Here is a 57671-nt window from a genome sequence, read left to right on the forward strand (position 1 = left end):
AGCAAGACTATGTTTAATAAAATAATAGATTGGTCTGTTAATAATAGACTCCTGATTTTGATTGCGCTGTTTGCCACAATTGTCGGCGCAATTATGGTTATACCAAAACTAAATTTAGATGCCTTTCCTGATGTTACTAATGTTCAAGTTGCTGTAAATACTGAAGCGCCAGGACTAGCTGCTGAAGAAGTTGAACAACTCATTACGTACCCCATTGAAGCGGTCATGTATGCCTTACCTGATGTAGAACAAGTGCGCTCAATTTCTAAAACAGGCTTGTCTGGCGTCACGGTTGTTTTCAAAGAAGGCACCGACATTTACTTTGCAAGACAACTTGTATTTGAGCGTCTTCAAGCCGCAAAAGAACTGATACCAGAAGGTGTCGGCACACCCGAAATGGGGCCAAACACCTCAGGGCTAGGCCAAGTATTTCAGTACCTTCTTATTTCAGATAAAGATGCAGGCTATGATGCTATGGCACTCAGGAGTCTCAATGATTGGGTAGTAAAATTACTCGTTATGCCTGTCGATGGTGTTACTGATGTACTCTCCTTTGGAGGTATTGTTAGGCAGTACCAAGTAAATGTAGATCCATCTAAGCTTCTTTCTTATAACCTAACGCAAGAAGACGTTGTTGGTGCCCTAGATAACAACAATGCCAATGTTGGCGGATGGTATATGAACCGTGGGCAAGAGCAGCTTGTTATTAGAGGTGCAGGTTGGTTTGAAAGTGGTGACGCTGGTATTAGTAATATCAAACAAGTTCCCGTCAAAACAGTTGATGGGACAGTTGTGACGGTTTCGGATATTGCTAAAGTTGAAATGGGCAGTGAAATTCGTCAAGGTGCTGTCACAATGACGCGCAAAACCGAAAACGGTAAAGTCGAAAATTTAGGTGAAGTTGTCTCTGGCATTGTCTTAAAACGCATGGGGTCTAATACTAAAGCCACCATTGATGGTATCAATGCAAGAATCCCATTGATTAATCAAGCATTGCCTAAAGGTGTTCGCTTTGAACCATTTTATGATCAGGCTGATTTGATTGAAAAAGCCGTTGATACAGTAGTTGATGCACTATTACTAGCATTTATTTTCATCTGTATTGTATTAGCACTATTTTTAATGAATATACGTGCAACCTTCCTTGTCCTAATATCTATTCCAATTTCAATTGGTATCGCGTTAATGATCATGGCTTGGTGGGGCATTTCTGCAAACCTTATGTCATTGGGTGGCATTGCCGTAGCCATTGGTATGCTAGTTGATGGTTCAGTCGTGATGGTTGAAAACATGTTTAAGCATTTAAATAGACCAGACTCTACCCATTTAAAAACTGTAAAAGAAAGAGTGCCTAGTGCTGATACTGATCCACATGATGTAGAACAAGATGAGCATGGTATTAAGTTACGTCTTCAAAATGCGGGTAAAGAAGTGGCTCGTCCCGTATTTTTTGCAGCTTCTATTATTTTAGTCGTATTTACGCCTTTATTTAGCTTTGAAGGTGTTGAGGCAAAGTTATTTCAACCTATGGCAATAAGCATCATTTTAGCTGTTATATCTGCTATTGTGGTTGCGTTGTTTGTTGTACCCGCTTTAGCTACTTATTTATTTAAGTCAGGTGTAAAAGAGAGGGAAAGCTTTGTTCTTAGGCCATTAGACAAACTCTACAGAAAAGGGCTTACATTCGCACTAAAACGCACCAAATTAGTCATTTCAGCCGCACTTATATTAGTTTTCTCTGCCTTTGCATTAGTTCCATTAATTGGTACTGAATTTGTACCTGAGTTAGAAGAAGGGACGATAAACTTAAGAGCAACGCTTGCACCTTCTTCCAGTTTAGATACCGCGCTCACTGTGGCACCAATTCTAGAAGAAAAACTAATGGCTTTCCCTGAAGTAACCTATGCATTAAGCCGAATTGGTCGAGCAGAAATAGGTGGAGACCCAGAGCCTGTGAATAACATCGAAATTTACATAGGGTTGAAGCCTGTTTCTGAGTGGACCAGTGCATCTAATCGATATGAACTTCAAGGAAAAATGGAGAGATCTTTAGAAGAATTCCCTGGGTTGCTACTCAACTTTTCTCAACCTATTGCGACTCGTGTCGATGAGCTACTATCTGGTGTTAAGGCTCAGTTGGCGATAAAGTTGTTTGGGCCTGAACTTGAGGTACTGGCGGCTAAAGGTCAAGAAATAGAAACAGCAATTAAAAACATTGAAGGTGCAAGGGATGTTGCATTGGAGCAAATTGCTGGTGAAGCGCAATTGGTGATAAGTCCTAACAGGCAAGAACTATCACGCTTTGGATTGTCTGTGAGTGACATAATGGAGGTTGTGCGTGATGGTATTGGTGGTGTTGAAGCCGGACAAATAATCAATGGTAATGAACGTTATGATATTTACGTTCGCATAGAGGAAGAGTACCGAAGTAACAAAGAAGCTATTGCTGATATTCGGCTTCAATCACCTACTGGTGCTTGGGTGCGACTGGGTGACGTAGCCTCAGTCTCATTTGAGTCAGGCCCACCACAAGTTAGACGCGATGATGTACAACGAAGAGTCGTTATCCAAGCAAATGTACAAAATCGAGATATGGGAAGCGTGGTTGCCGATATCAGAAAGGTAATTGCTGAAAAGGTTGACTTACCTTCAGGTTATTCTGTTTCGATTGGCGGCCAGTTCGAAAGTCAAAAACGTGCTCAAAATAGGTTAGCTATAGTTGTACCTTTATCGTTAGCTCTAATCGCACTACTACTTTACTTTGCCTTTGGTTCTGTTGGTCAAGCTATGCTGATATTGGTCAACGTGCCGCTTGCTGTAATTGGCGGAGTTTTCTCCTTATATTTATCTGGACAATACTTGTCTGTACCAAGCTCCGTTGGCTTTATTACCTTATTTGGTGTAGCGGTATTGAATGGGGTCGTTATGGTAGAAAGTATCAACCAACGTATTAAAGACGGTCTAGAAGCATCTAAAGCCGTTTTTGAAGGCGCTACTTCAAGATTAAGACCTGTACTTATGACTGCTATAACATCAGCTTTAGGTTTGATACCGATGTTAATGTCTAATGGTGTTGGTGCAGAAATACAGCGCCCCTTAGCGAGTGTTATTGTTGGCGGCTTGGTAACTGCAACACTGTTAACATTATTTGTTTTACCTGTTTTATATCGCTGGTTTTCAGAGAAAAAAATAAAAGAGCTATCCAGATAAAATGACTGTGAACTCTAACCCCACGCTAAAGTCACGTTTAGCGTGGGGTTATTGAGTAGATGAACGAAAAGAAAGATTAGATTTAACAATAAACTAATAGTCATGACTGCTTTGTCGGAATATTTGTCGTTAAACAGGCCAAAGCTAACTTCCGCTTTCGTATCTTTGCAGTCTTAATCTCTATGTGTCTCAAGGTCGGCTTATGGCACAGAGCAGACCGCCGGTAATTATTGAGTGATGCAATCCACGGCTATAACTGCCCATGAATACAAGTTCTTTATGTAATGAAAAATAAAGATGCGCTGTTGCTACTCCGCAAAGCATCGGCCTAAATAAACTCTACCTCGAAGTAAACCGATTAGCTTTCGTATAACAGATAGGCAAATTATCAATTCAAATCACTTACTGTAATAGATGTTTTCAAGCGATTTCTCGTTGTTTAAGAAATTTACCTAATAAAAAACATAATTATTTTTAGAGTGTAATTTAGTTAATAAATCTCAATTTAAGTGCCATATTTTATTATAAATCAATAAGTTCTCAACGCGCCGTGAATTCTCGATTTAAGTGGCACTGATCAGTTTTTTGAAAAATAACTAATTTTTATCTCACAAACAATTGATAACCATTATTGTTTAGATTAATATGCACCTACTAAATGAAATTGAGAGTAGTTTGTATTCATGTATATTTGTCTTTGTCACGGGGTGACTGATAAAAAAATTGAGCAAACAATTGACGATGGTGCAACTACCATGCGTGAATTAACTAAAGAGCTTAAAGTAGGCAGCCAATGCGGTAAGTGTTGTTGTTGTACTAAAAAGATCCTAAATCGCAAACTTATTGAGATTGCAGATATTACCGATCAAGTCGCTTAATTCGTTATTACAAAATTCAAATACAAAAAAAGCAGCTTATAAAGCTGCTTTTTTTATGACCTAAATTTACCTTACAGTTGAGACTGTAAGTAATTTTCAAGCCCTGTATTTTGAATAAGTAATTGCTGGGTTTCTAGCCAGTCAATTTGTTCTTCCTGCTCGTTCAAAATATTGTCGAGTGCTTCACGGCTAATATAATCTTTTTTGTTTTCAGCTAATTTAATTGCACTGCGCAAATCATCAATTGTATCAAGCTCAAAGCTCATATTTGCGGCAATCATTTCTTCGCTGTTTTCGCCAATGCGTAAACGGCCTAGGTCTTGTAAGTTAGGTAAGCCTTCTAAAAATAAAATACGTTCGATTAAACGATCGGCGTTTTTCATTTTTTGAATTGAAACTTTGTAATCTGCTTTATCAAGCTGGCTAAAACCAAAATCTTTAAACATGCGGGCATGCAAAAAGTATTGGTTAATACCCACAAGCTCATTAGCGAGTACTTTATTTAAAGCTGCTATAACGTCTTTATCGCCTTTCATACTTTATGCTCCTTACTCGCCCATTTGTGCTTGGTGGTAGTTTTGCGTACCAATTTTATCAATTAGACCAAGTTGTTGCTCTAACCAATAAACGTGATCTTCTTCGGTATCAAATAATAGCTTTTCTAACACTTCGCGAGACTGATAATCTTGCTGCTCTTCACAAATAGCAATTACCTCTTTAACACATGCAACTACTTCAAGCTCCAATGTTAAGTCGTTTTGCATCATGCTTTTTACATCGTTACCAATTAAAAGGTCACGGCGTTTAGTCATGTTAGGCACGCCTTCTAAGAACAAGATGCGTTTGATTAGCCAATCAGCATGATCTTTTTCTTCTTCCATTTCATGGTTAAGGCGTACATATAATTTATCTAAACCCCAGTCATCATACATGCGTGAATGAATAAAATACTGGTCAATTGCGGCTAACTCATTGGCTAGCAAAGTATTAAATGCATCGATTACTTTTTGATTACCTTTCATGATAAATCACCTTAACTATTTTAATTGTGCACAGTGTAGTTAAATTTGCGTATTTTGCAAGTTTTTCTATAAAAATCATTAATTTACAATTGGTTTTGATTCTTATTTAAGTTTGCGTTATTGCTTGGTTTATGTACAGTTTTGCATTTTCATTTAAAGGGTAATGCTATGCCCACTTGTGCCGTTTGCACCATAAATAAACACCACTGAGTATAAAAAATGCTAACGACAGTGATATTAAAAGCCATACAAATTTTACAATCGGCCCTGCAAATGCGCCAGTATGAAACACATATTTAAAGTTCCATATATGGGTGACTGCATTTGCTTTACTGGCATCATACGCGCTAAGCACTTTAGCGTTGTATGGATTTACCCACACCCAGCTATAAGCATGGCTTTCTCCTGGGTTTTGTAGGCGTAAAGCGATTGGGTCATTGTGTTTTTTAGGTAAGTAAATACGATACAAAATCCCCTCAGGAAATACATCAAGGGCTTTATTTATTGCTTGGTCGTATTTAATACTTGCTGTTGATTTTGCTATCACTTTTGGTGCTTTAGGCCTATTTTGTACTTGAGAAAATGCCACGGTTTCTACTAATGTTTTGGTCGCGCTTTTCCAATTAAAGGTGATACCTGTAAAGGCTATAAGCAATAGCGGTAATAAAACATAAACACCAAGCACGGTGTGTAGCTGATACATAAGTACTTTAAATTTAGCTTTAGGTTTAATCGCCAGTCGTTTTAGGCGGTTTTTAGGCTTTACCCATAAATAAAAACCCACTAACACATTTATTATTAATAATAGGGCGCATACAGAGACCACGTTTTTTAGTGGTTTTTCACCAGAGACTGTTTCAAATAATAGCCAGCGATGCAAAGCAAGGGTAAAACCATACAGCGTGTCATTTGTTTGGTATTGAAAAATTACTTTGCCTGTATACGGGTTCACACTGGCGTTACTGCCATCACCTAATCTAAATTGCCAGCTGGCATTGGGGTTACTAAGGGGCATAAAGCGGGTGATTTTTTTATCTGTTTGCTGCTGTACTGCGCGGATTAACTCTGCGTGGCTAAGCGTTTTGGTTTGTGGTTCTACCTGCCATTTATCGGGCTGAATATAATATTGTATGTCATTTGCATAAAGTAAAATGGCGCCGCTAATACTGAGTATTAACAAAAAAAGGCCACTTAGTAAGGCAAGGTATAAGTGAATTCGACGTAACCAGATTTTCAAAAGTAATCTCTATAATAAGCAGTTACAGCGATTGTAAGTGATAGAACAGGTGTTTATCAATTTATAAAATGTGACCCTTTGTGTAAGCAAACTACTGTATATAAAACCGCGAACAACACGCTAAGCTTTAGTCCCTTAAATAAAGTTTAAAAATTGAGTGGCTTTAAGTCAGTAAAAGTTCGTATGAGTAATGCGCTTTAATTTTTATAATAATGAAATAAATACCAGCTAAAAATTAAAATATGCACGGTTTGCGTTCTTGCTTATTTTTACGTGTAAATTTTAATTGCAACTTATTGATGTTTAAACTGTAATTATGTGATGTATTTTAAACGCTTTGCGGGCTAAAACTTGCGTCTTTTAGGTTTTAGTGCATTAATATAGGTAATAAATAATACAATTACAGTTATTGGATATATAGCATGGTTGAAGGAAAAAAGTATGGGCTGCTAAATGGCACAGCTCAGTCTGTGCGTAGTAAGCTGATCATTACTTTTTTAGTTATTGCTATTGTTCCACTTTGCTTGCTGACCTGGTTTAGCTTACAGCACGTTAATAATACCTTGCAAAAAAATGCAAATGCAGAGCTTCATGAATTAAGCTCTATCGCCTCAGAGTTTGCTAATTTATGGTTTGATGATCACCTTACTGATTTATATACCTTTAAAAATCAGCTTTCTAACTTCCCGCTTGAACAAAGCAAATTAATAAATCATTTTGTTAATCAATATGACTTTGTAAACAGTATAGAAATTATAGCTGCATCGGCACTTAAGCAGCCCATTATCTCGCCTTACGGGCAGATAAACAAAGGTGAGCTTAGTACGCTTATAAATTCGGTTAATACCTCAACGCCAGCCGCTTTTGGCTCTGTTATGTTAAATGGCAAACAGTTTAATATTGTGGCTATGCCTTTGCTTAATTCGGCGCAACAACTAGAGGGTGTAATTCTCACAGAAGTAAATATTAATGGCCTTTTAAAAAGCTTAAACACCATTCACAACATGCACAACGAAGTGAGTTTTTTTGTACTACATAATAATAAAATAGAGCGCTCTTCAGTAACAAATGCAGATGAGGCGCCTGTTTTTTCGCAAACGGCACTCACCAGTAAGCAAGTGTTTGATTACGCCAGTGCCAACGGCACGACATACCATGCATATATTAGTGATTTAAATTTTTTAGGTGTGCAAGGGTGGCAACTTTTAGCAGCAAAACCTTTGCATATTATGCTCAAAGACTCTACTTATTATAAGCAGCTGGCTATTTTTACAAATGCAGTTTCTTTACTTCTCATTTTATGCGCAGCGTGGTGGTTTAGTCGGCGCTTATCTAAGCCTTTAATTCAGCTTACCTCAGTAATGGCCCGAATTACCGATGGCGAGAAAGTAAAGGTGCCTACATTAACTGATAGCCACGAGTTAAATAGGTTATCAGTAGATCTTCAAAAAATGGTGGCATTTAAAGAAGAGCAGCAGAGCATACTGCAAAAGCAGCGCTCTGCTTTGCAAACTGCGTTTAAACAATTGGATGAGCAAAAAAGTGCCCTCGATGAGCATGCCATTGTTGCGGTAACAGATTTAGCGGGCACTATCACTTTTGTAAATAAGAAGTTTTGTGAAATTAGCGGCTATGAAGAACATGAGCTTATAGGTCAGAATCACCGTTTACTTAATTCAGGAAGGCACGACAAAGGCTTTTTTAAAAGCATGTATAAAACCCTTAAACGGGGTGAAGTATGGAACGGCCAAATTTGTAATAAAGCAAAACATGGCGGTTTTTATTGGGTAGACACCACCATAGCGCCATTTTTTGATGAGCACGGTAAACCGCAAAGCTATATAGCCATTCGTACTGATGTTACGCCATTAAAATTACAAGAGCTTGAACTTGAGCAGCACAAAACCCAGCTTCAGTTAGTCATAGATACCACTGCCGTAGGAATATGGGATTGGTTTATAGATACCAGCAAAGTGACTTTTAATAATCGCTGGGCAGAAATAATAGGCTATAAACTCAGCGAGTTAGAACCTACCACTATTAATACTTGGTATAAGTTTGCACACCCCGATGATTTGGTTGTTTCAGAGCAAAAGCTAAAAGCGCATTTCAATGGTGACACTGATTACTATGTCAGCGAAGCGCGAATGAAACACAAAGATGGCCACTGGGTTTGGGTACTCGATACTGCAAAAGTAGTCGACTGGAACCTAGATGGGTCGCCTCGTCGTATGATTGGAACACATTTAGATATTACCGAGCGTAAGCAAATAGAGTCTGAGCTACAGTATAGCCGCGATCGCTTTGCTTCTTTAGTGGAAAATATTCCAGGGGTTATTTATCGATGTAAGTTCGATAAAGCTTGGACCATGTTGTACATGAGTGACCAAGTAAAAGACATAACAGGCTATACGCCTGATGACTTTATTAATAATAAAACACTGAGCTTCGCCGCTATTATCCACGATGGCGATCAAGATGTTGAGCTGCAGGTAAGTACCTGTATTGCACAAAAGCTGCCTTGGTCTATTGAATACAGAGTAAAAAGAAATGATGGCAGTATTCGTTGGGTGCATGAAAAAGGCCAAGCAATTTATGGCGATGACAACGAGGTTCTTTATTTAGATGGCTTTATTTTAGACATTACTGAGCGCCATAATACTCAAGTAGAAATTACCCGCCAACAAAACCTGCTTGAGGCAATGAGTAAACAAGGCCAAATTGGCGCATGGGAAATTAACCTTGAAAACCAAACCATGTATTGGTCAGACGAAGTAAAAGTCATACACGAAGTTCCCGACGGGTTTGAACCTAGCATTGATACTGCCATTAATTTTTATAAGCCAGGAGAGCACCGCGATAAAATTAGTACGTTGTTTGAATGTGCGGTGACTTTAGGCGAAAGCTGGAGTGTTGAGCTGATAATTTTAACTTATACCGGTAAAGAGCGCTGGGTTAAGTCGATGGGGCAGGCGGAATTTAAAGACGGCAAATGTGTGCGTGTTTTTGGCTCGTTCCAAAGTATTGATGCACATAAACGGCTAGAGTTAGAAAGCGAAAAAGCAAACGCCTATAACAAAAATTTAGCGTCATTAACGGTTTCGCCTGAAGTACAAAATAGCGACGTTGCGCAAGTTAAAAAGCTGGCGATAAAGTCGATGGTAGAGGTATTAAATGTTGAGCGTGCCTCTATTTGGATATTTAACAAACAGTGCGACGAAATGGCGTGCCATGGTTTATATACTAGACAAGATGGATTTGTAGATTTTGACGGCGTTCTTAAAAAGGCTGATTTTCCAAGTTACTATGAGGCTATTTTTGAGCAAAACCTAGTGGCAATTGAAGATGTATATACGCATAAAGCAACCATTGAATTTACGCAAAGTTATACTCAACCATTAAATATTCAATCGATGCTGGATGCGGTTATTTCATCAGGCGATGGAAATTTAGGTATTTTATGTGCAGAAACTGTAGGGGCTAAGCACATTTGGACGCAAAGCGAAGAAACCTATTTGCGCTCTTTGGCTACGTTAGTCGGCAGTACCTTGGTCTCGCAAAAGCGAAAAGAAACCGCTGAAAAGCTAAAGGTTGCTTTAGTGCAAGCACAAGATGCTGCTATAGCAAAAAGCCAGTTTTTAGCAACTATGAGCCACGAAATTCGTACACCGATGAATGGCGTATTAGGCATGTTAGAGCTGGTAGAATTAGAGCCATTAAGTAAACCAATAGAAAAAAAGGTCGCTATTGCTAAAAGCAGTGCTCATTCTTTACTTGGCGTTATTAACGATATTTTAGATTTTTCTAAGGCGGAAGCAGGCAAAGTTGAGCTTGAGCATATACATTTTAATGCGCGCGACTTAATTGGCGAAATAGCCGAGGCACAGGCCTTTACCGCACAAGAAAAAGGCATTGAGATTATTTTAGATTTAGTCTCCTTGGAGCCTTCACATTTAATGGGCGACCCCGGGCGCATACGCCAAGTGGTAACCAACTTAATTAGTAATGCGGTTAAATTTACCAGTCAGGGTGAAGTGGTGGTGAGTGCATCTATAGAAAAAACTGACCAAGACCTACTGCTAAATATAAAAGTAAAAGACTCAGGAATAGGCATAACCGAAGCAAAACAACAGCAATTATTTACCCCTTTTTCGCAAGTGGATGCATCAACCACGCGAGAATACGGAGGCACGGGGCTGGGGCTTGCTATATGTAAACAGTTATGTGAGCTAATGAATGGTAAAATTTCACTGGCGAGCGAACCTGACAAAGGCAGCGAATTTACTGCAACCATGCAAGTGGCTGAAGGCATCGAAAAAGAACGTACTATCCCTAATATAAATATGAGTTCGTTAAATGTACTAGTGGTTGATGATAACGAGACAAACCGCTTAGTTATCTCTCAGCAGTTAGGACATTGGGGGGCCAATGTTACGCTTGCTAGTAGTGCAAAACAGGCGCTTGAACTATGTGCACAGCGCATAGAAAATAATCAGCCTATGTTTGATATTGCCGTGCTAGACATGCAAATGCCAGAAATGGATGGAATGGAGCTGTGTAAAGTGCTTAAAGCACATGATGACTATAAAGCCATGCCATTAGTAATGATGACCAGTATTGCAGGTATGGAAGGCGCTCAGCGCTACTCAAAAATTGGTTTTCAGGCTTATTTTCCTAAACCGGTTACAACCGCCGATTTAATTTCTGCGTTATCGGTTATTACAAGTTCAGACAGCACCGAGCCCCTTCCTTTGGTGACCCCAGGGTATATTTCGTCACTCAGAAAAGAAAAATCAGACACACCTGCAAAAATTTTATTAGTTGAGGATAACCCCGTTAATCAGCATGTTTCTACACTGATGCTTAAAAAGCTAAATTGCGAAGTAATACTGGCGCAAAATGGTCAAGAAGCCATAAACACCTTAAGCGAGCATAACGAGGGGTATTTTGATTTAGTGTTAATGGATTGCCAAATGCCGGTAATGGATGGCTTTGACGCCACCGCTAATATACGAGACGGTATGGCAGGGGATGAGCACAAAGCAATAAAAATAATTGCCCTAACCGCCAATGCAATGGACTCAGATAAAGAACGTTGTATTAATGCCGGTATGGACGACTACTTAACTAAACCCATTCAGCTTGATATTTTAAAAGAAAAAATAGAGCAGTACTTTTAGGATTAATAACATGAGTAAGCAAATAGAAATACGCGACGCTAAAAAAAGCGATGCGCCAACCATTTTACAGTTTATTACCGAACTGGCCATTTACGAAAAAGAACCCGATGCAGTAAAAACAGATGAGCAGGCAATTATAAAAACGCTGTTTAGTGAGGGGGCAACAGCACACAGTGTTATTTGCCTTGAAGATGATGAGCCTATTGGCTTTGCGGTGTATTTTTATAATTACTCTACCTGGCTGGGTAAAAATGGCTTATATCTGGAAGATTTATACGTAAGCCCCGATAGCCGTGGCAATGGTGCTGGCAAACTAATAATGAAACACCTTGCTAATAAAGCCATAAAAAACGACTGTGGACGTTTTGAGTGGGTAGTATTGGATTGGAATAAACCCGCTATAGATTTTTATAATAGCATTGGGGCAAAAGCCCAAAACGAATGGATAATCTACCGCCTAGCAGGCCAAGACTTACTCGATTTTGCAGAGCAATAGTGATACTAAAACGCTTAATTAAGTGGATTGGTATAATACTTTTTTAAAAGCAGATGAGTGCCGAAAACGGCCAGTATTTGCTTTAAAAATTGTTATGCTAAGGTACGTTTTATTGATTAAGACCCTACATGAATAATCAGTATTGGCAAAAAGCACGGCAAAGCCGCGATGCAAGATTTGATGGCTTATTTTACGTTGCGGTAAAAAGCACCGGCATTTATTGTCGGCCAATTTGCCCCGCGCCCACCGCTCAAGAAAAAAATGTGGTGTATTATCAATATGCGCACAACGCAGCGCAAGCAGGCTTTAGACCGTGCATACGCTGCAGGCCCGATAGTGCTCCGGGCAGCGCTGCTTGGCAGGGGGTAAAAACGACCGCGCTTAGAGCTAAGCAGTTAATTGATTTAGGTGATAGCTGTAATTGCGAAATACTAGCTACTCGTTTGGGTATTACCAGTCGTTATTTGCGACGCATATTTAATCAGCACTTTGGTGTGTCTGTTACTCAGTATCGGTTATTTAACCAATGTCAGTTTGCTAAAAAGCTCATTCAAGAGACCACATTACCTATAACCGATATTGCATTTGCCGCTGGGTTTAAAAGTGTGCGACGTTTTAACGATGCTTTTTTACAACAGTTAAATATAGCCCCATCAAAGCTCAGAAAATCAAAAAAAGAGGCAACCCCTGTGATTGTATTAACACTCCCTTTTAGACCTCCTTACAATTGGCAGGCTTTGCACAGCTTTTTGTCAAAGCGGTTAATAGAGCCTATGGAGTGGATAACCCCAACCAGTTACGGGCGAACATTTAAGCTAAAAGGGGCGGTAGGTTATTTTAATGCGCACTTTAAGGCGCAAAATAACCATTTTAAAGTTGAAATAGTAATAAATAATACCGAGCACTTACAAAAAGTAATTAACAATATACGCCGTGTACTTGATGTAGATGCCGATATAAACCCTATTGAAAGCCACTTAAAAAATAGTATTAATGGGGCATTTACATTAAGTGAAGGGCTACGCTTACCTGGGATATGGTCAAGCTTTGAAGCGGGGATCCGGGCTGTATTGGGCCAACAAGTTAGCGTGGGGGCAGCGCACACTTTAGTAACAAAGCTGGTCGCAGAGCGCGGCGATAAACACGCAGATAAAGTGTATTTTCCACAGCCTGAGGATTTAGCGATATGCGACTTTGAATTTTTTAAAATGCCGCAATCGCGCAAAAATGCATTAAAAAATTTATCTAAGTACTGCGCTGATAACCCCGATAACAGGGTTTTGGATAATTGGCTCGATATAAAAGGCATAGGCCCATGGACTGTTAACTACGCTAAACTGCGCGGGCAAAGTAACCCAGATATACTATTAGCCGGCGATCTTGGGGTAAAAAAGGCGCTGATCAATGCTAAGCAATTTAACCCAGAGCTGAGCGCTCCATTTCGCTCGTACTTAACGTTTCAACTATGGCAGCAACTTTCATGATTATACAAACCGCAATTTCGAGCCCGATTGACGATGTTATTATTCAAGCGACTGAAAACGGGGTGAGCTATGTTGGTTTTTACCCAAAAACACACTACACCCATACACCCGTTGAGCAAGTAACAAATGAAGCGGTTTTAATCTGCGTAAAGCAATTAAACGAATACTTTAATGGTCAGCGCAAAACCTTTAATGTGCCATTAGATACGCAAGGTACGCCTTTTCAAAATGGTGTGTGGCAAGCGTTGCTCAGCGTCCCTTTTGGCAAAACCATGACCTACGGTGATATAGCTAAACAATTAAATAACCCTAAGGCGGTAAGAGCAGTCGGGGCTGCAAATGGCAAAAACCCCATTAGTATTATTGTGCCATGCCATCGAATTATTGGTGCAAACTCTAAGCTTACCGGGTACGCTGGTGGCCTTGAGAGAAAAAGTTGGCTACTAAAGCATGAAGGAATAATTTAACAGTTACAGTACTGGCAGCTTTGTTATCACAAGCTACAATTTACATTATTTACTAATAAAAATTATTATGAGTATCAGCAGCTTAAATTATTTATTTATATTTGGTTTGATGTTTTCTTCAGCAGTGTTTGCTAACCCTCAAACGCTTATATTTTGCTACGAAGATAAAGACGTTGCACCTATGTTTTTGGGCATTGGGCAAGAGGTACCTATAGATAACCCTGGCGCCTCAATTGAAATTTTAAAGCAACTGGATGCCGACATACCCAATGTGTCTATTTCATTTGTTAGAAAACCATGGCGCAGATGCCTAAACGATTTAGAGCTCAACCGTGTTAATGCCGTTATTGCCAGCTATCGTGATGGGCGTGAACGTTTTGCGGTGTACCCTACAAACGAAAAAGGGGTGTTGCTAGAAAAATTTGCAGTGAGTCGTTTTAGTAGCTGTTTAATAGGGCGGGCTCGTTTTCATAAACAATGGCAAACACGTGAAGTATTTCAAAATAAAGCGTTTACTATCGCCATTCCTAATGGCTATGGCTTAAACAGCGCGCTAAAAGAAGAGCCTTTTTATATTCATAATACTTTTTCAAAAGACAAAGCTTTTGAATTACTTGATAAAGGAGTGGTACAGGCAAGTGTTGATTTATGCCAAGTAGATGACTTAAAAGTGTCGAGCTATCAACATAAAGGGAGCGATGTAAAACCCCTTTACCCACCTTATGAAACAACAGACGGTTATTTAATTTTTTCAAAGCAGTTTTACCAGCAAAATAGCCAGCTTAGTAAAGAGATATGGCAATGGTTAGCGCGCTTTGACAGTGCACAAATTTATATAAAATACTTGCAAGCTGTTGAGTAATAAGAAAATCAAAGCGCTTATTAACTAAAATAGCGATATGAAATTGGTATTAATCGCATATTAAGGTAGCATAAGCGCACTTTTTATCTTAAGGCACGGCAATGGCTCAATTATACTTTTACTACTCTGCGATGAATGCGGGTAAATCAACCACCTTATTACAATCTGCGTTTAACTATCGTGAGCGCGGTATGGAGCCAGTTATTTTAACGGCTGCAATTGATAACCGCTCTGGTGTAGGAAAAGTATCGTCTCGTATCGGGCTGCAAGCTGATGCGCATATATTTGATTCGTCAAAAAATGTTTTTGAGCTGATCCAAAATCTGCAAAACGAAAAAAAGCGCCATTGTGTATTGGTTGATGAATGCCAGTTTTTGTCTAAAGAGCAAGTTATGCAGCTGACGGATGTGGTTGACGAACTTGGTATTCCGGTATTGTGTTATGGCCTGCGAAGCGACTTTAGAGGTGAGTTATTTATTGGCTCTCAGTACTTGCTAGCATGGGCCGATAAACTGGTTGAGCTTAAAACAGTGTGCCATTGCGGCCGTAAAGCCAATCATGTGTTGCGTACAGATGAAAACGGCAATGCCATTGCCGATGGTAACCAAGTAGAAATTGGCGGCAACGACCGTTATGTGTCGGTGTGCCGCAAGCATTATAAGGCTGAGTTAAATATGGGCCGCTAAGGCTCGTATAAAAGTATCTATATCATCTTGGTTTATATCAAGATGAGTGACTAGCCTAAGCTGTTTGCTTGGGCTAATTAATATGCCTTGTTGTGCTAATTGCTCGCTAATATGCGCTATATTTAACTCACTTGAATAGCGCGCATACACCATGTTAGTGGTGTTACTCATATCAACGCTAAACCCATCGAGCTCATTAAGCTTACTTGCTAAATAACGCGCATTAGCGTGGTCGTCTTTTAAGCGAGAGACGTTATTTTCAAGTGCGTATTGCCCCGCGGCTGCCAGCATTCCGGCTTGGCGCATGCCACCACCGAGTACTTTTCTCCAGCGCCGTGCTTTTGTGATAAGCGCCTTTGTGCCTAGTAATAGCGAGCCAACGGGAGCACCTAGCCCTTTTGATAAGCAAATTGAAACAGAGTCAAAATGCTGGGTTATATCTGTAATATCAACGTTTAATTCAACTGCTGCATTAAACGCACGTGCGCCATCTAAGTGCAGAGCTAACGAGTGCTCATTTACAAAATGACGTGCTTTGGCTAAGTAGCTAAGGGGGAGCACTTTTCCGCCTATGGTGTTTTCAAGGCTAAGTAAGCGGGTGTTGGCAAAATGGCTATCGTTTGGTTTTATTGCTGCGGCAATTTTATCAAAGCAGAGGCTGCCATCGGGTTCATTCTCAATCGGTTGTGGTTGAATAGAGCCTAATACTGCAGCGCCACCGCCTTCAAATTTATAGTTATGGGCATTTTGCCCGCAAATATATTCATCTCCGCGTTCGCAATGAGCCATAAGCGCAAGTAAATTAGCTTGCGTGCCAGAGCTACAATAAAGTGCGGCTTCAAAGCTAAAACGCTCACTTGCATAGGCTTCTAGCTGGTTTACGCTAGGATCATCCCCGTACACATCATCGCCTACTGGCGCGCTATACATTACATCGCGCATGGCTTTTGAAGGTTTAGTAACCGTGTCTGAGCGAAAATCTATCATGGTTGTTATTCCTTTATTAAGTACTACAGGCTTTATTGTTTTTATGGGTTTAAACAAGCTCTTCAAAAATTTGTTCACGCGTGGCTTTATCAAAATAACTCCAGGCAATAAAGCGACTTACTTTTTGTCCTTGTGCCATGTCTATAATTTTATATTCGGCAATAGGGAGGGTGCTTAATTTATTTTCTAACACTTTAAGTGTTTCTTTTTTTGAAACCAAGGAGGTAAACCATATTACTTGCTCTGCAAATTGCTCACTTTGAGCAATCATATTGCTAACAAACTGTGCTTCGCCGCCTTCGCACCATAGCTCATTATTTTGCCCGCCAAAATTAAGGGTGTTTTTAGGTGATTTTCCTAAGTTTTTCCATTTGCGCTGCGACCCTTTACTGGCCTCTTCTGCGCTTGCGTGAAAAGGGGGGTTACACAGGGTTAAATGAAATAAATCTTTTTGATTTATAATGTTTTCAAAAATAGATGATGCGTTTTTTTGGTGTTTAAGGGTTATTTTTAAACCATTAAATTGGGCGATTTGCTTCGCTATTTTTATAGAATTTGCATCGATGTCGCTACCAGTAAAGTGCCAGTTGTATTCATGATTACCCGTTAACGGGTAGACCAAATTGGCCCCTGTGCCAATATCGAGCACCTTAATTTGCCTGCCAGTTGGAATATTTTGTTGGTTGTCGCCGCTTAATAAGTCTGCCAAGTAATGAATGTAATCAACGCGACCAGGAATAGGAGGGCATAGGTTATGCTCAGGAATATCCCAAAAATCTATTTTATAATGCGCTTTTAAAAGCGCTTGATTAAGCGTTTTTACTGCTGTGTTATTGGTAAAATCAATGCTTTTACTCCCCGCAGGGGTGACGATGATGAAAGGGGTTAACGCATCATGCTTATCGCATAGCATGTCTAAATCGTAGCCATGTAAATGTTGGTTGCGTGGGTGGAGTTTGTTAGTGACTTGTTTTGATTTCATAGCATTAATTTAGCAATTAAATAATGGCGCAATTGTATCAAATGCCCCACTAAAAAGTGCAACCATTTACTTTAGAATTAACAGTGGTACTGGTAGGATGAGTGGCTAAAAATAATAAAGGAAAATTTGTGGCAATTACACAGCACTCACATTTTGTTCAACTAGGCAATCAGCAAACGCTGCATTTACGCCGTATAGCAAACGACAAGCAAGCGGGCCCCGTGGTGTTTTTTATGCACGGCGCAGTAGAAAATGGCAAAATTTTTTATACTCATAGCAATAAAGGGCTAGCCCCTTATTTGGCTGAGCAAGGCTACTGCTGTTATGTAGCAGACCTGCGCGGACGTGGAGAGAGCAAGCCGCTTATTTCGCCGCAGGCTAAATATGGTCAAACAGAGGCAATAGTAGAAGATATCCCCGCCTTTATTAATTACATTGAACAATTCGAGGGTAAAAAGCCAGACTATTGGGTTGCTCACTCTTGGGGGGGCGTTTTAATGAATAGCGTTTTTGCACGTTTTCCTGAGTATTTAAAAGAGGTTAAAGCGTGTGCTTATTTTGGCTCTAAACGATCTTTGTTTAACAATCACCCTAAAAAGTTACTACAAGCAAATGTAATTTGGTACTTTATGGCGCCCATATTGGCTAAAAAACAGGGGTACTTAAACGCAAAAGGCTATAAGTGGGGCAGCGATAACGAATCGCAAAAGTCGCATTATCAGAGCATGCAGTGGGCTAAAAAAAGGCCATGGATAGATAGCGATGATGGTTTTGACTATGCAAAAGCCTTAGCTAAAGTGCAGGTGCCTCCTACACTACATATTGGCGCTGTAAACGATAAGGCTCTTGCGCAGCCTATTGATATTAAAAAGTTTATGGCAGAGTCCGGACCTGGAAAACAAACCCTTAAAATTTATGGCAAGCGCCATGGTCATAGTGTGGATTACGATCATATTAATATGCTTACTCACCCTCAGGCACGGGATGAGCAATTTAAAGATGTTGTAAGCTGGTTTAACGAGCACAGTTAGGCAATTAGGCTCATTCAAACTGTTTTAAAAGCGGTGTTTTATAGCGCTCCCAATGCGCGAGTGCCTGTGTATTAATTGGCTGCCTAATGGCTTGTTTGCTTAATGTGCTAACAGCAGCCTTACGCTTATAAAATGCTAAGCATTGCGGTTCATACTCACATCCTAAAAACGAAAATAAAGCACTTAGCTGCGACTCAGGCTCGGCAACTATTTGCTCATAATGAATATCGTATAGCGGTAATGAGGGCAGGCTGCGCCAATGATCCATTAATTTTGCATACAACGCATGGTAAAGTTTGAATTCTTTTAAATCACAAAAGTACGGCTCATTTTCGGCAAAGTAGTTACTGAACACCGAAAAAGCAGTGGCGTTAAAATCCCTACTTAAATTAATAAATTTAGCATTAGGGAACAGCAAGTAAATTAAGCCAATAGACTGATAGTTACTCGGTAGCTTATTAATAATGAAAGGGCGTATAGGCTGTGCTTTTTTTAACTCTTCAATATAAATATTGCGAGCTTTTGCGATTAAATCGTTACTAAGTGCGCTTAAGCATTGCGGGTAAGGGGTTTGCGTTTGCTGCTCTATAAATGCCACCACTTGGTTAGCGATACTGGTGTTTTCACCTAATGTGGCAAACTGTGAGTGGCAGGCCATCATTTGCTCAAGTAAGGTTGAGCCGCTGCGGGGCATACCAATAATAAACACGGGCGTAATAGTGCCGGTAAAAGTGTGTTCGGCAGATGCAATTAGCTGTTGTGTATTATGCGTTATAATTGCCTCATAGAAAGGCACTAAGTCACTGGTTTTAAAGTGAGTAAGCTTTTTTTGAAGTTTGTTGGCAAGCACATAATAGTTAAATGCTTGCTCTGTATCTTCTAGTTTGTCGTAGCTTTTACCTAACGCGTAGTAACACACCATTTTTAAACGCACGTTATTCGTTTGCGTTAAAAAGTGGTGCAGGTTGCTCACATAATTATGTTCTTTATTGAAACGGCCTAATTGTACTAGTTCAAATAAAATATAGGCAGTTACGGGGTAAAGCCTCATGCTTAGCGCATGCGCAAATGTGGTGTGTGCTTTGTCTAATTCGCCGTAGCTTAAATAATGCTGAGCTAAATAATAATGAGGCTCTGGGTTATGGCTTGCGAGGCTTTTAGCATATTCGAGTACTTTAATCGCATCATTAGGGGAATTAACACCGTTAAATGCATCGGCAAGGGCGTGCAGTGGCTCAAGCATATGGGGTAAACGTTCGCATGCTTTTTGTAATAAGTATACCGCTGCATCAAAGCGCTCTAACCTAAGTGCTATCCTGCCTAAACCAAATAATGCTTCGCCGCTTTGCGGGTTACTATTTAAAATTGCTTTAAAATGAAACTCGGCTTCTTTGAGTTTATTTTCTTGTAGTAATTGATTGGCTTTTTTAATTAGCATGATGAGGCATTATTGTTTTTTAATTAATATAAAATAAAAAAGGCGAAATGTCTTAACATTTCGCCTTGGTTTATCATGAAAAAATATTAGAAAGTATAGGTTGCTTTCGCGTAGTAGAAGCCACCGTTAATACCGTATGGAGACGTTTCGTAGTATTGGCCACCCCAGTTATTGTTAGGGATACCCGTACGGTCTTCAAAATCAAGTTTTTCAGCGTCTTGGTCAAAGATGTTTTGTGCACCTACCGAGAAGCTAATAGACTCATTTAAGAAGTACGTTATTTCAGCGTCAATGGTCACGGCTGCGTCAGCTGTTTTTGCTGTTGCATCGTAATCTACGTGAACACCTTGGTATTCGCCGTAGTAATTAGCACGGGTAAACATTGAAAAAGATTCCCACTGCTGTGCCCAAGTAAGCGTTGCACGGTGGTTAGGTAAATCTTCTTCTAAACGCTTAACTTTAAACTCACCGGTAATGTCGCTGAACTTAGTTACCTCAGTTTCATTCCAGTTGTAAGCAAGGCTAAATGTAGAGCTTCCGCCTAACATGTCAGCTGTGTAGTTTGCTACTAAGTCAATACCTTGCGTTGTTGTATCAAAGTCATTTGTGAAAAAGCTTACTTGTGCATAGCTTTGCGCATTTGGTACGCCTGCTGCTTCTAACGTGTCTTTATCATCTTGGCTAAGTACAATTTTTTCAGATTGGCTGATACGGTCATCAACTTCAATGTTGTAGTAATCAAGTGTTACAAATAAATCCCCAATAGTGTAAACCGCACCTAGTGTGTAACTTTGCGATTCTTCTGGCTCAAGCTCTGTACCACCTAATTGCACTGCAATTGGGTTTGTTGGTGGTAAAAGTGCTGAATCTTGTAATACACCGTCACTTAAGTTGGTTTGTACGTTACTTACGTTAGCTTGGCCAACAGTAGGGGCACGGAAACCTGTGCTTACTGAGCCACGAATATTTAGATCTTCAGTTACGTGGTACTGCGCCATTACTTTGTAGTTTGTTGTTGTACCAAAGCTGTCGTAATCTTCAAAACGTACCGCAAGGCCCATTAAGAATTCTTCTGTAAATGGTGCTTCAATATCTACATAAGCTGCGTAGTTACGGCGTGTATATTCGCCTGCATCAGAAGGTTTGAAACCAGGGAAACCATTAGAGCCAATACCAAAACCTTGCTCAGTTAAAGGACCTGCAGTGAATGATGCTTCATCACCCGAAATTACAGTAAATGTTTCTTCGTGCCATTCTAAACCACCGGCAATATTTACATCGTACGCTAGGTCAAAATCAAAGCCTTTAGAAAGGTCAAAGTTAAAGTTTTTCTCTAGTTGCTCATATTTACCTGGGCTAAAATCACGTGGGCTGTCTGCACCTAATGACGCATTAACCGTGTCGTAAATAAAGTAGCGAGATTCGTTTAAACCCACCGTACCACTTAAATCGTAAAATGCATCTTTAAGGAAACCACCCGTAAACATACCCTTTGTACCAATAGTTAAAGAGGTATCGGTAATGTTGCCACCAAAGTTAGGTGTAAAACCGCCAGGAATGGTTTCGTTAAATGCAAAACAATCAGGATTATTAGCAACACCGCTAATGTAGTCTGGGTTATCTAGTACGTTGTCATCAATTGCGATAGTTGGACAGTTACCGCTCATGTCTTCTGTTAAATCGGCAACAAGTAGTGTTTCACCGCCGTCATTTGAGTATACACCTGGGCGAGTATGCGGGTTACGGTAGTAAAAACCACCACGTACATCACGCTCAGAGTAGTTACCAAACATATAAAATTCTGAGTCGTTTGTTAGTTCTAAACCAAAGTTACCAAAAATTGAAATGTCGTCATCAACCTCTGGAGCACCCCAAACTTGCGCAAGCGAAGACACTTCTGGTACACCTGCAGCAGAAAGTGCGGCTGCATCAGGGCGTTGCTCTGAGCGACTTGTTGCATCTGCTGTTTTATATTGAAAACTTAAGTTAGCAAAGCCGTTGTCGGTAAATGGTAAGCCTACGTTACCCGATATCTGTGTTGTATCACCGTCGCCTTCGTAGTATTGACCATGGCGTACTTCAAATTTACCGCCTTCAGAGGCATCTTTAAGTTGGAAGTTCATTACACCTGCGATTGCATCTGAGCCGTATTGTGCTGCTGCACCATCACGTAGTACTTCTACTTGCTTAAGTGCAATGCTAGGAATAACTGAAATATCAGCGCCTTGTGCACCATCGTTAATACCACCACCTAAAAATGCAATAACAGAAGCACGGTGACGGCGTTTACCGTTTAAAAGAATTAATGTGCTGTCTGAAGGTAAGCCACGTAAGTTAGCTGGGCGTACTAGTGATGCAGCATCACTGATTGGGTTTTGGTGAACATTAAAAGAAGGAACAGAGCCTTTAAGTAGCTCTAGCATGTCTGTGTTACCAGACTTTTCTAGCTCTTCACCGCCAATAATATCAATAGGAACCGGTGAATCACCAATAGAGCGTGGCGCTGAGCGAGTACCCACTACGGCAATTTTTTCAACGTTTTTATTAACTTTAGTTTCACTTTCTTCTGCTGCAACAGCAGAACCTGAAATAAACAAACCTGCGGTGGTTGTTGTTGCTAATGCAAATTTAATTGCTTGATTTAGCGCATTGCTTTTAAGTTTCATTCTAATTTTCCCCAGTTAGAATATATTTTGTACGTAATGCAGTAATTAACATTACTTATTTATAATTTTGGACGTATTCACATGGGGATAAAGAGTCAACCTACTCAACTTCTTAAAGCTAAAAGCCCACCTCATGTGAAGTCCTATGTACAGCCTATACATAAAAAACTTTCAGGGCAATTAATAATTAACTCTTTAATAACAAAAAGTTCAAAATAAAATATATTTGCAACAATGGTGCAGTATGTAACTAATTTGAACTAATAAAGTGCGATTTTAACGCTTTTTCGAAGATTTAATGCGCGAAGTGAGTGGGTAAATGTTATCAATTTGTTTCTTTTGGTGAGGCAGGTGGTGTGTTTTGCGCTTGCCAGTCACGATATTTTTGTCTGTATTCGTCCCACACGCAAGGGCTACAGCTACCTCCGCCGCAGCATTCATCAGGCTGTGGTTTTTGGGGTTTGAGGAGTACTATTATTTGTTTGTTTTGCATAAAAATGAGCTTGTGAGCACTGTTATGGTGCAAAAGAGTAAAGTATAGGGCGTATTAAGTAAATTATTCTTGTGTAAAACCCTTTATGTGTGAAAATAAAGGGTATGCGATTATATAAAGTTATTCACCGTGCGCCTTGGCGGGTAGTTAAAATTAGTAAAAAGCGCCAACAGCTTCGCTTTCGTCGTGCAATGGTGGCGCTAAAAATTGCTCTTGCGCAAGAAAGGCAAGAAACCATAGAAATGCTCACCATTTATAGGCGTTACACGCAGGGGCAAACCAGCAAAGAAGAGTTAAAGCGTGCTAATGAGCAATTTGTAGATATTTTAAAAGGGCTTGGCTTAGGTGTATTTGCCGTACTGCCGTTTGCCCCTATTACTATTCCATTGGTTGTAAAGCTAGGCAGAATGGTAGGTGTAGATGTATTGCCTAGCTCGTTTAACATTAATAAACCAGTTAAAGAGCTAGACGCTGAAATAGTTAAAGAGGATTTAAAACAACACACTAAAGCGCCAAATAAAGAATAAATCTGGCTAAAATTAGCTATACCTTTTAGCCGGTCTTATTGGTATGCTTTGAGCTACCATTTTTTATTATATGAGCTTTTCAATGAGTGCATTACTTCGTCATACTTCTTCTGGTATTCCTTTATCTTTTATTCTTAAAAACGAGTTAACTGACTGGCAATCACAACAACCGGCTTTTATCCAAACATGGTTAACAAATAGCGGCTTTGAAAAGCAAGGTTTAGCGCTTGTGCCTGACGCGCAAACCGGTGAGCTAAGCCACGTTTATTGTTTATTACAAAGCCAAAATGATTTTTGGGCCGCAGGCGAGCTTGCCAATAAATTACCGCTGGGCACGTATCAAATTCAAGGCGATGATGCCTTTATAGAGCAAGTCGCGCTTGGTTTTGTGTTAGGCGGCTATGAATTTAGTGAATATAAAGAAAAACCAACGGCCAAAGCACAATTAGCCATTGCCGATGAAGCGCTGTATCAGCGTATTAAGCAACAAGCTGATGCCATTTATTTAGCGCGTGATTTAGTAAACACACCTGCGGTAGATATGATGCCGCAGCATTTATCGCAAGTAATGGAAGATTTAGCCAATAATTACAAGGGTGAATTTACCCAGTGGATTGGCGATGAGCTACTTGAGCAAAATTACCCAACAATACACATGGTCGGACGCGCGAGCGAAAACAAACCGCGTTTACTTGATTTAAAATGGGGCGATGAAAACGCACCACTTATTACCTTAGTTGGTAAAGGGGTATGTTTTGACTCTGGCGGGCTTGATTTAAAACCAAGCTCGGGCATGCGTAACATGAAAAAAGACATGGGCGGGGCAGCGCACGTTATTGCTCTAGCGCAGCTAATTATGGCGGCTAATTTACCAATTAGACTGCGTGTTTTAGTGCCTGCGGTTGAAAACGCGGTATCGCGAAATGCATTTCGCCCAGGTGATGTAATTAAAACGCGTAAAGGCATTATGGTAGAAATTGACAATACCGATGCTGAAGGGCGTTTAGTATTGTGTGATGCGCTTAGCGAGGCACAAAACGATAACCCTGAGCTAATTATTGACTTTGCGACCCTTACCGGTGCTTGTCGTGTTGCTTTAGGTACTGAGTTACCAGGCTTTTTCTCAACAGAGCGCGATGTAGCAAATGGTATTATTGATGCCGGTATGGATGTAAGCGACCCAGTATGGCAATTGCCTTTATTTGATCAGTACAAAAGCTTTTTAAAGAGCGATGTAGCCGATATGGCAAACTGTGCCAGCACACCATTTGGTGGTGCAATTACCGCGGCGCTTTATTTAAAAGAGTTTGTAGAGCCAACCACACCCTGGGTACATTTTGATGTAATGGCGTGGAATTTACGTGCTTTACCTGGGCGCCCAACCGGCGGCGAAGCGTTAGGTATTCGTGCGGTATTTAATTACTTGCAAAGCCGCTTTAAATAAACCTTGTTATACGAGGGTTATACCTCGTATAACTCAAGCGGTAAGTTATCTGGATCGGCAAAAAAGGTGAATTTTTTGCCGGTTATTTCATCCACTCTTATCTCTTCCACAGTTATATTTTGTGACTCTAAATACTGCTTTGCTTGGGCAACGTTTTTAACTTTAAATGCTAAATGCCTTAAGCCTTGCGCTTCTGGGTAGCTTGGTCTTGCAGGTGCTCCATCAAACGAAAATAACTCTATTTGGCTGCCATCAGGCATCGCTAAATCTAATTTATACGAATTACGCGCGGCCCTAAAATGCTCGTTAATAACTTTAAGTTTAAGTACGTTACTATAAAAGTGCTTAGAGCGGGCGTAGTCACTGCAAATAATAGCAGCATGATGAATGCCTAATAGTTCCATGTAGTTAGCTCCATGAGTTTGTTCTCCTAAAAACAAAAACGCACTAAAAAGTGCGTTTAATTTTTATGTGCTTAAAAACGTTTAGCTAGGCTCAGCGTCTTTGCAGGCTTTAACTGCGGGGGCTACAAGCTCAAGGCCTGTTAGCTCACACGGTGGCAAAGTTGCATCACTTACTTTAATCGGCATAACACGCTCGCCCCATTTTATATAGCTTGCTGCCCACGTTAAACCTGCGCCAAACGCTGCCGACATAATATTTGAATGCGGCTTAATTAAGCCTTGCTCTACGGCTTCACATAACGCAATAGCAATCGTGGCGGCTGAGGTATTGCCGTAGTCAGCAATGTTTACCATTACTTTTTCATCCGGCACTTTTAAACGATGCTGAATTGCTTGAATAATACGTAAATTAGCTTGGTGTGGCACTAATACGTTAATGTCATCAAGGCTTAGATTGGCTTGCGTTAATACATCATCACACGCTTCGCTCATACCTTTAACGGCACGTTTGAATATTTCACGGCCTTCAAATAGTAAGTCTGATGGGCCAATTGGCTCATATTTATTTAAATCACTACCAAAGTTGGTGATATGCAAAATGTCTCTGTCTTCGCTGTCGCAACCGGTTTTAGTACCAAGTAGGCCTGCTGGTGTATCTGCGGCTTCGAGTACTACTGCGCCTGCACCATCACCAAATAATACAGCGCTGTCACGGCGTGACCAGTTTACATACCAGGTCATGCGCTCAGCAGCTATAACCACGGCTTTTTTAATCATACCTGCCTGAATTTGAGCAGTAGCTGCCTGAAGAGCATATAAAAAACCAGAACACGCAGCATTGGTATCCATAGCTGCAGCGCCGGTAGCACCAATGTTTTTCTGTACTAAAGAGGCGGTATTGGCCACCACAGTAGAAGGGGTACACGTTGCTAAAATAACTAAATCGATATCTTTTGCGTCAATCCCTGCACAATCGATGGCGTGCTTTGCGGCAACGGTTGCAAGTTCTGCAGTGCTAACATGGCTAACCCTACGAGATTTAATACCAGTACGTGTGGTGATCCACTCATCGTTGGTATCAACTATTTCGCTAATTTCATCGTTGCTAATGCTTGCTGGTGGAATACATTTACCCCAACCAGTAATATGTGCGTAGGCCATAGTGTGTTCTCTTAAAAAGGTGGTCTGACGTGTATTGCTAATGGGTGAGTTATATCAAAAATTGCCCTTTAAGAGAAGTTATTAACCTGTTTTGTCTCGTAAATAATAGTAATTGTGGGCAATTTAACGTAAAGCTTGTTTAAAGAGTAAGCAAGTATTAAAACTATACGTAGCGATGTGTTAAACAGCATATAATTGAAAAGCACATGACTTTGCGGCTTTACTTCAACGTAAGTGGCTTGCGTTTATGGCACTGCGTTCAAGCTGTTAGCTTGAGTGAATTAAAGTAAGCCGATATTATTAATTACTGCCCGTTTAACGTATAAACACATAAACACGTGGCAATTGCATACATAATAAGGAAGCCCATGAGCAATAAAATAAAAGTGTCGTTGTTTAATCACTTGATTGAGGCCGAACGACAGTTGCTCGACCCCGATGTCCGTCAATCAAGCCATGCATTAAATGCCTTACTTGATGATGAGTTTATTGAAATTGCAGCTAATGGCACCGTATTTGATAAGCAGCAAGTACTCACACGTTTACCTACCGAGGTTGTTCCGCAGTTTTATAATCAGCACTTTAAAGGGCGAATGCTTAGCGATGATGTCGCGCAAATTAGTTACCAAGCCGCTTATAGGCGCTCAGCCCGAAGTGAGTTTAATTACTCCTTACGTATGTCGCTTTGGCGTAAAAGTAATGAACAATGGAAAATGGTGTTTCATCAAGGGACCCCGTGCGCGCTGTTTACTATATCAATGGATGAAGATTAACTTTTTAACGTATTAAATTTTATAGGTACATCACACCTTGTTTATGCAAACCGACCCGACCATTAGCCGCCTTTTAATGCTGCGAAGTGGTGCTATTGCTGTGCAGTTAATTGCTGTACTAAGCGTGTATTTTTTATTAGAACACCAAATAGCGTTACTCCCTTTATTAGTGGTAATAGCCATAGAGGCGATATTTCAATTAGTAAGCGTATTCGCCTATCGAAATGTTAGCCAAGCGCGCCCTATAGGGATGTTAATGCAGCTCACTGCGGATGTGCTGTTTTTAACTATTTTGCTCTCATTAAGTGGCGGCGCAACCAATGCGTTTGTATCGCTATTATTGCTACCTATCATGATTGCAGCGGTCACCCTTCGTGAAAAAGGACTCGCTTATATCGCCGTACTGGCAATTGCCGCTTATAGCTTTTTACTCATTAGGATGCCCGATCACAGTATGCATCAAATGAATATGAGTGGGCACTTTATAGGCATGTGGGTTAACTTTGTTTTAAGTGCAAGCGTTATCGCTTTGGTTATTGGTGCTATGAGCCGGGCATTAAAGGAGCGAGAGCGCACAATAGCTAAAGCTCGCGAGCAGCAATTGCGTAACGAGCAACTGGTAACCCTAGATGGCGCTGCTGCGCAAATAACCCATCAACTAGCCAGTCCTATCGCTAACTTACAATTATTATTTGAAGAGCTTTTAGAAGAGCAGCCAAATAACCCTGTCGTGGTGCAAATGCAAACGCCGCTTAAGCAATGTGCTAGGCAATTAAATGACTTTAGAAAGCTCTCTGCTCAGCTTCGTAATAAAAATACCACCGAGCACATTACAGTAAACCAGCTACAAAAGCAGATCACCGATACATTATTACTGCAATACCCTGATCAGCACATTAATTGGTTAAGTGAGCCAATAGCAGTCATCTTAAAAAGTGATGCAATGCTATTGCCTGCTATTCTCAATTTGCTACAAAATGCATGCATTGCTAATCAAAAAAATAACCAAACCCAGTTAGAGCTAAGCTGGCAGCAAGATAATCAACACAGTGAAAGTATATATTTGCTAATTCGTGATTTTGGTAGCGGTTTTAGCCAACCACAATTAGCAGAGCTTGGCGGGCAACTTATGCCTAGCAGCCAAGGTATGGGGCTTGCGGTTTTACTTTCTAATGTGACGTTTGAGCGACTAAACGGCTCGTTAACTTTGTATAATCACGCTGGTGGCGGGGCAGTGGCTAAAGTAAAATTAGCCATAGCAAATAATGAGCAACCACTTTCATGAAATTACTTATAATTGAAGACGATATAAACCTAGCCAGTACACTTGCTCGGCGTTTAACAAAACAAGGCTTTAGTTGTGAAGTTGCGCATAACCAAAGTGATGCATTACTCAGTGCACATAAACACTTACCAGATTTTATTTTGCTCGATATGAAACTAGGTGACGATAACGGCCTTGGCTTAATTAAGCCACTTCGCAGCTTATTACCGCAGGCGTATATTGTATTATTAACAGGGTTTGCAAGCATAGCCACCGCAGTAGAGGCCATGCGTTTAGGCGCTAACGACTACCTTACTAAACCCGTTGATATGGCCACGCTATTAAAGGCCCTAAACGCAGATTTAAATACACACAATGCTAGTGATGTTGCCACACCAGTTATGTCACCAGAGCGTTTAGAGTGGGAGCATATTCAGCAAGTGCTACATAGTAATAACGGTAATGTGTCGGCCACTGCGCGGCAACTCAATATGCATAGGCGCACATTGCAGCGTAAGTTACAAAAAAAGCCGGTTCAGCAGTAACCGCTTAAGGGGTATAAAATGAGTGATGATGCGGCTACATTAATGCGTAATCAAAAAATTATATTATTCGATGCACAGTGCAAATTATGTAGTGCGTGGTGTAATTTTATAATTAGCATTTTTAAACTGTGCAGCGTGCAATCCCCAAAAGGTGCACTGCTATTAACTCATTTTGGTTTTTCAACCACACAATACGCCTCAATGGTTTACCTACAAAACGGCAAAGCGTACACGCAAAGCCATGCTTTTTTTGAAGTGGTTAAGCAGCTAGGTTACCCCTACAAACTAGCCACTGTATTTAGTGTTTTACCTAGCACCTTTAATAATTGGCTGTATGATAAAATTGCTTTAAACCGCTATACCTTATTTGGCAAATACCAGTATTGCAGAATACCCAACCCAGAGGACGCAAAACATTATTTATAATTGATCGCAGGTAAAGAAATTTACTATCGTATTGAATCATTGTCTTCATAAACAAATATATTGTGTAGTCCCAAAAAATTAGGTGCTGATATGTTTAATAAAAGTAGAGTCTTTTTTGTTGTAATGCTTTTAAGTTCACTCGCTTGGAGTGCATATTTAGTAACCGTTGTTTCAGAAGGTCTGACTACGAAAAGTTGGCCTATGGTTGAGGGTACTGTTATTTCTAGTAATGGACTACGTATACAACATAACCAAGAGCGCTATATTATAGAGGTTGAATACTCTTATATGCTTGATGAAAAGCTATTTGTTGGAAATCGAGTATCAAACGTCAACTCTATGCTTGATAGAGCGGAGCGAGATTTACAACTTAAAAAATATCAAACGAGGGATAAAGTTAATGTTTATTATAATCCTCAGGAGCCTAGTAAATCCTACCTAATAGTTGGTGTAGGCTACGGTATTTATCTTTTGTTGTTTGTGTGTATAGCTATGGTATTTTTCTCAGCTGTGAATTTAAGAACGTTATTAAAAAACTGATTTTAAAAAGGCTCTTAGCAGAAGCAGAAAACTAATTGGGTTAGGTTTTTCTTATTGCCTTTGGTTGGTTGCTGCTAATATTGAGGTGTTAACTAATACAAATCAATAGGTTATGAGATTTTTTGGCCTCGCAGTTTAGAGTGTACGGATGCGTTATAGAGCAATCCTCCCGGAAAGTTAATAGAATCCAAATATGAAAAAATTTATATCTATGTCTAGATTGTTAGTTTTAATGGTTGTGGTCTTTTCTGTAAAAGCATTTCCCTTACAGGAAAAAATTGAATGTAAAAAAATATCTTGGGGCGAACTTTTCAAGAATCAAAATGATTTGGTTGGAACTAAGGTGTGCTTAGTTGGACATTACGGACACCTTGATTTTTATGAAGATCGTGCAGCTCTAGAAAAAATGTCAAAGCAATACTTAGTATTCCCATTTTACGGTGATGTAACTGAGGGGTTTGTTAAGCATTGTAGTGATCGAATGCTTTTAGTGGAGGGATTTATTGCCAGTCATGAAAAAAGTAAAGCACCACGAATTAGAAAAGTAACTAGCTTGAGCCCACTCTCGGACCCTAGCTATAGCTGCTTAGACCAAATATCAGGTTTTGTGAATTAAAGCGTGCTATTGGGTGACGCCAATTATTTGATTGGTCAGCTATAAGTAGATGCTAGGTTTAGGTGGCTGTGCTAAAATCGCCGCGTTTTAAATTATCAGGGTTTTGAAATGGCAAGCACAGCGCACGCACTCCACATATTGGTAAAACACAAAGAAATAGCAGAAGACATTATTAAGCAATTAGGTAAAGGTGCCAAGTTTCAAACCTTAGCTAAAAAATACTCGTCGTGCCCGTCGGGTAAAAAAGGCGGTGACCTTGGCGAATTTAGACGCGGGCAAATGGTTCCGCAGTTTGACAAAATAGCCTTTAATGGCGCTATTTTAGAGCCACATTTAGTTAAAACTAAATTTGGCTGGCATGTAATTAAAGTGCTTTATCGTACTTAATAAGCTCGCTGACAAATACTAAAAAGGCTGCACACTGCAGCCTTTAAGATATAACCTTACCCGATTATTAATTATCCAAATTAAACTCAATTGTCATTTCTAAGTTTTTATCAGGTACAGCAACACCATTAACAACTTTAGGTGAGTACTGCCATTTAGATAGGGCACGTTTGGCTTCGCTATTAAACACTTGCTCAGGTTTAGCGTTAATAACTTTAATATTATTTGGGCGCCCATAACTATCTACATCATAAGACATGGTAACAAAACCTTCTGTTTTGTTACGTACCTCTGCAACAGGGTATTTAGGGGGAACTGTTGATTTTACTGTTGCGGTAGGACTGTCTTGAAGTGGAGTTGTAGTACAGCCAGTAATGATTAGAGCGGCAATGATAGACAGTAAGTATTTCATTTTAATTCCTTTTATTATTTAGTTAGTAGCCTTTTTTACACTAAAATACCAATCATGTAAAATAATCCGGTTAGTTATCAAGCTCATTATTTAACCTGAATTAAGGTTATTTAATAAACATCCAGATACCCGCCGCAATCATAAACAGGTTTTCGGTTAGAGAGACAAATCCCAGCGGTACATTACTATCTCCGCCAACACAGGCACATTTAAGCTCGCGTTTGTCTATGTAAACAGCCTTAATCACCGACACGGCGCCAACACCCCCAATAAATAAAGAAATTGGTGCAACAATATAAGCTGAAAGCCCTGCAATCATGCCAATACTTACAAATGCTTCTAAAAATGGATACACATAAGCATATCTCACTACTTTCATCGCAAATAAATCATAGGTTATAAAAGAATTACTAAAGCTGTATAAGTCGCGTAATTTTTGAATAGCCAGTACGCCCATTGTTAACGCGACAAACAGCATAACTGTATGCATAGAAAAAAGTGCAAAGCCAGCCGAGTAGCTAAATGCAAAGGCAAGCAATAAGGTAACAGCAAAAATGGCCGTTACGGGAGTATAAGTAGTACCTTGTTGGCCTGGCTCCGATTTATTAAAGTAAGCTCGCAGGTCGTCATACCCGCCAATGCGTTCGTTATCGATAAATGTTTGTGGTGTGGTATCGACATTGTGCTTTTGTTGAAATGCATCGGTTTCTTCGCGCGAAGTCAGCGGCTTATCATCTACCTTATAGCCTTTTCGCTTAAGTAAATCTTTTGATTTGAGTCCAAATGGGCAAATATGCTCATTAGTTACCATTCTGTATAATGTTGCTGACTTAGCCATGCTTGCTCCTTATGCGTATTTAGTTACTCGTTAGCCCTTAAGTAATAGTGAGTGAATGGCGGTATGAAAGAAGTTAATAGCACCTTGTAATATTTACGTGGCATTTGAAATAAAATAGCGCGCAGCACACTCATTAAGAACACAAAATAGGCAATGCACGTATAGTGCCAGCACTTTTATAAAAGCGCAGAAGGTAAAGTTTGAGTAGCAGAGGGTTTTTGTTAAAAGCTTATAGAAAAATAGGTTCACGTAGGCAGTAAAGTCACGCTGCACCTTTAAAACCATACAAGACTGCATTGCGCAGCCTTATATATGTTAAACAGCAGCTTACTTGCTAAGCGTCTTGCTTAGCCTCTTCTTCACTAATTTGTTTTAGTGCTTGAATAAACGAGTCGCTTGGTTGTCCGCCACTGATTGCGTATTTATCGTTGATAATAAATGTAGGGACTGAGGTAATACCCATTTGCTTAAAGCGGTCTTGCTCTTGGCGCACTGTTTGTACGTATTTGTCTGAGTGTAAAATACTACGCGCCTGTTCTTTATCAAGGCCAACACTTTCTACTACATCAAGCAGTGCCTCTTCTTGATTTAAGTATTTTAAATCGGTGAAGTGTGCTTCAAACATGGCAAGCTTTAATTCGGTTTGCTTATCTTCTTCACGCGCCCAAGTAAGTAGGCGGTGTAAATCAAAGCTGTTGATCATGATGCGCTCACCATCAAAATTAAAGGTAAACCCGGCACGCTGACCTGCTTCGAACATGTTTTTACGATTTTCATCGCCTTGCTCTTCGCTTAGGTTGTACTTTTGCATTAGGTGCTCGTTTAAATTTTGACCTTCAAGCGGCATGTCAGGATTTAGCTCAAAAGGATGCCACGTAATATCTGCACTCATCTCGTCTTTAAGTTGGCCAAGCGCTGTTTCTAGGTTTTTGTAACCTATTACGCACCATGGGCACATTACGTCTGACACGATATCAATTTTAAAGTTTTTCATATTCATCCTTTTGCGGATTGCTTTTGTATAACAAACGATATTGGGATGAAGTATGCATTATCAATCCTCAAACTAAAAAGAGCAGCTAATTGCTGCTCTTTTTTAAAGGGTTTAAGCGTTAAGCCCAAACGGGTCGTCAATACTATAACTTGGTTGTGTAAACCAATGCGGGCCGTTGTCGGTCATATAAAAGTGATCCTCCAAACGTACACCAAATTCATCAGGTATTACTAGCATTGGCTCGTTACTAAAACACATGCCAGGTGCAAGTGGGGTTTTGTCTCCACCGACTAAATAAGGCCATTCGTGAATATCTAAGCCAATACCATGGCCCGTACGATGCGGGCAGCCCGGTGTTTGATACTGTGGCCCCAATCCTTGAGCCGCTAAATAGTGACGAGCGCCTGCATCAACTGCTTCACACGTAGCGCCAATTTTTGCAGCACTAAAAGCGGCGAGTTGCGCTGCTTTTTCATGATCCCAAAACATGCGCTGGCGCACTGTTGGCTCACCAAATACATAGGTGCGGGTTATATCTGAAAGGTAATCATGCACTTTGCAACCGGTATCTATTAATACCATATCGCCTTTTTTAAGCACTTGCGCATCTTTAACGCCATGTGGAAATGAGGTCGCCACACCAAATAAAACAATACAAAAATAGTTACCGGGGGCACCTACTTTTTGATGCGCTTTTTTAATGAAGGCTTCTACCTCTGTGGTGGTAATACCTTCGTAAAGCATGCTTGCAGTTGCTTGATGTACGGCTAAAGTCATATCCATTGCGCATTGCATGAGCGCTAATTCGTTTACTGATTTATGCATGCGGCAATGTGCAGTAACGCTTTGTGCATTAACTATATTTAAGCCTTTTTGCGCTTTGTTAATACCGTCGAATATAAAAAACTGCGCACTTTCATCAATGCCTATTGTGGCATTGTCATTAATGTTGAGCTGCTTGAGTACACTTACAAATAGCGCATAAGGGTTTTCGTGCTCTTGCCAGCCATGAATGGGGCCTTCAATCACTTTAAAGCCGTTTAGGGTGCCAATTTCAAAATAAGGGGCTATGTATTGTACATCGCCTATAGCGGGTAAAATGGCGCCAACCATGCGCTCACTTGCATACCATTTCATACCTGTGAAGTAAGTGAGGTTTGTACCTGCATTTAAGTAAATTGCATCAATATTATTTGCTTGCATATAAGCTTGTGCTTTTGCAATGCGCTGTAAATATTCATCTGCTTGAATAGGGGTTACATTGGCGGTCATATTGCTTAATCCCGCTAATGCTTGCTCGCTTGTGTGTGTACCAACGCCTAGTGTGGCCATAAAAGTCTCCTTGGTTTCAATACCAAGCTGCATAAATTCTTGAGCAATTTAACATATTAAATTTCACTAAAATGTTAAAAATGCCCAATAAGCAGATTGGTGTTAGGCATTGTGTTTAATGTAAAAGCATAATTCAATATTATGCGACAACATGCATACTAAGGTTTTTTAGCGTAAGGTAAACGCGATAATTTATTGCTAGTGTGGTAGCTATCAAGCCCTGTTACAGCCACTGTTTCAATGGCTTGTAAATCTAAAAAGCCATCACTTTGTAGCGCCGCTTCATCTAAATACACATCGGTAATTTCACCTATAACCAGCTCGGTGCCATTAACAGCTAAGTGTTGGTGCTCAACGTATTTTACAGAGTATTTTAATCGCGACTCTTGCACAAACGGGGCTGTAAATTCATTTAGGTATTCTGGCGTTAAACCTGTTGCGTCAAATTCTGACTCGCCTTTATCGTAGCGAGCTGATGTTTGATGAGCTTGCTTATATATGGCCTTATTTACTTGGTTAATGGTGTAACAACCTGTTTCTATGATGTTTTCAAACGTATGGCGAGGCACGCTATTAGGGCGCATTATCATGCCAACCAATGGCGGGTGAGCCCCTAAATGAATAACCGAGCTAACAATAGCTACATTTGTATTGCCTTGCTTGTCTTGCGTGCCAATTAAGTTGGCGCTTTTAAAACCCGAAAGTGAATTAATTAAATGAGTACGAGTGTGTTTTTCAAGTGCGTTTATGCGCTCTTTAGTAAAATGCATTAAAGGTCCTTACCAGGGTATGGCTTCGCCTTGCCAATCTAAATAGGCGGGCTCACCGTTAAGTTCTAAATGAGGGTTATTAAACGTAAGTGTAAAAAGCTGTTTAGCTACAAATTCAGCGCTAAAAAGCTTATCCGCAGGTACGTTTTTTTGAAATGGTTTTGAAAGCGCAGTATCGGTAGTGCCCGGATGAAATAACACCAGTTTAGTATTTTTAGCTCGGCGCGCCAGTTCTACCGCTGCGGTTTTAAATAGCATGTTTAAGGCCGCTTTAGATGCGCGGTATGTATACCATCCGCCTAATTTATTATCGTTAATACTGCCCACACGCGCACTGAGCGCCGTTATAGTGCACTGCGTTTTATGTGTTAACAGCGGCAAAATGCTTTGTAAGCACAGTAAGGGAGTGAGTGTGTTGGAATTAAATAATTCGTTAAAATAGTCTGCGTTTAGCTCTTCTAGCTTTTTTTCTGGCATGTGGGTTTTGTTGTGTAAAGTGCCATTAAACATAACGACTTGTTGGATATCGGCATTTTGCTCTTTTAAGTAAGTTGTAACCTTGGCTAAGCTTTGCGCTGTGTAATCACTCTCTAGGTAAACAACATTACTATTTGTATCTGCCTTTTTTGAGCTAACACATATAACTTGCACTGTGGGTGCATTTATTTGTAGGTGCTCAATATAAGCTTGTGCTATTGCGCTGCTGGCACCAAATAAAACAATTGTTTTCATTGTTTGTCCTTTGTATTAACAGTGCATTGGCAGTTTAAACAGGAGGCGTTTGGCATGAGCAAACGGCTTATTTTTTGTCTGTGTTTTGCAAAAAACATATAGGCGGCATCAGCGAAGTAGCGAATTATTGGCAAGCGAAAAATTTTCAACCAGCTGTATTTTCCTACTGTTTTCCACGCTTGATAGGTAACATCTAAGCCGTAAATCATCTCGCCAGTTGGTAACTGTGCATGCAATATAGCCATGGCCTTGTTTTTATTAACACTTGGATAACGTGCGCTAAAATCGTGGCTATTAAGGTCTTCTAAAACAATTTTATGTTTAGTATCAGCATCTTTAAGGTGCTGCATTTCTGTATTGCAAAGCGGGCAGCTGGCGTCGTAAAAAATGATCATAAAAGCCGTTTTCTAATAATTTACATATAGCTAATTACGATTCACCATTGCAAATGGATCTATTAAATCTGCGCTCATGATGATATTAATAGCATTCCATGAAACAAAGGAGACTGAGAAATGAGTGAACAATATGCCGCCTTGCGAGGTAATGTTAATTTACTTGGGCAGCTACTAGGACAAACTATTAAAGATGCCCAAGGCCAAGCGATTTTAGATAAAGTAGAGGAAATTCGTGCTTTATCAAAGTCATCTCGCAGTGGTAACGAAGACGACAGACAAGCGCTAATTGAGGTACTACATGCGCTTAGTGATGAAGAGCTTTTACCGGTTGCCCGTTCATTTAATCATTTTTTAAATTTAGCTAATGTAGCAGAGCAGTTCCACACTGTTTCGCGTTTTAATGATGTTGGTTTTTGCCAACTAAATCCTCTCACTCAAACATTAAAAACGTTAACTGCAAAAGCAAAAGAAGGCCAATTAGATAGTAATCATCTGGCCGAAACACTCTCAAAACTCCACATAAACTTAGTATTAACCGCTCACCCAACCGAGGTGACGCGCCGTACCATTATTAATAAGCACGTAGAATTAAGTGATTGTTTAGCCTCGCTTGAGCGCAAAGACAATTTACCACAAGAGCGTGAAGCTATTTTAAACCGTATCGCTCAGCTTATCAGCCAAGCATGGCACACCGATGATATTCGTCGTTCTCGCCCAAGCCCAGTTGATGAAGCTAAATGGGGATACGCTGTTATTGAAAACAGCTTATGGCATGCTGTGCCACGCTTTTTACGTGAGTTTTCAGATCAAGTTAAAGAGCATTTAAGTTTAGAGCTTCCGATTGATTACAGCCCCATTGAGTTTACCTCTTGGATGGGCGGAGACCGTGACGGTAACCCATTTGTAACCGCACAGGTAACACAGCAAGTACTTGACCATGGTCGTTGGATGGCACTTGATTTATACAGCCGTGATATTGACACGCTAAGCGCAGAGCTGAGCATGTCAGATGCAAGCGATGAGCTAATTGAGCTGGCAGGACAAGACTTTGAACCTTATCGCGCTGTACTTAAAAAGCTTAAAAACCAAGTCTCTGAAACAGTGGTGCATTTAGGTGCAAAAATCAAGAATAAGCGCAGCGATTCAGAAGACTTAATCACTGATATAAATCAAATCAAGCACCCAGTAGAGGTGTGCTATCGCTCTTTATTAAAGTGCAACATGAAAGTTGTCGCCGATGGTTTATTACTTGATTTACTGCACCGTATAAATAGCTTTGGCCTGCGTTTGGCAAAACTTGATGTACGCCAAGATTCAGACCGCCACAGCGATGTGTTTTCTGAGCTTACACGCCACCTAGGCTTAGGCGATTACAACCAATGGCAAGAGCAAGACAAACAAGCATTTTTGCTTACCGAGCTTAATTCTCGCCGTCCGCTTATTCCTAAAAACTGGCAACCAAGTCCAGAGGTGCAAGAAGTACTCGACACCTTTGATGTAATAGCTAAGCAAGATGAAAAAACATTTGGCTTGTACATTATTTCAATGGCGCGTACCGCCTCTGACATTTTAGCTGTACAACTGCTTCTAAAAGAAAGTGGCTGTCAGTTTGATTTACCAGTAGCGCCTTTGTTTGAAACGCTTGACGATTTAAACGCTGGTAGCGATGTAATTACCACGTTGCTTGATAACGTATGGTACCGCGGGCATATTAAAAATACCCAAAATGTCATGATTGGTTATTCTGATTCAGCTAAAGATGCCGGCATGATGGCCGCAGGCTGGGCACAGTACGAAGCAATGGATAAACTAGTGCAGCTTGCCGATAAGCGCGGTATTGAACTTGTTTTATTCCATGGTCGTGGTGGTACGGTAGGGCGCGGTGGGGCGCCTGCTGCACAAGCATTGCATTCACAACCGCCTGGTTCATTAAAAGGTGGCTTGCGAGTAACTGAGCAAGGCGAAATGATCCGCTTTAAGTTTGGTTTACCCGATGTAGCACTGCAAAGTTTAAACATTTACGCGGGTGCCGTACTGCAAAGTAACTTATTACCACCGCCAGAGCCTAAGCAAGAATGGCGTGAAGTGATGAAGTTGATAAGCGAGCAGTCGTGCGAGCACTACCGTAATGTGGTTCGCCATGATGAAAACTTTGTTCCTTACTTTAGAATGGCAACGCCTGAGCTAGAGCTGTCTAAATTACCATTGGGCTCGCGTCCTGCGAAACGTAACCCAAATGGTGGGGTTGAGAGCTTACGTGCTATTCCATGGATTTTTGCATGGAGCCAAAACCGTTTAATGTTACCTGCATGGCTTGGTGCATTAACAGGCTTAAAAGCGGCACTTGATAAATACGGCATAGAAACACTGCACGAAATGAGCCTGAAATGGCCATTTTTCAGAGCACGTCTTGAAATGCTAGAAATGGTATTTAGTAAAGCCGATAGCTGGTTAAGTGAGCATTACGATAACGCGCTGGTGGAAGATATGTACAAACCATTAGGTATCTCGTTACGTAAAGAGCTAGAAGAAGCAATTAGCTTAGTGCAATCGCTTAGCCCACAAAATAGCTTATTGGCAGATCAACCATGGATAAAAGAGTCGATTGCGCTGCGTAATCCGTACACCGATCCGCTTAATGTACTGCAAGTTGAGCTGCTGCGCCGTTCGCGCTCAAGCGATAAAGTAAGTGAAGGTGATATTGATAATGCATTAATGATCACTATGACAGGTATTGCTGCAGGTATGCGCAATACTGGTTAGTCTACTTTAACTAAAAAACAGGGGAGCACAGTGTGCTCCCTTTTTTTGCTGGCATTTAGGCGCCTAACCTTTTAAACTACTTAGCCATTAAATAATTATAATATGTTATGGCATCAGCAACTTTTACTGTGCAACAAGACACAGCACTCACAAATTCACATATCTCACTAAGCGTTACGCAAACTCAAGCATTACGCAGCCAATTAAAAGCCCAGCGCGGTATTTTACATCCTAACGATATTAGCCAATTATGCGCGCAACTTAATGTATCTGATGACGCGTTATTACAAGGTTTAGTGCCTCTAGCGTCTGAATTTTCGGTGGCTCCTGTTTCTCATTTTCATGTGGGAGCTATTGTTAAAGCTCTTGATGAGCAAGGTGATATAAATTTTTATTTTGGTGCTAATGTCGAGTTTGATCACCAAGCGCTTAGTTTAGTCGTGCATGCAGAGCAGTCGGCGATTAACAATGCGTGGTTAAATGGCGCAAAAAAAATACTAAAAATAGCAATTAGCGATGCCCCATGTGGCTATTGCAGGCAGTTTATGAACGAAATGGCTGATGCAAAAGAGTTTGATATTTTACTACCAGATCAGCACTTTAAATTAGCTGATTTATTACCGCATTCATTTGGCCCCACTGATTTAGGCAACGATTTTAGCCTGTTTAACCCAAAACAGCAGCAACACACATTTGCAGATACAGCCCTTGATGAAAAACTAGCAGCCATGGCGCTAATGGCCTACGTACCTTACAGTAACAACTTTAGCGCAGTTAAAATAAGCACCTTTAATAATGGTGACTTTTACGGCAGTTACGCAGAAAACGCGGCTTACAGCCCAAGCCTTTCGCCACTTCAAAGTGCGCTTAGTCAATTGTTTTTAGCGGGTCTTAGCTTTAACGATAAAACGATTAAAGCAATTACACTGTTAGAAACCCAAGGTCATGAAAACCAAGGGGGAGTAGCACGTGCGGTACTTGCAAGTTTTAGCAATTTGCCAGAAATAGAAGTGATTAGCGCAAAGCTAAGGTAACCAGAGTTCAGGGTAAGCTAAAAACAATAAAGCACAGCAATTGCTGTGCTTTATGCGTTTTATTAAAGCGCTAAAAAGGCATTAGCCTAATAGTACTTTTGCAGCTTCTAATACCACGGCCACAGATTTCTTCTCAATTTCACCGTGATCAACATTTGGAATTTCTTGGCGAGTACGGTTAACCAATACACCGGCAACACACGCCGCTTTAAGGCCTAGCGCTGCACACATGGTAAATAAGGTAGCAGACTCCATTTCGTAGTTCATCACGCCTAGGTTTTGCCACTCTTCACAGCTACCTTGTAATGACTTAGGTACATAACCCGAGTGCGTATCGTAACGCTCTTGCCCTGGGTAGAATGTGTCGCTTGAGGCAGTAATACCAATGTGGAAGTCGATATCTAGGTTTTTACACGCTTGCACCATAGCTTGAGTGGCAAAAAAGTCAGATACCGCAGGGTAGCTAAGTGGTGCAAAGTGTTGGCTTGCGCCATCTAAACGCACAGACGCTTGGCTTACTAAAATATCACCTTCATTAATATGTGGCTGAATTGCCCCAGTAGTACCAATACGTAAGAAAGTACGTACGCCAAGCTGTGCCAGCTCCTCTACAGCAATAGAGGTTGAAGGGCCGCCAATACCGGTTGAACAAATCACCACAGAGTGACCATTTAACTGGCCTAAATAAACATGAAACTCACGTGTTTGAGCAAGGCAGGTTGGGTTGTCTAGGAATTGAGAAATGCGTGCAGCACGATCTGGGTCACCAGGGACAATAGCAAGCTCAGCCCCTTTTAAATCGTCAATACATAATCCTAAGTGAAATACCTTTTCCATAACTAAGCCTTTTTATAAAAATTTGTTGTCAATCTAGCATCATTACGGCAAATGTAAACTAAGTACAGGACGTATGTCCGATGTTGAAAAATACTTATAAATGATGGCTTTATTCATTCACATTGAATATTAAATCAAAGGCTTAAAGTTCGTTAAAAGGCGGGTGGTTGACTTGTTTATTGAGAGTCTATATGTATTGATTATGGTGATAATTTAAATTTATCAATACGTGGTTTAAAGCGTTTTTAGTTATTTAATAACAAACAGTTACGGTTTTATTTTAGCTTTTTTTTAACGGCTTTTATATAAGCGCATAAATAATGCTTGAGCAATAAGTGAGCGCATTGCGCGTTATTTGCAAATAGGCCGATAATTTTAGTTTTTGCATAACTAATCAAAACCACATGAATAAAACACACAAGTATAGGATTTATTATGAGCACACAATTTGACGCGTTTAAACGTAAAGTAGAGCACTGTTTATGTGCACCTGGCGATGGTGTATTTACAGTTAATACCGCGAAAGAGCGTAAAGCGGCATTACGTAATAAATTGTATGGGCAAAGCGAAAATGTTGATGTTTTGTGGCGCGATTCTTTAACACAATTACCCGAATCTCCGCACAAAGCGGTTATGTTAGGTATTAGCTCAGATTGTGGCGGCGGTATTTTACGTGGCGCAAACTGGGGGCCATTATTTTTACGCTCAGCCTTGATTGATCAGCAAACCCAGTGCCGCTCTTTTGATTTAGGTGATGTACGCGTTATCCCGCATTTATTACATGATAAATACTTAAACGACGCCACTATTTCAAACTGCCAAAAAGCCCTATACGGCGATAAAAACGATGATTACTACGTAAGCCCGCTTTCTATTACCGAAGATGTGTGTGACAGCTTTTACGCCACATTTAAAGATAAAGGCATATTTGGGATTGGGGGCGATCACTCAATTAGCTACCCGTTAACTAAAGCGTATTTAAAAGCTAAGCGCGAGCAAGGCAAACGTACCGCTATTATTCATTTTGATGCGCATACCGATTTATTAGTAGAGCGCTTAGGGATAGATTTATGTTTTGGCTCGTGGTGTACGCATATATTAGAGTTTTTACCTGCACCGCATCATTTAATCCAGTTTGGTATTCGCTCAAGCGGTAAACCTAAATCGCACTGGGAAAGCACCTTTGGTGTAAAACAACATTGGGCTAATGAAATTATAGAACGTGGTGCAAAAGCGGTTGCGGATGAAACCATTGCGCAGCTTAAAGCCGATAACGTAGATGAAGTGTACGTAAGCTTTGACATAGACGCACTCGATGCCGAATTTGCCTCAGCAACGGGCACACCAGAAGATAACGGCTTAACCCCGCAACATGCACTGGATATTTTACAAGCTATTGCCGATGAGTTTCCAATTACTGGCGCCGACATGATGGAAATAGCGCCATTTACTGACAGCTCATTAGTAGGCCAAGCAAGTTCAGAAACAACATTACGTGAAGGCGCTAAAATTTCAGCGTTCTTAATTAGTGCAATGAATAGATAGCAGGTTAGTCTTTAAAAAACCTAGTCCTATCAGTGTATAGGGCTAGGTTAAAAACTAGCGGTTCGGTTACCCTCGGCTATAGTTGGTGTATATCTGTTTTAGTTTTGAGGCGAAGCTGAATGAAGCTGTACTTATTTTTGTTGTGTTTTGCATGCATAAGGCTCAATGCAGCTGAAATTACAATAGTGACCGAAGTATTCCCCGATTTTCAATACATTGACGAAAACAACCAACTTGCAGGGCGCTCTGTAGATAAAGTGAGAAACGCGCTCGCCAATACAGATATTAATTATATTATGCTAGCGCATAGTTGGGCGCTATCTTATAACGCTACATTGCGAGATAAAAACACCTGCATATTTTCAATTGCAAGATTGCCCAAGCGAGAAGGTAAGTTTAGTTGGATAGCTGAGCTTGAAAGTTTTGATTCTGCTATTTATGCCCTTAAATCACGTAACATTCGCTTAAAAACGCTTAGCGATGCTAAAAAATATAAAACCGCAGTTATTCGTGATAATTTTAGTCATCATTTTTTATTAGAACGCGGTTTTACTGAAGCTAAAAATTTACTGATAATTGATAGCTTTGACAAAATAGATAAATTAATAAGCACACGGCACGATATTCTCGACTTTGTTATTTTAAGTAAAAAACAATTTAACTACCGCGCACAGTTTGAGCCAAAGCTTAAGTTATTAGAGCCTATATTTACGCTCAATACACAACACTCTCCCCTTTACTTTGCCTGTAATAAAAACATGTCGCAAAGCCTACAAGATAGACTTGCGCTGGCATTCGATGAAGCAAAAAAGAAAAATAAACAACGTTAATTCAATGGCTTATTAATTTACCCTGTAAAAGTATAAATATAAATTGCCGCGTTTAAAAAAGCGTCTATAATCAGCTGCTTTTTATTGAAAAAGCGCTAACTTTTTGGAGCGTTAAATGGGTGATTTAATCGGGATTAGCTTATTGATCTTGATCAGTGCGTTGTTTGCCATGTCGGAAATTGCTATTGCAGCGTCGCGTAAAATTAAACTGCGGGTAATGGCCGATGAAGGCAGTGATAACGCGGCCGCGGTATTAAAACTGCAAGAAAATCCAGGGGCGTTTTTTGCGATGATCCAAATTGCCCTAAACGCGATTGCTATTTTAGGCGGAATAGTGGGCGAACAAGCGCTATCGCCTTATGTACAAAGTATCTTGGTGCTTTTTTACCAAGGTGTACACCTTGAAAAAATTAGCTTTTTATTTTCGTTTTTTACCATTACCTCGCTGTTTATATTATTTGCTGATTTAATGCCAAAGCGTTTAGCGATGATCATGCCCGAAGCGGTGGCTGTGCGTGTGGTAACAATAATGCGATGGGTTACTTTTGCACTTACGCCATTAGTGATGTTTTTTAATGGTTTAACTAATTTTGTACTGCGTTTATTTAAAGTACCCGCAGAGCGAGAAGACATTGTTACCACCGAAGACATTGTGGCGATGATGGATGCGGGCGCAGAATACGGCAGCTTACAACAACAAGAGTATGAGCTAATTGGCAATGTGTTTGAACTAGAAGCACGCTTTTTATCAAGCGTAATGACCCCACGCGACCAAATAGTTTATTTTGACTTAAATGAAAGCAGCCACGATATAGCCACCAAAATTATTGAAAACCCCCATAATCATTTTTTAGTGGTGTCGGGAAATTTAGATAAATTACGCGGCTCTGTTGAGTCAAAAGATATACTACGACAAGTACTAAAGGGTGAGCCAGCTAATATTAAGCAAGAGCTGATTGAAACAGACGTGTTTTATTTACCAGAAACCCTAAGCCTGTCTGAAGCGCTAAATGCGTTTAAAAGTGCTGCAAAACCGTTTGCTGTGGTAGTAAATGAATATGCCTTGTTAGTCGGTATTGTTACCGTAAAAGATTTAATGAAAGGGTTTATGGGAGATTTAATTACCCATCAAGGTGATGAACTTATTATTGCCCGCGATGAGCACTCATGGTTAGTGGATGGTTTAACCCCGATTTCTGATTTAGCAAAAGTATTAGACATTGAAGAATTTCCCGATCAAATGCACTTTGAAACCGTGGCTGGCTTTTTAATATACACAATGAAGCGTATACCTAAACGTGCTGAGCACTTTACCTTTAATGGCTTTAAATTTGAGGTGGTTGATGTTGAGGGCATAAGGGTTGAGCAATTGTTGGTGTCTCGTATAAGTAAATAGTTATAAATTTGTATTAAAGCCAAGCTTAGCTTGGCTTTTTTGTTGCAGGTTAATAAATAACGCACCGCAATAAAGTTTATTTTTCATACTTGTCCGTTTTATTTTTCATCAAGTTAACACCTTCTACAACCTATGGCGTAGTTTAATTTTGCAACTGTAAGTTAGTGTAAATTTGCACCCGTTTTAATTTATTCTCGTTTAGATTTACTTTAGAATGATCGTTCACTCTAGACATAAATAGACTAAAAGGTATTTAACATGCAGCGTTCTCGCATCGCTTTATTTGTATTAACAGCCCTCGTTGGATCTGTTGCTTTAACAGGTTGCGACCAAGCAGCTGACTCGCAACAAGCTTCAGCTCCACAAGCAGTACCTGTTGGTGTAATTACATTAAAAAGCCAAGCGCTTACACTAAAAAAGGAGCTTCCCGGTCGCATTAGTGCTTTTCAAATTGCGGAAATCCGCCCGCAAGTAAGTGGCATTGTGCAATCGCGTTTATTTAAAGAAGGTGCTCAAGTTAAGCAAGGCCAAGCGCTTTATCAAATTGACCCCGCCACGTTTGAAGCTGACCTAGCAGCAAGCGAAGCAGCTGTTGCCCGCGCTGAGGCAAGTATTGCCAGCACTAAATCAAAAGCGTCGCGTTATAGCGAGCTTTTAAAAATTAAAGCCGTAAGTCAGCAAGACTTTGACGAAGCAGATGCAGCGCAAAAGCAAGCGCAAGCAGAGCTATTAACGGCAAAAGCACAGCTTAAATCGGCGCAAATTAACCTAGACTACAGCCATGTATCTTCTCCAATCAGTGGCCAAATTAGTAAATCGAGCGTTACTGTTGGTGCGCTTGTTAGCGCTAATCAAACAACAGCACTGGCAACAGTGACCCAGCTTGACCCTATTTATGTTGATTTAACCCAATCAAGCAACGAGCTAACTCAACTTAAAAAAGCTATTTCTTCAGGTTCATTGAGCGTTGATTCACAATCGCAAACAGATGTTGAATTGCAAATGGAAGATGGCTCAACTTACCCACTTAAAGGCACGTTACAGTTTTCTGAAGTGACTGTAGACCCAAGCACAGGGTCGGTTACTTTACGCGCTAAATTCCCAAATCCTGATAAGTTATTATTACCGGGTATGTATGCACGTGCCTCAGTGGTTGAGGGCGTAAAACAAAACGCTATTTTAGTGCCGCAACGTGGGGTTAGCCGTAATACAAAAGGCGAGCCAACAGCCATGGTTGTTAGCAAAGAAAACACCGTTGAAAGCCGCGTTTTAAAAGTAGACAGAACGATTGGTTCAAACTGGTTAGTAACCGACGGGCTAAGCGATGGCGATAAAGTGATTATTGAAGGGTTACAAAAAATTCGCCCTGGAGCGCCGGTAACACCGACTGAAGTTTCACCATCAGCAACAGCTGACAAAGCGCAATAACGGAGAGTTTTAATGTCACGATTTTTTATCGACAGACCCATCTTTGCATGGGTACTTGCTATCGTGGTTATGCTTGCAGGTGTTTTAGCTATTCAAAGTTTACCAATAGCTCAGTACCCGTCAATTGCCCCGCCGGCAATTAGTATTACTGCAACATACCCGGGCGCATCAGCACGTACCCTAGAGGATACGGTTACCCAAGTTATTGAGCAAAAAATGAAAGGCCTTGATGGTTTGCTATATATGTCATCGACTTCTGAGTCGAGTGGTTCAGCAACCCTTACGCTTTCATTTAGCGCCGAAACTGACCCGGATATTGCACAGGTACAAGTGCAAAACAAGTTAGCCACAGCCACCCCTTTGCTACCTGAAGAAGTGCAAAGGCAAGGTGTATCGGTGGCTAAGTCTGCACGTAACTTTTTAATGGTACTAGGTTTTGTATCAAAAGATGGCAGCATGACGAATATCGATATTGGTGATTATGTGTCATCTAATGTTCAAGATATTGTTTCGCGTGTTGAAGGGGTAGGTGAGGTTCAGCTGTTTGGTTCTCAGTATGCTATGCGTATTTGGTTAGACCCAGCTAAGCTGCAAAACTACAAGTTAACCCCTGCTGATATTAGTGCATCAATCAGTGCTCAAAACGCCCAAGTGTCTGCTGGGCAATTAGGCGGCATGCCTGCGGTTGAAGGTCAGCAACTTAATGCTACCGTTACTGCACAAAGCCGTTTACAAACAGCAAAAGAGTTTGAAGACATTATAGTTAAGGCAAACGCCGATGGCTCGTTTGTACGCCTTGAAGATGTAGCCCGTGTAGAGCTTGGTGGTGAAAGCTATCGTGTTGTAGCGCGTTACGATGGACAACCAGCATCGGGCTTAGGTATTAAGCTTGCCAGTGGGGCAAATGCACTCGATACCGCAGAAGGTGTAAAAGCTGCTATTGAAGAGTTAAAAGCGTTTTTTCCTGAAGGCTTAGATGTTGTTGTTCCTTATGATACTACTCCGTTTGTTTCGTTATCGATTGAAAAAGTAGTGCATACATTAATAGAAGCGGTTGTGCTGGTATTTGTTGTTATGTATCTGTTTTTACAAAACTTCCGCGCTACGCTTATACCAACTATAGCTGTACCTGTGGTGTTGTTAGGTACTTTTGGTATTTTGTACGCGTTTGGCTATTCAATAAATACATTAACCATGTTTGCGATGGTACTTGCCATAGGTCTACTGGTTGATGATGCGATTGTTGTAGTAGAAAACGTTGAGCGTGTAATGAGTGAAGAAAAACTCTCTGCGCTTGAAGCAACACGTAAATCGATGGATGAAATTAAAGGCGCGCTAGTAGGTATTGCCATGGTGCTGTCGGCTGTATTTATTCCGATGGCGTTCTTTAGTGGCTCTACCGGTGTTATTTATCGTCAGTTTTCTATTACGCTGGTATCAGCAATGGGGCTCTCGGTATTAGTAGCACTTATTTTAACACCTGCATTGTGTGCCACGCTTTTAAAGCCTAGCCACGTGCATGATAATAGCTCGATGTTTGGCCGTTTTTTCAGTGGTTTTAACCGCGGGTTTGATAAAACAAATGCCGGCGCGCAAAGTTTTGTAAGCCGTATGATCCGCTTATCTAAGCGCTACCTTTTATGTTATGGCCTTATTGTTGCGGGCATGGTGTATATCTTTTCAAGCCTACCTACAGCGTTTTTACCTGATGAAGACCAAGGTATTTTGTTTAACCAGGTTTCACTGCCTGCAGGCTCAACTACCGAAGAAACATTAGAAGTGGTTAAAAAAGTAGAAAACCACTATTTAAACGATCAATCTGAAGCTGTTAACGGTATTTTTACGGTAACCGGATTTAGCTTTGCAGGTTCTGGTCAAAACTCAGCAATAGGGTTTGTAAACTTTAAGCATTGGGATGAGCGCGAACGTGATGATTTATCTGTGCAAGGTGTGGCAGGTAAAGCAATGGGCTATTTCTCAACGATTAAAGAAGCGTTTGTGTTTGCTTTCCCGCCGCCAGCCATTGTTGAGCTAGGTACTGCAAATGGTTTTAATATTTTCTTACAAGACAGGGTTGGACTTGGCCACGATGCTTTATTAGCAGCGCGTAATCAATTACTTGGTTTAGCGAGTCAAAGCCCAATTTTGGCGGGTGTACGCCCTAACGGACAAGAAGATATGCCCGAGCTGCAACTTGATGTTGACCTTGCTAAAGCACAAGCACTGGGTGTGTCTCAGGCAGATATTAACAGCACGCTATCAACTGCGTGGGGTAGTAGTTACGTTAATGACTTTATTGACCGTGGCCGCGTTAAAAAGGTCTACCTTCAAGGTGAAGCGCAAGGGCGTATGGTGCCAGAGGATTTAAACAAGTGGTATGTACGTAATGACAGCGGCGATATGGTGCCATTTACAGCCTTTGCAAGTTCGTATTGGACCTATGGTTCACCACGTCTTGAGCGTTATAACGGCTTTTCAGCAATGGAAATTCAAGGTACTGCTGCACCAGGTTACAGTACTGGCCAAGCAATGGATGAAATGGAGCGCTTAGTTAAACAACTTCCTAATGGAATTGCCTCTGAGTGGACGGGTATTTCGTTTCAAGAGCGCTCTAGCAGTGGCCAAGCCCCGTTACTTTACGGTTTATCGCTATTGTTTGTATTTTTATGTTTAGCAGCGCTTTATGAAAGCTGGTCTGTACCGTTTGCGGTTATGCTTATTGTGCCATTAGGTATATTTGGAGCTACGGTTGCCGCGGTAATGGCAGGTTTATCTAATGATATTTACCTTCAGGTAGGTTTATTAACCACCATAGGATTAGCCTCTAAAAATGCAATATTAATCGTAGAATTTGCGATTCATAAAATGCAAGAAGGTCTAGGGTTAGTCGATGCGGCTATTGCAGCAGTACGCTTACGCTTACGTCCAATATTAATGACCTCAATGGCCTTTATTTGTGGTGTTATACCGCTTGCTATTGCCTCAAGTGCCGGTTCAGGTGCGCAAAATGCACTGGGTATTTCGATTATAGGTGGTACGCTTGCCTCTTCTATTTTAGTGGTGGTATTTGTGCCGTTATTCTTTGTTTTAGTTCGTCGTGTATTTCCAATGAAAAACACCGACGATAAAAAGGAGAGCGCACAATGAGCATTAAACGCTTCACTTTAAGCGCAATTACATTAGTTGTTTTAAGTGGCTGCCAACTAGCCCCTGAGCAAAAAGAGCTTGCTTTACCAGTGCCAGATACTTATGTATCTGACACTGAGCAAGCAGCAGCGCAACAGTTACATTGGCAGCAATTTTTTAATGATGAAAAATTGCAAACCTTGATTAGCTTAAGCCTTGAGCATAATAAAGATATGCAAATAGCAGTATTAAATGTGCAGCGTGTACGCGGTTTATACCAAATTGAAGATTCGGGTTTATACCCTTCATTAGATTTTAATGGTGGGGCTACGCGCCAACGTTTACCGGCTGATTTAACCAGTACGGGTGAAGCAGGTATTAGCTCACAGTACAGCGCAACGGTCGGTATTACCTCTTATGAATTAGATATTTGGGGTAAGGTACGTAACCAGTCTGAGCAAGCCCTGCAAAACCTCTATAACACTGAGCTTACGCAATACAGCACGCAAATTTCACTCATTGCTGAGCTTGCCAATGCTTGGTTAAACTACGCAACTGACTTACAGCTATTAGAGCTTGCTAAAGAAACATTAAGCTCGCAGCAGGAGTCGCTCTCGCTTACGCAAAAAAGCTTTGATTTAGGCGCTACATCGGCAATTACGCTTGAGCAGCTTAAAAGTACGGTTGCCACTGCAAAAGTAGATATAGCAACATATAAACGCTTGTTAAAACGTGATAAAAGCGCGTTAGATTTACTGGTAGGGCGCCCTGTATCGAGTGATTTATTACCGACTAACTCGTTAACTAATTTACTGGACTTACCAGAAGTACCTGTTGGTTTACCCTCTGATTTATTAACGCAGCGCCCTGATATTAAAGCCGCTGAGCACGCTTTATTAGCCGCTAACGCGAATATAGGTATAGCGCGTGCGGCGTTTTACCCAAGCATTAGCTTAACCGCAACTGCGGGCAGTACGTCTAGCGATTTAAGTGGCTTGTTTGATTCAGGCTCAGGAACATGGAGCTTTGTACCGTCAATCAACTTACCAATTTTTACTATGGGACGTAACCAGGCAAACCTTGATGTGGCTAAGGCCGATCAAGAAATTGCGGTGGCGACGTACCAGCAAAAAATTCAAAATGCGTTTCGTGAAACTGCCGATGCATTAGCAGATAGAGAAGGCTACAAAGAGCAACTTGATGCCCTCGATATGCTAATTAGTTCGCGTCAGCTAACGTACGATTTATCAAAAATGCGTTACGAAAAAGGCGCTGATAGCTACCTACAGGTACTTGATGCACAGCGTACGTGGTACTCGGCTCAACAGCAGTTAATAACAGGTCAGCAGGCTTACCTTGCCAGCCAAATTAATTTGTATAAAGCTTTAGGTGGCGGCTGGAATATAGCTAAAACACCTGTGCAAGAGCAGTAAAATGAAAGGTGTTGTTAAGTTAAGCTATGCAATGAGCTTACGCTGTATTAAGTATGCGCTTAATACCGGAGTAGGGTTATGAGCACGAAAGCTAAAAGGCATATAGACCCAGCATTAGCACAAGCTAGGCGAGAGCAGGTGCTTAGTGCTGCCTCAGAGTGTTTTAAACGCAAGGGATATCATGGCGCAGGCATGGCCGAAATATCCCGTACGGCAGGCATGAGCGCTGGGCATATATATAACTACTTTGAAAGCAAAGAGGCAATAATTGAAAGTATTATTGCTAAAGACATGGAAGAAATGTTTTCTATCTTTCAGGAGTTTGAAGATCACCCAGGTGATGTTCTGCAAGCGCTTATAGATGGCTTAAACATTGGTGTACAAAGGCATATGGATACCGGTGCCTGTGTGGTTGATTTAGACATGATGGCGGAAGCGGGTCGCAATAGTAAAGTGGCCTCGCTTTTACGAGATATGGATATTCAAGCACGGGGGCGCATGCGCCAACTACTCACCAGTGAACGTAGTGCACTTAAAGACACTGATGAACACGAACTTGAAAGCCGCATTAACGTTATTTTTTCGATGATGGCGGGGTTACTGCTTCGTAAGATGCTCTACCCTGAACTCACCGAAGAAACGGTGTTAATCGCGCTAAGGCCTGCGATGAAAACCTTGCTAATGCCGTTTGATAAAACCAAGTAATAGAAAACTAAAAAGCGAGTCAAAAGGCTCGCTTTTTTAATGCTAAATGCGCTCTGCGCACCACAATAGTGCCATTGCAGCGATAGCAAGGGAGCCAATTGGCATCACCCATTTTATGTAAATAGGTTTATTGCGCATGGTTAGTAACACCGGCAGTGCAATACACAGTATACTCAGCTGCCCAAGCTCTACACCTAAGTTAAACGCTAAAATGCTGAGCAATTGATAATCGCTCGAGAGCCCAAGCTCACCCAGTACACTGGCAAAGCCCATTCCATGTAACAAACCAAACGCAAAAGTAAGCCAGCCAAGGCGTAATATAACCGGCCATACATTGTTTAAAGCCGCAAATAATACCGAGATTGCAATACCTAGCTCTACCCAGCGGCTACTTGGCGAAACAAGATTAAGAGCCGTAGCAGTAAGGGTAAGTGAATGCGCAAGGGTAAACGCAGTCACGATCCACGCAGTGTGCTTAATAATGTGCTTTTTACTTACTATTGCCTGCCAGTGACTTTCAGTGCGTGTTAAAACACAGGTTAAAAGTAGTGCGACTAAAAATAAAATATGGTCAATGCCAATCCAAATATGTAACACGCCTTGATAAACATATTGGTTAAAGGTCGTTAAATAACTCGATTGCTCAGTGGTAAAAGTGTGTTGTTGCTCATCTATAGTGAAAACCCGAGAAACCTGATTTACATTTACAATAACTTTGTGGTTTGCGTCTTGGTTAAAAAAAGCGCGGTACGTTAACGTTACATCTGCATCAGTGTTACAGCTAAAAACTAGCGGCAAGACTAAATATGCTTCATTAAAATGATTATCTAATTGGTAGTTATCGGTAATTGTTAATGGGCAAGTTTGCTCATTTTGTAAAACCGATAGAGTATTTTTGGCATAGCGATTAATAGCCGTCTTTTGTGATTTTAATTCGCCCCAGCTTATTTGGGTGTCTTGGTTAACATCAAGCGCAACTTGTTGTTCTAAATCGCTAATATTTATTTGCCATGTGCCTGTGTATTGCTTTTCGTTGTTGGTATTATCCAGCGAAATGTAGCTTGTGCTCAACTGATGTGCTTGCACGCTAAAGTTGGCAAATAGCGCAACTATAAATAAAACAAATAACGCGTTTATTTTACTCATAAAGAATCCCTAACCATCGTATCTGCTTGGCTTAGTAAGTGTTTATCTGTACTCATTTTTGCTTGCTGCCAATTTATATTTGCCCAGTATTGTGCCTTGGCTTGGTTTGCTTGTACATGAATATAGTAGTTAGCTAAGTCGTTGGCATGGAAGGTATCTTGGCGTTGTTCACGTAATTTTACGCGCTGTTGCATGAGCGGTTGCCACACCGTATTAGTGTGCTTATTACTGCGTTTTTCAGCTATGGCTAACTTGAGCAAAATAGCGTCTTCAAGCGATGAGTGGCTATTGGCAAGTTTACCGAGTGTATTAAGCACTTTTTCAGGGTTGTTTTGCTGCAGTTGAATATCGGCCCACAGCACAATAAGGCTCACCGGGGCTGTGTTTAAATCAATATTATTTATATGCTGCTGCGCACGGGTGAATTTATTGAGTCTAAACGCCATTTCGCTGAGCACATGTTTTGTCGCTAAGCTGCTGTTTTTGTTTTGCGTAAGCTTAACTAACGCGTGATAACTTTCACTCAGTTTGCCCTGTTGGCTTTGTACATCTAGCACACACGTGCTGGCCGTTAATAGGCTGGTGTTACCAATTAATGCCACACAATGGCGCTTAGCTTGTTCAAATTTGCCTTGTGTCATCAACATATTAGCGAGTAATAAATGGGTGTTTACATGATCTGGCTGGATTTTTAATACGTTATTAGCAACGTCTATGGCACGTGAAAACGCATGCTCCTTTTGAAGTACCCGTGCATATAAATAACCGGTTTGTGCAGTTGCAGAAGCGGTATATAGATTTTTTAAGCGTTTTTTTAATACACCTTGATAACGCTCTGTTTGGCCTATGTATTGGCTATTTAGCACCAGCGCAGTGAGTTGCTCAAGGGTTAAATTAGCACTTAATGTTGCATTGCTTGAGGCAATAATTGCGTTATCTTTTGGGGTAATTGGTTTTGCAAGCACGTTATTTACACACAGTGCAGCGCAAAAAACAAAGAGCATTTTTTTATAATGACTGCGCATTGTTTTATCCTCTTAAAAAAGCCATCCATGGCCATCAGCTTAATTTACTTACTGAGTTAGTTACCAGAAGCGCCCGATGAAATACCGCTTACGTCTGTGTCTGTATTGATAAAGACACGTCCGTTGGTAGATAGCGGTTGCGCAGTGGGGCTTTGGTTAAATGCATCGCTTGCAAATTGTGCAAAGTCCACTTGCAGTGCTTCAATGGTTATATTTACCGCTGCAGTCACTTGCTGGTTAACACCGTCTGATACACCAAACATAAAGCTGTCGCTACCGGTTGCTTCTTTGTTTGGGGTATAGGTAAAGCTGCCATCGCTATTTACTACAGCGTTACCTAATGTCGGCTGCGAAGTTAATGTGTATGTTAATGTATCGCCATCAGCATCGGTTGCCACTAACATGTCGTTAATTTCAACTTCTGTTTGTGTGGTTAGCATTGCATCACTAGCACTGGGCGCAGAATTTACAACCGGTGTGGGTTGTTTGTTATCATCATCACTGCTACACGCGCCTAGTGCCAAAGCGCATAACAATATACTGCTATGGGTAAGGTTTAAATTACGCATACGTTACTCCTTATTTAGAGCCTGCAAGTGGGGTGGCTAAGTATGGGAAAGTGGCATCCATCATGCTTGCATCAACTGGAGCACCATCAGTGAATGGCACTGTACCTACATCAGCATCCTCTGGTGTACATAGACCTAAGTCGGTGTCTTCACCATTTACAGGAATAGGGTGACATAAACGCCCCATTACCACGCGAAGTGCAATATCAACGACATCGTCACCTGGACGGCGCCCGTTTGGAAAACCTGCTAAATCATCACCGGCTACACCAAATGCAGACTGATCAGTTTGTGCTGTCGCTGCAATTGCAGTATTTAAACGTAGCATTTCTGATGGCGTTACGGTGGCTTGTTGGTTTACCCCTGCAAAACCAGTTAAAAATGCGGTGATTAAATCAGTACGTGGAAAGTTAGTTGGAGCAAGAGTTTCTAAATTAGCGCCAAGCGTGGTATTTACTGCATCTTTAAATAAAATATTTAACAGCTCTGGTAAAGACGGGTGCGAAACGTAATCTAAAAACTGTGCATCATCTTTAGGGTGAGCCGTTGAGAAGGTATCTTTGTCTTTAATACCAATAACAAGCTCATTAACTAATGGATTACCTAAGCGTGAAACCTGCGTTAATGCACCGCCATTTACCGCGTTATCTGCAAATTTAGCGTTAGGGTTTAAAATGCGTGCTTGAGGTAGGCTTGCTGTTGTCCATGAACCAATTACGCCGTTGCCTTCACCTACAATACAGCTTTTAGGCATTTCAACTGCAATTGAGGTAACGTTTTTATCTACGAGGTCGTCATTCTCACTGCTTTGTGTAATCCCTCCAGGGAAACCACCGCCATCCCCAGCACCTGGCGCACTATCACCTTCAACGGGAACGTAATTTACTAAATCGAATGTTTTACCTAAGTTAACGACAAATGGGTCTTTGCGCTGACCAACAAATACTTTGGCCATACTGTCACAGCCTGGTACCGAAACTTGATAAACAAACTGATCTGCATAGGTTTGGTAATCAGCCATTGAACCAAATGTTTTGTCACCAATATAATCAAGCGGTTTATTAAACGTGGTTGAACTGGTGGTGGTATTACTTAATGTTGTACTGGTACCTGTGCGTTGTGGACCGCTTATCATGCTGAGTGTGTATGACTCGCTAAAATTAGCGGCGCTATCATCACCTGCTGCTACACCACCAACGTTTTTAAGAGGTACAGATACAGTACGTTGATTATCTTCTGGGCCAACGGTTAATTGCACGCCTTGATTATCGTTTGGCAGCATACTGGTAAAATTAAAGGCAAAGGTAATATCCTCAACTGCATCACCGTCGTTATCAATATGAATACTGTAGGTTGCATCTGGGTCCATAGCAAAGTAGTTAGGGCCGCCGTAGGCATCTTGTAAAGGAATATAGTTGGCAATAAATGTAACGTAGTCGTCTCTGCCTGCTTCATAACTATTAAATACGTAAAAGTCGGTAGAGTCTAAGGTTGGAAAGCGGCTAATGTTCGGCGCTTCACGATGACTTGATGCCTCGCTAGAGGTGCTTACTAAGGTACTGCATACTACTACTGCGAGTATAGATGGAGTTAAAGCTTTCATGACTTTTTCCTTTAGTTTTGATTGGAGTCATAACTAATAACGAAGCAAAAAGCACAATGGATGCAAAAAAGTTAAATATTTTTTTATTATTGTTAATAAAGGGGTGTTTAACGTTCAAGATTAAATTTTCAGCAGGCTGTTTTGCATTTAGATAAGGAAGTGATAAGAGAGTGATAAAGAGGCTGAAGCGGTTTGGTTTTATACTTATTACAGGGGGTGTATGCAATTAAAATAACGCAGCAGGTATTGAGCACACAATATGATAAGCATCGCACTGCGATTAAGTCTACTTTAGTTTAATCAAATATTAATGGTTACCCAAGGTAAATAAAAAGGTTGGCCAAACAAAGTTTGACCAACCAGTCGCGTTTATTTAGTTATAAAATAACTAAATCTGTCGTGTACAGTACTTGTGTTGGTAGGCCGTTTGGCGAGCCACCTAAAGGCTCTAAGCTAACAGCGAGTAGGGCAATGTCTTGTGCCTTAAAGCGCGTGCCTTTGAGTAACTGTTTTTCACCGTTTTTAGGCAGTAGACCCAACGAAATTGGCGTGTCTTGCCCTTTTAAAATCATCCACAGCTCGTAGTCTTTATCGGTTTGCGCAACAAGTTTATCACTGGCTTTAACCGATAATGTTTGCTCATCTACGTTAATAAACCACAGTGATTGCTTATCTTGGTTTTGTACTAAAGCAATTTGTTGGCTGTATTGGGGCTGAGTTGTGGGCTGAATAACCAAAAATGCTAAGATAATACAGGCAGCTGTAGCTATAAATGACCAATTGCGCCATAGCGATGTGGCTGGTTTGATCACCGTTTTAACGGGTTGGTTGGTGTGTTCTAATGTATTTAAAATATTCTGCCACACTTGCGCGCTGGGTGTTTGAGGCGTAATTGCACTGGCTAAATCATTTAAATTTTGCTCCCACATTATAGTGGCTTCTCGGGCTTGCGGTAAGCTGAGCATTAAGCGTTGAAAACGTTTTCGTGCCAGGCCTTTTAAAGTACCTAATACATACTGCCCTGCTAAAGCATCAAGTAATTCTGGTTTATTATAATTCATAATGTTAAACACCTCTGCAACTGCTGCAAACCACGCCTGATCCAGCTTTTAACTGTGCCTAAGGGCGTTTCTATGTGATTGACTAACTCACCATGGCTTAGCCCTTTGTAATAGGCTAAATGAATGGCTTGTTTTTGTTGGGGGTCAAGTTGCTCAATACAATTAACAAGTTTGGTTTGTTCGTCGTAACTAACATCGACAGCTTGTTCATCGTATTCATCATCACCCATTGCCTGCTCTTTTCTGACCTTGTGATAACGCAATGCATCTAAGCTGCGGTATCTCACAATGCTTATCATCCAGCTAATAACTGTGCCTTTAGATGAATTGTACTCTGACGCGTTATGCCAAATTTTTATAAATGCCTCTTGCAGTACTTCTTCTGCGTGCGCGCGGTTTGACAGCATATTTAAACTAATCGCAAAAAGCTTTGTGCTTGTTTGCTGATACAAATCAGCAAACGCGGCTTTGTTACCCTGTGCTGTTTT

51 protein-coding genes (1 of these 51 running past the window's edge) are annotated in these 57671 nt (G+C 40.8%); 27 read left to right on the top strand and 24 right to left on the bottom strand.

Going from position 1 to position 57671, the window contains the following annotated elements; translation table 11 throughout:
• Nucleotides 1-9 precede the first annotated feature (9 nt).
• Nucleotides 10-3210, top strand: coding sequence for an efflux RND transporter permease subunit (locus tag MTN96_RS25895; protein WP_029772416.1), 3201 nt, complete (start codon nt 10-12; stop codon nt 3208-3210).
• Between the two features lie 683 nt (nt 3211-3893).
• Nucleotides 3894-4088, top strand: coding sequence for a (2Fe-2S)-binding protein (locus MTN96_RS25900; RefSeq protein ID WP_004588794.1), 195 nt, complete (start codon nt 3894-3896; stop codon nt 4086-4088).
• A gap of 71 nt (nt 4089-4159) precedes the next feature.
• Here MTN96_RS25900 and bfr (MTN96_RS25905) read toward each other — a convergent pair whose 3' ends face one another.
• The 3 genes from bfr (MTN96_RS25905) to MTN96_RS25915 form a co-directional block, all read right to left on the bottom strand.
• Nucleotides 4160-4624, bottom strand: coding sequence for a bacterioferritin (bfr, locus tag MTN96_RS25905; protein WP_004588793.1), 465 nt, complete (start codon nt 4622-4624; stop codon nt 4160-4162).
• A 12-nt stretch (nt 4625-4636) separates the two neighbouring features.
• Complete coding sequence (gene bfr / locus MTN96_RS25910; RefSeq protein WP_024031963.1) at nt 4637-5110, bottom strand: bacterioferritin; 474 nt, start codon at nt 5108-5110, stop codon at nt 4637-4639.
• A 166-nt stretch (nt 5111-5276) separates the two neighbouring features.
• The gene (locus MTN96_RS25915) at nt 5277-6347 is read right to left on the bottom strand and encodes a PepSY domain-containing protein (protein WP_248533141.1); all 1071 of its coding nucleotides are present in this window, start codon (nt 6345-6347) and stop codon (nt 5277-5279) included.
• 422 nt (nt 6348-6769) lie between these two features.
• Between MTN96_RS25915 and MTN96_RS25920 the strand changes: the two genes are divergently transcribed.
• The 6 genes from MTN96_RS25920 to MTN96_RS25945 all read left to right on the top strand — a co-directional run bounded on the left by MTN96_RS25920 (nt 6770) and on the right by MTN96_RS25945 (nt 15522).
• Nucleotides 6770-11527, top strand: coding sequence for a PAS domain-containing protein (locus tag MTN96_RS25920; protein ID WP_248533143.1), 4758 nt, complete (start codon nt 6770-6772; stop codon nt 11525-11527).
• A gap of 10 nt (nt 11528-11537) precedes the next feature.
• Entirely contained in the window at nt 11538-12023 is a 486-nt protein-coding gene (locus MTN96_RS25925) for a GNAT family N-acetyltransferase (protein WP_055253897.1), read from the top strand.
• A 128-nt stretch (nt 12024-12151) separates the two neighbouring features.
• Nucleotides 12152-13507, top strand: coding sequence for a DNA-3-methyladenine glycosylase 2 family protein (locus MTN96_RS25930; protein ID WP_248533145.1), 1356 nt, complete (start codon nt 12152-12154; stop codon nt 13505-13507).
• Nucleotides 13504-13974, top strand: coding sequence for a methylated-DNA--[protein]-cysteine S-methyltransferase (locus tag MTN96_RS25935; RefSeq protein ID WP_029774244.1), 471 nt, complete (start codon nt 13504-13506; stop codon nt 13972-13974). The genes MTN96_RS25930 and MTN96_RS25935 overlap by 4 nt, the downstream gene beginning before the upstream one ends.
• Nucleotides 13975-14041: 67 nt before the next feature.
• Nucleotides 14042-14836: a hypothetical protein gene (locus tag MTN96_RS25940; RefSeq protein WP_029774243.1), complete on the top strand. Its 795-nt coding sequence runs from the start codon at nt 14042-14044 to the stop codon at nt 14834-14836.
• Between the two features lie 101 nt (nt 14837-14937).
• Nucleotides 14938-15522, top strand: coding sequence for a thymidine kinase (locus tag MTN96_RS25945; RefSeq protein ID WP_024031955.1), 585 nt, complete (start codon nt 14938-14940; stop codon nt 15520-15522).
• Here the strand turns inward: MTN96_RS25945 and ltaE are convergent.
• On the bottom strand, nt 15505-16509 hold the full coding sequence (gene ltaE / locus MTN96_RS25950) for a low-specificity L-threonine aldolase (protein ID WP_248533147.1): 1005 nt from the start codon (nt 16507-16509) through the stop codon (nt 15505-15507). The two genes, MTN96_RS25945 and ltaE, sit on opposite strands and share 18 nt — an antisense overlap.
• 49 nt (nt 16510-16558) lie before the next feature.
• Nucleotides 16559-17491, bottom strand: a complete 933-nt coding sequence (gene rlmF, locus MTN96_RS25955) for a 23S rRNA (adenine(1618)-N(6))-methyltransferase RlmF (RefSeq protein ID WP_248533149.1) — start codon at nt 17489-17491, stop codon at nt 16559-16561.
• A 128-nt stretch (nt 17492-17619) separates the two neighbouring features.
• On the opposite strand from rlmF, the gene MTN96_RS25960 reads away from it, so the two are divergent.
• Nucleotides 17620-18522, top strand: coding sequence for an alpha/beta fold hydrolase (locus tag MTN96_RS25960; RefSeq protein ID WP_054981806.1), 903 nt, complete (start codon nt 17620-17622; stop codon nt 18520-18522).
• Nucleotides 18523-18532: 10 nt separating this feature from the next.
• Here MTN96_RS25960 and MTN96_RS25965 read toward each other — a convergent pair whose 3' ends face one another.
• The 3 genes from MTN96_RS25965 to MTN96_RS25975 form a co-directional block, all read right to left on the bottom strand.
• Entirely contained in the window at nt 18533-19960 is a 1428-nt protein-coding gene (locus tag MTN96_RS25965; RefSeq protein WP_248533151.1) for a sulfotransferase, read from the bottom strand.
• 86 nt (nt 19961-20046) lie between these two features.
• Nucleotides 20047-22626, bottom strand: a complete 2580-nt coding sequence (locus tag MTN96_RS25970; RefSeq protein ID WP_004588780.1) for a TonB-dependent siderophore receptor — start codon at nt 22624-22626, stop codon at nt 20047-20049.
• 325 nt (nt 22627-22951) lie between these two features.
• Nucleotides 22952-23119 (bottom strand): oxidoreductase-like domain-containing protein, encoded by a 168-nt coding sequence (locus MTN96_RS25975; protein ID WP_138579151.1) that lies wholly within the window; start codon nt 23117-23119, stop codon nt 22952-22954.
• Nucleotides 23120-23223: 104 nt separating this feature from the next.
• On the opposite strand from MTN96_RS25975, the gene MTN96_RS25980 reads away from it, so the two are divergent.
• A complete protein-coding gene (locus MTN96_RS25980; protein WP_024031949.1) occupies nt 23224-23646 on the top strand; it encodes a hypothetical protein in 423 nt (140 codons plus the stop codon).
• An 82-nt stretch (nt 23647-23728) separates the two neighbouring features.
• Nucleotides 23729-25090 carry a M17 family metallopeptidase gene (locus tag MTN96_RS25985; protein ID WP_248533153.1) on the top strand — a complete coding sequence of 454 codons (1362 nt, stop codon included), beginning with the start codon at nt 23729-23731 and terminating at the stop codon, nt 25088-25090.
• Nucleotides 25091-25107: 17 nt separating this feature from the next.
• On the opposite strand, the gene MTN96_RS25990 is transcribed toward MTN96_RS25985, so the two are convergent.
• Nucleotides 25108-25494: a VOC family protein gene (locus MTN96_RS25990; protein WP_004588776.1), complete on the bottom strand. Its 387-nt coding sequence runs from the start codon at nt 25492-25494 to the stop codon at nt 25108-25110.
• Between the two features lie 81 nt (nt 25495-25575).
• Nucleotides 25576-26655 carry a ketoacyl-ACP synthase III gene (locus tag MTN96_RS25995; RefSeq protein ID WP_154945461.1) on the bottom strand — a complete coding sequence of 360 codons (1080 nt, stop codon included), beginning with the start codon at nt 26653-26655 and terminating at the stop codon, nt 25576-25578.
• Nucleotides 26656-27023: 368 nt separating this feature from the next.
• Here MTN96_RS25995 and MTN96_RS26000 point away from each other — a divergent pair, with 368 nt between their 5' ends.
• The 7 genes from MTN96_RS26000 (at nt 27024) to MTN96_RS26030 (ending at nt 31206) form a co-directional block, all read left to right on the top strand.
• Nucleotides 27024-27428: a DUF4440 domain-containing protein gene (locus MTN96_RS26000; RefSeq protein ID WP_248533155.1), complete on the top strand. Its 405-nt coding sequence runs from the start codon at nt 27024-27026 to the stop codon at nt 27426-27428.
• Nucleotides 27429-27471: 43 nt separating this feature from the next.
• A complete protein-coding gene (locus MTN96_RS26005) occupies nt 27472-28713 on the top strand; it encodes an ATP-binding protein (protein ID WP_173644033.1) in 1242 nt (413 codons plus the stop codon).
• Complete coding sequence (locus MTN96_RS26010) at nt 28710-29237, top strand: response regulator transcription factor (RefSeq protein WP_248533157.1); 528 nt, start codon at nt 28710-28712, stop codon at nt 29235-29237. Before MTN96_RS26005 ends, MTN96_RS26010 begins: the two co-directional genes overlap by 4 nt.
• An 18-nt stretch (nt 29238-29255) precedes the next feature.
• Entirely contained in the window at nt 29256-29663 is a 408-nt protein-coding gene (locus MTN96_RS26015) for a thiol-disulfide oxidoreductase DCC family protein (protein WP_248533159.1), read from the top strand.
• A gap of 90 nt (nt 29664-29753) precedes the next feature.
• Nucleotides 29754-30203, top strand: coding sequence for a DUF3592 domain-containing protein (locus MTN96_RS26020; protein WP_055253918.1), 450 nt, complete (start codon nt 29754-29756; stop codon nt 30201-30203).
• A gap of 193 nt (nt 30204-30396) precedes the next feature.
• Entirely contained in the window at nt 30397-30819 is a 423-nt protein-coding gene (locus MTN96_RS26025; RefSeq protein ID WP_055253920.1) for a hypothetical protein, read from the top strand.
• 108 nt (nt 30820-30927) lie between these two features.
• Nucleotides 30928-31206, top strand: coding sequence for a peptidylprolyl isomerase (locus MTN96_RS26030; RefSeq protein ID WP_004588770.1), 279 nt, complete (start codon nt 30928-30930; stop codon nt 31204-31206).
• Nucleotides 31207-31273: 67 nt separating this feature from the next.
• Here the strand turns inward: MTN96_RS26030 and MTN96_RS26035 are convergent, their stop codons facing one another.
• From MTN96_RS26035 to MTN96_RS26065, 7 genes are all read right to left on the bottom strand, one after another.
• Nucleotides 31274-31618: a TonB family protein gene (locus MTN96_RS26035; protein ID WP_029771693.1), complete on the bottom strand. Its 345-nt coding sequence runs from the start codon at nt 31616-31618 to the stop codon at nt 31274-31276.
• Nucleotides 31619-31724: 106 nt separating this feature from the next.
• On the bottom strand, nt 31725-32456 hold the full coding sequence (locus MTN96_RS26040; RefSeq protein ID WP_055253921.1) for a MauE/DoxX family redox-associated membrane protein: 732 nt from the start codon (nt 32454-32456) through the stop codon (nt 31725-31727).
• A 334-nt stretch (nt 32457-32790) separates the two neighbouring features.
• A complete protein-coding gene (locus MTN96_RS26045) occupies nt 32791-33450 on the bottom strand; it encodes a DsbA family oxidoreductase (RefSeq protein WP_248533161.1) in 660 nt (219 codons plus the stop codon).
• A gap of 111 nt (nt 33451-33561) precedes the next feature.
• The gene (locus tag MTN96_RS26050; RefSeq protein WP_154945465.1) at nt 33562-34782 is read right to left on the bottom strand and encodes a Xaa-Pro peptidase family protein; all 1221 of its coding nucleotides are present in this window, start codon (nt 34780-34782) and stop codon (nt 33562-33564) included.
• A 158-nt stretch (nt 34783-34940) separates the two neighbouring features.
• Nucleotides 34941-35552 (bottom strand): flavin reductase family protein, encoded by a 612-nt coding sequence (locus MTN96_RS26055; protein ID WP_004588763.1) that lies wholly within the window; start codon nt 35550-35552, stop codon nt 34941-34943.
• A 9-nt stretch (nt 35553-35561) separates the two neighbouring features.
• Nucleotides 35562-36284, bottom strand: coding sequence for an SDR family NAD(P)-dependent oxidoreductase (locus MTN96_RS26060; RefSeq protein ID WP_248533163.1), 723 nt, complete (start codon nt 36282-36284; stop codon nt 35562-35564).
• Nucleotides 36281-36679 carry a thiol-disulfide oxidoreductase DCC family protein gene (locus MTN96_RS26065; protein ID WP_248533165.1) on the bottom strand — a complete coding sequence of 133 codons (399 nt, stop codon included), beginning with the start codon at nt 36677-36679 and terminating at the stop codon, nt 36281-36283. The genes MTN96_RS26060 and MTN96_RS26065 overlap by 4 nt, the downstream gene beginning before the upstream one ends.
• Before the next feature lie 120 nt (nt 36680-36799).
• Here MTN96_RS26065 and ppc point away from each other — a divergent pair, with 120 nt between their 5' ends.
• Together ppc and cdd are read left to right on the top strand one after the other, a co-directional pair.
• Nucleotides 36800-39445, top strand: coding sequence for a phosphoenolpyruvate carboxylase (gene ppc / locus MTN96_RS26070; RefSeq protein WP_248533167.1), 2646 nt, complete (start codon nt 36800-36802; stop codon nt 39443-39445).
• Nucleotides 39446-39552: 107 nt separating this feature from the next.
• Nucleotides 39553-40479 carry a cytidine deaminase gene (gene cdd / locus MTN96_RS26075; protein ID WP_248533169.1) on the top strand — a complete coding sequence of 309 codons (927 nt, stop codon included), beginning with the start codon at nt 39553-39555 and terminating at the stop codon, nt 40477-40479.
• 81 nt (nt 40480-40560) lie between these two features.
• Here the strand turns inward: cdd and udp are convergent, their stop codons facing one another.
• Nucleotides 40561-41316, bottom strand: a complete 756-nt coding sequence (udp, locus tag MTN96_RS26080) for a uridine phosphorylase (RefSeq protein ID WP_004588758.1) — start codon at nt 41314-41316, stop codon at nt 40561-40563.
• Between the two features lie 435 nt (nt 41317-41751).
• Between udp and MTN96_RS26085 the strand changes: the two genes are divergently transcribed.
• From MTN96_RS26085 to MTN96_RS26115, 7 genes are all read left to right on the top strand, one after another.
• Nucleotides 41752-42861 carry an arginase family protein gene (locus MTN96_RS26085; protein WP_096042892.1) on the top strand — a complete coding sequence of 370 codons (1110 nt, stop codon included), beginning with the start codon at nt 41752-41754 and terminating at the stop codon, nt 42859-42861.
• 119 nt (nt 42862-42980) lie between these two features.
• Complete coding sequence (locus MTN96_RS26090) at nt 42981-43691, top strand: transporter substrate-binding domain-containing protein (RefSeq protein ID WP_248533171.1); 711 nt, start codon at nt 42981-42983, stop codon at nt 43689-43691.
• 115 nt (nt 43692-43806) lie between these two features.
• On the top strand, nt 43807-45087 hold the full coding sequence (locus tag MTN96_RS26095; RefSeq protein WP_138684675.1) for a hemolysin family protein: 1281 nt from the start codon (nt 43807-43809) through the stop codon (nt 45085-45087).
• A gap of 258 nt (nt 45088-45345) precedes the next feature.
• Nucleotides 45346-46515, top strand: coding sequence for an efflux RND transporter periplasmic adaptor subunit (locus tag MTN96_RS26100; protein ID WP_138579123.1), 1170 nt, complete (start codon nt 45346-45348; stop codon nt 46513-46515).
• A 12-nt stretch (nt 46516-46527) separates the two neighbouring features.
• Nucleotides 46528-49662 carry an efflux RND transporter permease subunit gene (locus tag MTN96_RS26105; protein WP_248533173.1) on the top strand — a complete coding sequence of 1045 codons (3135 nt, stop codon included), beginning with the start codon at nt 46528-46530 and terminating at the stop codon, nt 49660-49662.
• On the top strand, nt 49659-51074 hold the full coding sequence (locus tag MTN96_RS26110; protein WP_121638433.1) for an efflux transporter outer membrane subunit: 1416 nt from the start codon (nt 49659-49661) through the stop codon (nt 51072-51074). The genes MTN96_RS26105 and MTN96_RS26110 overlap by 4 nt, the downstream gene beginning before the upstream one ends.
• A 78-nt stretch (nt 51075-51152) precedes the next feature.
• Nucleotides 51153-51779, top strand: coding sequence for a TetR/AcrR family transcriptional regulator (locus MTN96_RS26115; protein WP_024031928.1), 627 nt, complete (start codon nt 51153-51155; stop codon nt 51777-51779).
• A 42-nt stretch (nt 51780-51821) separates the two neighbouring features.
• On the opposite strand, the gene MTN96_RS26120 is transcribed toward MTN96_RS26115, so the two are convergent.
• From MTN96_RS26120 to MTN96_RS26145, 6 genes are all read right to left on the bottom strand, one after another.
• Nucleotides 51822-52925 (bottom strand): HupE/UreJ family protein, encoded by a 1104-nt coding sequence (locus MTN96_RS26120; RefSeq protein ID WP_248533175.1) that lies wholly within the window; start codon nt 52923-52925, stop codon nt 51822-51824.
• Nucleotides 52922-53950 (bottom strand): tetratricopeptide repeat protein, encoded by a 1029-nt coding sequence (locus MTN96_RS26125; RefSeq protein ID WP_248533177.1) that lies wholly within the window; start codon nt 53948-53950, stop codon nt 52922-52924. The genes MTN96_RS26120 and MTN96_RS26125 overlap by 4 nt, the downstream gene beginning before the upstream one ends.
• 56 nt (nt 53951-54006) lie before the next feature.
• Nucleotides 54007-54519, bottom strand: coding sequence for an Ig-like domain-containing protein (locus MTN96_RS26130; RefSeq protein WP_126009051.1), 513 nt, complete (start codon nt 54517-54519; stop codon nt 54007-54009).
• Between the two features lie 10 nt (nt 54520-54529).
• The gene (locus MTN96_RS26135) at nt 54530-56122 is read right to left on the bottom strand and encodes a DUF4331 domain-containing protein (RefSeq protein ID WP_248533179.1); all 1593 of its coding nucleotides are present in this window, start codon (nt 56120-56122) and stop codon (nt 54530-54532) included.
• 377 nt (nt 56123-56499) lie between these two features.
• Complete coding sequence (locus MTN96_RS26140; RefSeq protein ID WP_024031923.1) at nt 56500-57183, bottom strand: anti-sigma factor domain-containing protein; 684 nt, start codon at nt 57181-57183, stop codon at nt 56500-56502.
• Nucleotides 57180-57671, bottom strand: partial view of a sigma-70 family RNA polymerase sigma factor gene (locus MTN96_RS26145; RefSeq protein WP_248533180.1) — the 3' portion only. The gene runs 33 nt beyond the window's last position; the window shows 492 of its 525 coding nt (coding positions 34-525); its start codon lies off the right edge, out of view — the gene reads right to left on this strand; the stop codon is at nt 57180-57182. Before MTN96_RS26145 ends, MTN96_RS26140 begins: the two co-directional genes overlap by 4 nt.

Source organism: Pseudoalteromonas sp. 2CM28B (assembly GCF_023161935.1).

Excerpts from the sequence above, each read along its gene's own strand:
- MTN96_RS25895 (WP_029772416.1), top strand. The coding sequence starts at position 10 with ATGTTTAATAAAATAATAGATTGGTCTGTTAATAATAGACTCCTGATT.
- MTN96_RS25900 (WP_004588794.1), top strand. The coding sequence starts at position 3,894 with ATGTATATTTGTCTTTGTCACGGGGTGACTGATAAAAAAATTGAGCAA.
- bfr (WP_004588793.1), bottom strand. The coding sequence starts at position 4,624 with ATGAAAGGCGATAAAGACGTTATAGCAGCTTTAAATAAAGTACTCGCT.
- bfr (WP_024031963.1), bottom strand. The coding sequence starts at position 5,110 with ATGAAAGGTAATCAAAAAGTAATCGATGCATTTAATACTTTGCTAGCC.
- MTN96_RS25920 (WP_248533143.1), top strand. The coding sequence starts at position 6,770 with ATGGTTGAAGGAAAAAAGTATGGGCTGCTAAATGGCACAGCTCAGTCT.
- MTN96_RS25925 (WP_055253897.1), top strand. The coding sequence starts at position 11,538 with ATGAGTAAGCAAATAGAAATACGCGACGCTAAAAAAAGCGATGCGCCA.
- MTN96_RS25930 (WP_248533145.1), top strand. The coding sequence starts at position 12,152 with ATGAATAATCAGTATTGGCAAAAAGCACGGCAAAGCCGCGATGCAAGA.
- MTN96_RS25935 (WP_029774244.1), top strand. The coding sequence starts at position 13,504 with ATGATTATACAAACCGCAATTTCGAGCCCGATTGACGATGTTATTATT.
- MTN96_RS25940 (WP_029774243.1), top strand. The coding sequence starts at position 14,042 with ATGAGTATCAGCAGCTTAAATTATTTATTTATATTTGGTTTGATGTTT.
- MTN96_RS25945 (WP_024031955.1), top strand. The coding sequence starts at position 14,938 with ATGGCTCAATTATACTTTTACTACTCTGCGATGAATGCGGGTAAATCA.
- ltaE (WP_248533147.1), bottom strand. The coding sequence starts at position 16,509 with ATGATAGATTTTCGCTCAGACACGGTTACTAAACCTTCAAAAGCCATG.
- rlmF (WP_248533149.1), bottom strand. The coding sequence starts at position 17,491 with ATGAAATCAAAACAAGTCACTAACAAACTCCACCCACGCAACCAACAT.
- MTN96_RS25965 (WP_248533151.1), bottom strand. The coding sequence starts at position 19,960 with ATGCTAATTAAAAAAGCCAATCAATTACTACAAGAAAATAAACTCAAA.
- MTN96_RS25970 (WP_004588780.1), bottom strand. The coding sequence starts at position 22,626 with ATGAAACTTAAAAGCAATGCGCTAAATCAAGCAATTAAATTTGCATTA.
- MTN96_RS25975 (WP_138579151.1), bottom strand. The coding sequence starts at position 23,119 with ATGCAAAACAAACAAATAATAGTACTCCTCAAACCCCAAAAACCACAG.
- MTN96_RS25980 (WP_024031949.1), top strand. The coding sequence starts at position 23,224 with ATGCGATTATATAAAGTTATTCACCGTGCGCCTTGGCGGGTAGTTAAA.
- MTN96_RS25985 (WP_248533153.1), top strand. The coding sequence starts at position 23,729 with ATGAGTGCATTACTTCGTCATACTTCTTCTGGTATTCCTTTATCTTTT.
- MTN96_RS25990 (WP_004588776.1), bottom strand. The coding sequence starts at position 25,494 with ATGGAACTATTAGGCATTCATCATGCTGCTATTATTTGCAGTGACTAC.
- MTN96_RS25995 (WP_154945461.1), bottom strand. The coding sequence starts at position 26,655 with ATGGCCTACGCACATATTACTGGTTGGGGTAAATGTATTCCACCAGCA.
- MTN96_RS26000 (WP_248533155.1), top strand. The coding sequence starts at position 27,024 with ATGAGCAATAAAATAAAAGTGTCGTTGTTTAATCACTTGATTGAGGCC.
- MTN96_RS26005 (WP_173644033.1), top strand. The coding sequence starts at position 27,472 with ATGCAAACCGACCCGACCATTAGCCGCCTTTTAATGCTGCGAAGTGGT.
- MTN96_RS26010 (WP_248533157.1), top strand. The coding sequence starts at position 28,710 with ATGAAATTACTTATAATTGAAGACGATATAAACCTAGCCAGTACACTT.
- MTN96_RS26015 (WP_248533159.1), top strand. The coding sequence starts at position 29,256 with ATGAGTGATGATGCGGCTACATTAATGCGTAATCAAAAAATTATATTA.
- MTN96_RS26020 (WP_055253918.1), top strand. The coding sequence starts at position 29,754 with ATGTTTAATAAAAGTAGAGTCTTTTTTGTTGTAATGCTTTTAAGTTCA.
- MTN96_RS26025 (WP_055253920.1), top strand. The coding sequence starts at position 30,397 with ATGAAAAAATTTATATCTATGTCTAGATTGTTAGTTTTAATGGTTGTG.
- MTN96_RS26030 (WP_004588770.1), top strand. The coding sequence starts at position 30,928 with ATGGCAAGCACAGCGCACGCACTCCACATATTGGTAAAACACAAAGAA.
- MTN96_RS26035 (WP_029771693.1), bottom strand. The coding sequence starts at position 31,618 with ATGAAATACTTACTGTCTATCATTGCCGCTCTAATCATTACTGGCTGT.
- MTN96_RS26040 (WP_055253921.1), bottom strand. The coding sequence starts at position 32,456 with ATGGCTAAGTCAGCAACATTATACAGAATGGTAACTAATGAGCATATT.
- MTN96_RS26045 (WP_248533161.1), bottom strand. The coding sequence starts at position 33,450 with ATGAAAAACTTTAAAATTGATATCGTGTCAGACGTAATGTGCCCATGG.
- MTN96_RS26050 (WP_154945465.1), bottom strand. The coding sequence starts at position 34,782 with ATGGCCACACTAGGCGTTGGTACACACACAAGCGAGCAAGCATTAGCG.
- MTN96_RS26055 (WP_004588763.1), bottom strand. The coding sequence starts at position 35,552 with ATGCATTTTACTAAAGAGCGCATAAACGCACTTGAAAAACACACTCGT.
- MTN96_RS26060 (WP_248533163.1), bottom strand. The coding sequence starts at position 36,284 with ATGAAAACAATTGTTTTATTTGGTGCCAGCAGCGCAATAGCACAAGCT.
- MTN96_RS26065 (WP_248533165.1), bottom strand. The coding sequence starts at position 36,679 with ATGATCATTTTTTACGACGCCAGCTGCCCGCTTTGCAATACAGAAATG.
- ppc (WP_248533167.1), top strand. The coding sequence starts at position 36,800 with ATGAGTGAACAATATGCCGCCTTGCGAGGTAATGTTAATTTACTTGGG.
- cdd (WP_248533169.1), top strand. The coding sequence starts at position 39,553 with ATGGCATCAGCAACTTTTACTGTGCAACAAGACACAGCACTCACAAAT.
- udp (WP_004588758.1), bottom strand. The coding sequence starts at position 41,316 with ATGGAAAAGGTATTTCACTTAGGATTATGTATTGACGATTTAAAAGGG.
- MTN96_RS26085 (WP_096042892.1), top strand. The coding sequence starts at position 41,752 with ATGAGCACACAATTTGACGCGTTTAAACGTAAAGTAGAGCACTGTTTA.
- MTN96_RS26090 (WP_248533171.1), top strand. The coding sequence starts at position 42,981 with ATGAAGCTGTACTTATTTTTGTTGTGTTTTGCATGCATAAGGCTCAAT.
- MTN96_RS26095 (WP_138684675.1), top strand. The coding sequence starts at position 43,807 with ATGGGTGATTTAATCGGGATTAGCTTATTGATCTTGATCAGTGCGTTG.
- MTN96_RS26100 (WP_138579123.1), top strand. The coding sequence starts at position 45,346 with ATGCAGCGTTCTCGCATCGCTTTATTTGTATTAACAGCCCTCGTTGGA.
- MTN96_RS26105 (WP_248533173.1), top strand. The coding sequence starts at position 46,528 with ATGTCACGATTTTTTATCGACAGACCCATCTTTGCATGGGTACTTGCT.
- MTN96_RS26110 (WP_121638433.1), top strand. The coding sequence starts at position 49,659 with ATGAGCATTAAACGCTTCACTTTAAGCGCAATTACATTAGTTGTTTTA.
- MTN96_RS26115 (WP_024031928.1), top strand. The coding sequence starts at position 51,153 with ATGAGCACGAAAGCTAAAAGGCATATAGACCCAGCATTAGCACAAGCT.
- MTN96_RS26120 (WP_248533175.1), bottom strand. The coding sequence starts at position 52,925 with ATGAGTAAAATAAACGCGTTATTTGTTTTATTTATAGTTGCGCTATTT.
- MTN96_RS26125 (WP_248533177.1), bottom strand. The coding sequence starts at position 53,950 with ATGCGCAGTCATTATAAAAAAATGCTCTTTGTTTTTTGCGCTGCACTG.
- MTN96_RS26130 (WP_126009051.1), bottom strand. The coding sequence starts at position 54,519 with ATGCGTAATTTAAACCTTACCCATAGCAGTATATTGTTATGCGCTTTG.
- MTN96_RS26135 (WP_248533179.1), bottom strand. The coding sequence starts at position 56,122 with ATGAAAGCTTTAACTCCATCTATACTCGCAGTAGTAGTATGCAGTACC.
- MTN96_RS26140 (WP_024031923.1), bottom strand. The coding sequence starts at position 57,183 with ATGAATTATAATAAACCAGAATTACTTGATGCTTTAGCAGGGCAGTAT.